The following is a 56,533-nucleotide window of genomic DNA, read 5'->3' as shown; positions in this document are numbered from 1 at the left end:
TCGCGGCGTCGACCCGGCGACCGGCGAAGCGCTCGCGCCGGTCTACTGCGGCGCGACGCAGAACGAACTCGAACGCGCGGCCGAACTCGCCGCCGGCGCGGCACCGGTGCTCGCGCGACTCCCGGGCCGCGAGCGCGCGGCGCTGCTCAAGGCGATCGCCGAGGAAATGGAAGCCGCGCGCGCCGATTTCGAAACGCTGGTGCCGCGCGAAACCGGCCTGGCGGCCGCGCGCGCGAACGGCGAACTCGGCCGTACGATCGGCCAGTTGCGCGCGTTCGCCGCACTGGTCGAGGACGGCAGCTGGGTCGATGCGCGCATCGACCACGCCGATCCCGCGCGCGCGCCGCTGCCCAAGCCGGACGTGCGCTCGATGCTGCGGCCGATCGGACCCGTCGCGGTGTTCGGCGCGAGCAATTTTCCGCTGGCGTTTTCGGTCGCCGGCGGCGACACGGCCGCGGCGCTGGCGGCCGGCTGTCCCGTGATCGTCAAGGCGCACCCGTCGCATCCGGCGACGAGCGAGCGTGCGGGCCTCGCCGTGCGCGCGGCGGTCCGCCGCTGCGGGCTGCCGCCCGGCACGTTCTCGCTGCTGTTCGACGCGGGTCACGCGATCGGCGCGGCGCTCGCGCGGCATCCCGTCGTGCGCGCCGTCGCGTTCACCGGTTCGACCGCCGGCGGACGCGCGCTGATGGACATCGCCGCGGCGCGCCCCGATCCGATTCCCGTGTACGCGGAAATGGGATCCATCAATCCCGTGTTCGTGCTGCCGGCCGCGCTCGCCGCGCGCGGCGACGCGATCGCCGACGCGCTGCATGCGTCGGTGCTGCAGGGCGTCGGGCAGTTCTGCACGAGTCCCGGCGTCGTCGTCGTGCCGCAGGGCGCGGCGGGCGACGCGTTGCGCGACCGTCTCGCCGCGCTGTTCGCCGCGGCGCAGCCGGCGCCGATGCTCAACGCCGGCATCGCCGCGCGCTACGCCTCGGGCGTGCGCGCGCTGGCGGCCGTCCCGGGCGTCGACGTGCTGCACGCGGCGAGCGCCGGCGAGCGCGATGCCGCGCCGTCGCTGCTCGAAGTGGATTCCTTGCGTTTTAGAAACAATCCACGTTTGCACGAAGAGGTGTTCGGCCCCGCGAGTCTCGTCGTGCGCACGCGCGATGCCGACGACATGCGCGCGATCGTCGAATCGCTGCACGGGCAGCTCACGGCGACGCTGATCGCCGACGACGCCGATGCGACGGCCGCGGCGTCGCTGCTCGAGCCGCTGGCGCAGCTGGCCGGCCGCGTGCTGATGAACGGCGTGCCGACCGGCGTCGAGGTGTGCGCGGCGATGGTGCACGGCGGGCCGTATCCGGCGACGTCGGACGGACGTTCCACGTCGGTCGGCACGGCGGCGATCGAACGTTTCGTGCGGCGCGTGGCGTGGCAGAACGTGCCGGACGCGCTGCTGCCCGAGGCGTTGCGCGAGGGCAATCCGCTGGGGATTGCGCGGTTGGTGGATGGAGTGCGGGTGTAGCGGCGTTTCTGGTGGACTCCCTCTCCCCCGACGCCGTCGGGGGAGAGGGTTGGGGTGAGGGGGCGGCGCGCCGCACTTCGTCGAGGCCAAGGAAGTGCGCGGCCTCGCCCCCTCACCCAACCCTCTCCCCCAAGCGAGCTTGGGGGAGAGGGCTACAGATCAGAACGCATCGCCCCCCGCCGAAATCGCCTTCTCCATGCGATCCCCGAGCGGACCCATCTCGGCGATCAGAAGGTCGATCTCCTCGACCGTCAGATGCTCGTACGGGCGGTTTTCGCACAGCTGCAGGTACGGCGAGCCGTCGAGGTCGCTGACGGCGAGAAAGCCGATGCGCTGCTCCCAGTTGAAGCGCAGGCAGCGCTTGGCGTCCATGCCGGTCAGCGGGCCGATCGGCGTGGAAATGCGCAGGTATTTGCGGCCGTCTTCGTGCTCGAGCTCCGACAGATACACGCCCTGGTGGCGCTTGCCGCCGTCGAGCAGCATGTCGAAGCTCACGAGATACGGATCGTTGATGCGCAGCTGGTGGCGCGCGCTGATGTGCGAGCGGATCTGCTCGAAGCTGTGCATGGGGAACTCTCCGGGGAATGGCTGGCGCGTATGCTACCGTCTGGGAGCCCTGGCATGAACCTTGACATGAGCGACGAAATTCCGGACGCCCATCGCGCGATCTTCGACGTCGTCGCGCGCATCCCGCGCGGCCGCGTCGCCAGCTACGGCGAAATCGCCGCGCGCGCCGGCCTTCCGGGCCGGGCGCGCATGGTCGGCAAGGTGCTGGGCCTCGCGCCCGACGACCGCCCGCTCCCGTGGTTTCGCGTACTGCGCTCGGACGGCCGCATCGCGTTTCCGCCGCGCTCGGCGCCGTATCGCGAGCAGCGCGCGCGCCTGATCGAGGAGGGCGTGCGCGTCGTCGCCGGTCGCGTGGATATCAAGGCGTTCGGCTGGGAGCGCGATCTGGACCGCGAGCTCTGGGGCCATCCGTAACCCGTCGCCGTTCGTCGGGTCGCGAACGGTCGAGACGGCTTTTCTGCGGAGCCCGTCGCAAGCCGCCCCGATGTTCGGAATTAGGCTGCCCGCGCATTTTGTACCGGGACAGACGCGGCGGCGACGCAGGAGCGGGCGATGGCAATGTTGAGGAGCGCGGCTCGGCTGCGCGTTGTTCTGTGGGCGGCGCTGTCGTGCTGCGCCGGCGTCGCGGTTGCGCAGGGCGTCGACCGGCGCGCCGACGAGATGCTGCGCAACGGCTTCGAGTCGATCGCGGCCGGGCCGTTCACCGATACGGAAGCCGCGCGCTTTCTCGCGCAGGCGACCTACGGTCCGACGCTCGACGACATCGCGCATCTGCGCAGCATCGGCTACGACGCGTGGTTCGACGAGCAATTCGCCGCGCCGCCGTCGTACGAGCAGCCGTTCCTCGACTGGGTGCCGACCCAGCCGCCGGGCCAGAGCGGCGTGTATCAGCAGCAGCGCCTGGAAGCGTGGCTGATCAATTCGGTCGGTTTGTACGATCCGTCGAATCCGCCGCGCGTGCCGGGCGACGATCTGCGCCAGCGCGTGGCGATGGCGCTGTCCGAAATCTTCGTCGTCTCCGACCGCAACGCGACGCTCACGCTGCAGGCGTGGTCGGTCGCGAGCTGGTACGACATGCTCGTGCGCAACGCGTTCGGCAGCTACCGCACGCTGCTCGAAGACGCGACGAAACATCCGGCGATGGGCGTGTATCTGTCGATGTACGGCAACCGCAAGCCGGACGCGACACTGAACATCCGCCCCGACGAAAACTACGCGCGTGAAATCCTGCAGCTTTTTTCGATCGGCCTGTACCAGCTGAACCTCGACGGCACGCGCGCGCTCGTCGGCGGCCAGCCGGTCGCGACGTACCAGCAGCCGACCGTGCGCGGCTTCGCGCACGTGTTCACGGGCTGGCACTTCAACGGCTGCCCGGCCGCGTCGTACCCGACCTGCGCGACACGCTGGTACGACCCCGATTCGGCATCGTGGCGACAGCCGATGATCGCGTTCGAGGCGTATCACGACACGACGACCGACAAGCAACTGCTCGTGTACGACAACGTCGCGCTGCCGAACGGCCTGCTCGTGCACGGCGGCAACGCGCAGGCCGAACTGACGCAGGCGCTCGACAACATCTTCGCCCATCCGAACGTCGGTCCGTTCGTGAGCAAGCAGCTGATCCAGCGGCTCGTGACGAGCAATCCGAGCCCGGCCTACGTCGCGCGGGTCGCGGCGAAGTTCAACGACAACGGGCAGGGCGCGCGCGGGGATCTCAAGGCCGTGGTCAAGGCGATCCTGCTCGACACGGAGGCGCGCTACGGCCATCTTGGCGCGTACGACGCGCGCCACTTCGGCAGGCTGCGCGAACCATTCCTGAAACTCGTGCAGCTGTGGCGCATCACCGCGCCGCGCTCGACGAACGGCCGCATCAATCTGAGCGCCGATCCGGCCGAGGAGTACGGCCAGGCGCCGCTGCGTTCGCCGTCGGTGTTCAACTTCTTCCGGCCCGATTTCGCGCAGCCGGGCGAAGTGCGCGACCTCGGCCTCGTCAGTCCCGAATTCCAGATCGCGACCGATACGATGCTCGTGTCGACGCCGAACGACCTGCATTGGCGCATTTTCTACTTTTACGTCGGCAGCACGTACAGCTACGCGCTCGAACCCGACGCGCTCCTGATGGACTACGCGCCGTACAACGCGCTCGCGGCGACACCGGCCGCACTCGTCGACCGGTTGAACCTGCTGCTGATGTCCGGGCAGATGTCGCCGTTCATGCGGCAGACGCTGATGACGCGGCTCACGGCGCTGCCGAACGGCAACGGCGGCCGCGATCGGGTGCAGCACGCGCTGTTTCTCGTGCTGAACTCGCCCGAATACTCGATCCAGAAATGAGGCCGACCATGATCGTCGATCGACGCGAATTTCTGCGCCGCTGCATCTGCGGCGCGCTCGGCGGCGCGAGCCTGTACTCGGCGCTCGGCACGCTCAACCTCGTCAACGCGGCCGTGGCGAACACGAACGGCGGCATCTTTCCGGACTACAAGGCGCTCGTCTGCATCTTCCTGCTCGGCGGCAACGACAGCTTCAACACGATCGTTCCGCGCAGCGCGCCGCACTACGCGACGTATGCGACGTCGCGCGGCGGCCTCGCCGTGCCGCAGGGCCAGCTCGTCGCGATCGATCCGCTCGCCGGCGGACTGCCCGGCGACGGCGCGAGCTACGGGCTGCATCCGTCGATGCCGCATCTGGCGACGCTGTTCAACGACGGCCACGCGGCCGTCGTCGGCAACGTCGGCACGCTCCTGTGGCCGACCACGCAGCAGCAGTACCAGGGCAATCTCGTGCCCTTGCCGCCGCAGCTGTTTTCGCACGACGACCAGGCGAACATCTGGCAGACCTCGCGCGCCGACGACGCGAACGCCGCGGGCTGGGGCGGCCGCGTCGCCGACCTGCTGCACGGCGGCAATCCGAACCAGAACCTGTCGATGCTGATCTCGCTCGCGGGCGAGGCGCTGTTCCAGCGCGGCGATACCGTGCATCAGTACGTGATGAATCCCTACGGCGTCGAGCCGATCGAATACCTGGACATGTGGCAGAACGAAGGCGGCGTCGCCGCGTTCAATGCGATGAACCAGTCCGGCGCGCAGGCGAACGTGTTCGAGCGCGGCTACGCGCGCGCGGTGAACAGCGCGATCGCCAACTACGGCGTCATCGGCGACGCGCTCGATGCGGTCGGCGGCGTGACCACGGCGTTTCCGTCGTCGAACCTCGGCCGGCAGCTGCAGATGGTCGCGCGGCTGATCAAGGCGCGCGCGCAGTCGACGATCAACATGCGCCGGCAGATATTCTATGTGCAGCTCGGCGGCTTCGACACGCACGGCAGCCAGCTCACGGTGCACCCTGAAATTCTCGGCGATCTTTCAGGCAGCCTCAAGGCGTTCTACGACGCGACGGTCGAACTCGGCGTCGCGGACAACGTCACGGCGTTCACCGCGTCGGACTTCGGCCGCACCGTGTCGATCAACGGCGACGGCACCGATCACGGCTGGGGCGGCCATCATTTCGTCGTCGGCGGCGCGGTGCGCGGCAAGCGCTTCTACGGCCGCATGCCGTCGCTCGCGCAGAACGGCAACCCGGACGACGCGGGCTACGGCCAGCTGATTCCGACGACGTCGGTCGATCAGTATTCGGCGACGCTCGCGCGCTGGTTCGGCCTCACCGAGACCGGCATCGACGACGTGTTTCCGAATCTCGGCCGGTTCGCGTCGCGCGATCTCGGGTTTTTCAGTCCGTAGTTCTCGTACTCCCTCTCCCCCAAGCTTGATTGGGGGAGAGGGCTGGGGTGAGGGGGCGGCGCGTCGCGCTTCGTCGACGTTGAGGAAGTACCTGACCCCGCCCCCTCACCCAACCCTCTCCCCCGACCGCAGTCGGGGGAGAGGGCTCTGGTGGCGTTGGAATTTACTTCAGCGTTTCACCGCGAACGGCGCGTTCGCGTACTCCGTCTCGCCGCCCTGCGGCGAACGCGCGACGATTCGCGCGACGTAGTCGCCGGCGCCGAGCCGGTCGGCCGATACGTCGATGCGCAGAAGGTCGGCGTCGGGTTTCAACGCGTGTTCGCGATGGACGATCGCGTCGCCGCGACGCAGTTCGATCGTGAATTCGTCCGTCCCGGTCACCGAGAGCGCGCCGAACTCCAGCACCACGCGATCGACGCCCGCATCGATGGCGTAGGTCGGCGCGACCGGCTGTTCGGGGCCGCTGCGAAACGTTTCGACCGAGACGATCTGCACCTTGCCGCCGGAAGTCGACGTCGCGAAGCGCCACAGCAGCGCGCCTGGCAGGGCGGCGCCGAGCAGGAACGCAGCCGCCGCCATCGGCAGCAGGCGCTGCGCGGGCGCCGGCTTCGGCGCGACCTGGCCGATCACCGGTTGCGTGGCGAGTTCGCGCAGACCGCGTTGCAGCGCGCGCGTGGCTTCGACGTCGTCGAGCAGCACCGGGTCGTGGAACAGCGCCATTTCGAACGCTTCGAGTTCGTCGCCGCTCAATCGGCCGTCGATATAGTCGCGAATGCGAGTTTCGCGCTCGGAAGGATTACCGCTCATGGTCGTAGTCGCTTTCAGGGAGTGCTGTGCTTTTCGACGAGTTCGCGCAGCCGCAACCGCGCGCGATGCATGACGCGGTCGAAGTGCTCGACGCTGAGCGAATACTCGTCGCACAGCATCTGCTTGTCGTGATCGAGCACGTAGTGGCGCCAGAGCAGTTCGCGATCGCGCTCGACCGGAAGCTCGGCGATGAGCTGCCGTACGAGTTCGGCGGTCTGCAGCCGTTCGAGCAGCGCCATCGGGCCGGCCGCGTCGTCGACGACTTCGGCGATGCCGTCGCTGTCGGCTTCGGTGCGCCGGCGCGCCACCTTGCGCTTCTCGCCGATCGCGAGGTTGACCGCGGTCTGGCGCAGAAAACCGGCGAGCTTGCCCGGATCGTCGAGTCCGTCGCGGCGCAGCCGCTCGAACGCGATGATGAAGGTTTCCTGCACGAGATCGCGCGCAAGCTCGGGCTGGCGCAGGCGGTGCGTGAGCACGGCGACGAGCGGGCGCGTGAAACGCTGCACCAGCTCGATCTCCGCATCGCGGTCGCCCGCCGCGACCCGCCCCACCAGATCGACAGGGTCTGGAGGCTCGGACGCGGAATCGAAACCGTTTTCCATGGAATGGCGGCTGGCAGCGCGGGGGAGGTCCCCGATGCTATCCAAACCGGCAAATTGTGCAAAGCATGGGCCATTCGTACACCTGTACGTCTGCGCCCCCCGTAGCCGCGGATCTGTCGCTTCGGCGAACATCCTCGCAGCAATACGTACGGATTCGAATGCCGGTTCAGGTTTCAGTCAGGCAACGGCGAGAATGTGTGACTTGGATCACATCCACTTCGCACGCTTGAGCGCGAGGTACAGCGCGCCGCACAGCGCGCCGGTGAACACGATCATGCCGGGGTAGGCCCACGTCTGGTCGAGTTCGGGCATGTGGCGGAAGTTCATGCCGTACCAGCTCGTGATCAGCGTCGGCGCCGCCAGCAGCGCGGCCCAGCCGGCGAGGCGCTTGACCACTTCGTTCTGCGCGACGGAGACGAGCGACATGTTCACCGTCATCGCGGCCGTGAGCATTTCGCGCATCGTGTCGGTGGCCTCGTTGATGCGCGCGGCGTGGTCGGAAACGTCGCGGAAGTACACGCGCACGTCGTCGCGAATCAGGCTCGGGTGAAAGCGCATCAGCTGGTTCAGGATGTCCTGCAGCGGCGCCACGGCGAGGCGCAGCGTAACGAGTTCTTTTTTAACTCGTACAGATTGCGTATCGTTTCGCGGTTGAACGTGTCCTCGAAGATGTCTTTTTCGAGTTCCTGCAGCTCTTCGCGGAACTCGCGCACGATCGGGAAGAAGTTGTCGACGATGAAGTCGAGCACCGCATACAGGCCGTAGCTCGGCCCCAGCGCGAGGAGTTCGGGCGTCTGCTCGCAGCTGCGGCGCGCCGGCTGGTACGACAGCGACGCGCCGTGGCGCACGGTGACGAGGTAGTTCTTGCCGAGAAAGATGTGCGTCTCGCCGAATTCGATCTTGCCGCCGACGGCCTGCGCGGTGTGCGCGACGATGAACAGCGAGTCGCCGTAGACCTCGATCTTGGGGCGCTGGTGCGCGGTGTGCGCGTCCTCGATCGCGAGCTCGTGCAGGTCGAATTCTTCCTGCAGGCGTTCGAGCAGCGACTCGTCGGGCTCGTGCAGGCCGACCCAGACGAAGTTGTTGCGGTCCTTGAGCACGTCGCTGATCTCGGCGATCGTGATGTCGCGCAGTCGCTGCCCCGTCACGGTCGAGTACGCGACGCAGTTGACCACCATCGGATCGCCGTTGGCGGCGGTCGGGCAGCTGGCGACGGCGGTGCTGGCAGTCAGGTTCATCGGCGGCTCGGGCAATTCGGCGCGGCAATGATGCCCCAAGCCGGCGACTACCGAAACCGCGCGGCGGCGGATACCACGCGGGTTTTACGGCGAGCGCGTCGACGGCCGCCCGGGCTCGCAGCGCAGCGCCGCGAGCGCCGCCTTGCCGTGCTGCGCGACGAGTTCGCGATAGCGCTCGCGCGCCAGACGCCGCGCGTCGGGCGCGAGTGCGGCGTCGGCCGCGGCCACGCCGCGCAGGCCTCGCGCGAGTTCCGCCTCGCCGTAGGTGCCGCGCGCGGCGCCGCAGCCGTTGGCGCTGAGCCACAGCGCGTAGGCATGCCAGGCCCAGGCGCCGGCGGGGTCGTCGGCCGCGCCGGCGCGGTCGGCGCGATCGCGCAGCCATTGCGGCGCGCCGGCCTGCGCCGCGCGCTGCGCCCAGGTTTCGGCCTTGCCGGCGTCGTACGGCGCGCGGCCGTCGAGCGCCCGATAGGCGTCCGCGACCGCGCCGGCGTAGCGCGCGTCGCGTTCGGCGAGCGCCGCGAGCAGCGCGAGGCCGCGCGTGCGGGCCGCTTCGTCGTCGAGCGTGAGCATGTACTCGGCCAGCCGTCGTGCGAGCTCGTCGTCGGGCTCGCGCGCCCAGAGCTTGTCGATCGCCTTGAGCAGCGCGTCGAGCAGCGACGGCTGGCTCGTCAGCGCGTCGCGATCGTAGGTCTGCTGCAGGCGTTCGAACTGCGCGTTCGGGCCGCGGCCCTCGCGATACTTGAGCGTGACGGCGCGCCAGGCTTCGTTCTGCGCGTCCCACGCGTCGCAGCGCGGCCGGATCGACTGCCAGCGCTTGCGGCCCGCGTCGTACACCCCGCGCAGCAGCGCGGCGTCGGCCGGTGCGACGCCGTCGAGCTGCCGCTCGATCGGCGGCGCGCTCTGCGGGTCGTCGTAGAACGTATGGCCGTTCGCGCATTCCCACGCGACGGCGAAACGCACCTTGTCGGCGCGGTCGTCGCCGTCGGCATAGCGCCGGCGCAGCGTGTCGAGCGCGCGCGCCGGCTCGGCCGACAGCGCGGCGGCGAGATCGCCGTACGTCGTCTGCGCCTGCTCGCGCGCGACGCGCTCGTTGTTCGCGATCCACGCTTCGACATCGAACTCGCGGCGCGGATCGTCGGCCGGCGTCTCGGCGGGCATCGCGGCGGCACGGGGCGGCGCGGGCCGCTGTGCGGGCGGCGATCCCTTGCCCTGCATCGCCGCGTGCGCGCCGGCCGGCGCGATGCGATCGCGCACGACGCCGAAGAGGCCGGGCCGCAGCGCGTACGTCAGCGCGAGCGCGTGGGCCGCGATTACGGCCAGGAGCAGCGGGTAGTTCGGTTTCGACACGTAGGGTTCGCGCATGGGCGAGTGATAGCAGGAATCGTCGCGCCCGTGTAGCGGCTACCCGCGTCGCGCATACCGCATCGCGACCGCGAGCCCCAGGTGCAGCGGCACGAGCAGCGCGAGCCACACCGTGTTGTCCTGCTTGAACCACGGCAGCACTTTCGCGAACGCGGCGAACACCGCGAGCGCGACGACGAGCGCGGCGACCGCGCGCGCGAACGGCGTGATCGTCCAGTCGGCCTTGCGCGCGCGCCAGAACGTCGGCACGAGCAGCAGCAGCAACGGATCGAGCAGCAGGATGTTCTCGTTGTGCCACGCCGAAATGTGCTCGGTGCCGAGCCACAGGCCGACGAGCACGAGCCCGGCGAGCGACAGCTTGATCGCGGTCCACGACGCGAGGATCGCGAACGCGTAGCGTGCGGTCTTGTTCGTGCGCCGCGCCGCGAGCGCGATCAGCGCGAGGCCGATCGCCGCGCCGAGAATGCCGGCCGGCCACGCGAATCCGAACGGATACGGGCCGCGCGCGAACAGGCCCCGCGCGTCCGCGGCGAGTTCGGCGTCGGCTTCGTGCAGCCGCCGCGTCGCGCCGATCAGCGGCACGCTGGCGCCCGTGTCGTCGACGACGCTGACGAGCTTCAGGTGCTCCATCAGCGACATCGGAATGAAGCTTTCGTCCCAGAACGACAGGCGCTTGTCGGCGAACGGCCCGAGGCCGAGGTCCATCGGCAGCATCAGTTCGGGATCGGGCGAAATCAGGCGGTCGGCGTACAGGCGATACGTGTAGCCGCGCGACGACCCGACGAGCGCCTTGTGAATCGCGCCGCCCAGCACGCGGTCGAACGCGTCGCGCACGCGCGTGGAGCAGTTCGACGTGAAGTACTCGTAGCGGTACCTCGCGTTCTCGGGCTTCAGGTTCCACGCGAGATGGGCGGCCAGCGCGAGACGCTGCGCCGGCGAGAAGTTCAGTTCCTGCTCGACGACCCAGCGGCCTTCGTGCGCGTACATCGCGACGTCGTCTTCGTAGCGGTTCGCCGCCATCGAATACATCATGTAGCCGCGCAGGAAATTCCAGAAGAAATCGTCTTCTTCGAAATCGAAGATGCCGTAGTTGTAGCTGACGGCCTCGCCGCTCGCGGCATCGCGCACGACGATCGCGTTATGGCCGAAGCGTTCCCAGTAGATCTTGCCGGGGCCGAACGTGACGAGTGAAATCGACAGCTGCTCGCCCGGCTGGCCGGCGTTCCACCGCGCGGTCTGCGCCGTCGCGCCGAACGCCGCGGCGAGCAGCAGGACGACGGCGGCGAGGCGTGCGAGAAGCCGACTACGACGCGTCATGCACGCGCACGGCGAACTGGTGCACGCGACGGTCGTCCGATTTCGTCACTTCGAATTCGAAGCCGCCGATCGCGACGGCTTCGCCGGCTTCCGGCAGGTGGCCGAATTCCGACGTGACGAGGCCGCCGACGGTGTCGAAATCCTCGTCGGGAAAATCGCAGCCGAAACGGTCGTTGAACTCGGCGATCGGCGTGAGCGCGTTGACGAGATAGCGGCCGTCGAGCTGCGGCAGGATCGGCGCGCTCTCGGCGTCGCCGTCGTCGGCGTCGTGCTCGTCGCCGATGTCGCCGACGATCTGCTCGAGCACGTCCTCGATCGTGATGAGGCCGGCGACGCCGCCGTACTCGTCGACGACGATCGCCATGTGGTTGCGCGACAGCCGGAATTCCTTGAGCAGAATATTGAGCTTTTTGGATTCCGGGATAAGTGCGACCGGGCGCAGCAGCAGGCGGATGTCGCAGTCGCCGTTTTCGGCGAGACAGCGCAGCAGATCTTTGGCGAGGAGGATGCCGAGGATCTCGTCTTTCTCCTCGCCATGGACCGGAAAGCGCGAGTGACCCGATTCGATCACGACCGCGAGATTGTCCTTGAACGAGGCGTCGGCGGGCAGCGAGACGACCTGTCCGCGCGGAACCATGACGTCGGCGACGGTGAGGTCGGCGACTTCGATGGCGCCTTCCACCATCGAGAGCGTGTCGTTGGACAGCAGGCCGTTGGCCTGCGCCTGGCGCAATTCCTCGAGCAGTTCCTCGATATTGCGCGGTTCGCCCGACAGGGCCTGGCTGATGCGTTCGAACCAGCTTCGGTGTACGGGCGGACTAGGGTGGTCCTCGCTCATCGTGGGTGGCGACATGCCCGATAGGGGCGGGGGCGTGAGTGTAGCAGACGTGAACGGACGGCTTTGTTGCGGTCGCAAAGCCCTCTCCCCGGCGAGCCGGGGAGGGAAGTCAGGCCGCCTCGAACCCGTTCTTGAAGAGCTGGTCGTAGGCGCTCGGCGTCAGGTCCGGTCCCTGGAAAATGCCGAGCGGGCTGTAGCCGCCGTAGCCCGGGAACGCGTAGTACACGTTCGGATTGCCGAGCCGGCGGATCATCGCCTCGGACAGCACGCGCCGGTAGTCGGTCGTCACCGCGACGTCGGCACCCTCGAACAGCGCGCCGCTGGAAAGACCTGCGAACGTGCCGAACGTGCGGCCGCCGTTGACCGCGCCGCCGAGCGCGAACATGACGTTGCCGTAGCCGTGGTCGGTGCCGCCCGAATCGTTCTCGTTGACGCGGCGGCCGAACTCGCTCATCACGACGACGCTGACCTTGTTCATGTAGTTCGTCGCGCCGGCCGACAGGTCGGTGTAGAACGCGCCGAGCGCGTCCGACAGTTCCTGCACCTTGTTGCCGAAGTAGTCGTAGCTGTTCGCCGGGTTGCCCTGGCCGTCGTGCGTGTCCCAGCCGCCGAGGTCGACGGCGGCGACGCGCAGGCCGAAGCCCGCTTTTACCATTTGCGCAATATTGCGCATCTGCGTGCCGAGCTGGCCGGTGCCGTAGTTCGCGCCGCCTGCCGGCTGATAGCCGCTCGGGTTGGAGCTTGCGTTGTAGATGCCGTAGTTGATCGGGCGCATCAGCTTGAGCGATTCGAGCGTCTGGGCGCCGGCGCGTTCGAGCGGATCGCCGCTCGCGTTCCACAGCCACGGCAGCACGTCGACGAAACCGGCGAAGCCGGCCGGCGGCGTCGGCGTGTAGTTGTCGGCGGAGTTCCAGCCCCACGCGGCGGTGTCGAGGCGGAAGTCCGAGCCGCTGCCGAGCGTGATCGTCTCGGTGCTCGACAAAAGGCTCGTCGACGTGATCGAACCCATGCACACCGACGGAATCGGCACGTTCGCCGGCAGGCCGGCCGACAGGAGGTGGCGCGTGAGCCAGCCGACGCCGGAACCCTGCTGGCCGCCCATGCCGACTTCCATGTTCGCCTGCGAGTCGAAATGGCTGCGCGTGACCGGCTGGTTCACCTGGCCCGCACCGAGTATCACCGCCAGATGGTTCGATTGATACAGCGAGTACAGGGCGCTCGCGCGCGGATGCAGGCCCCAGGCGCCGCCGCTGTTGGCGAGCGGCAGCGCGGCGCCCGTGCCGCTGGTCGGAATCTTCAGCGTCGGGCGCGCCTGCTCGTACGGCGCGCGGTCGGCGCCGCCGACGGGCGGCACCAGCGAAAGGCCGTCGGCACCGCCGCGCAGGAACAGCACGACGAGCGTGTCGTCGGTCGCCGCCTGCACGTCGAAGCCCGCGGCGAACGCGGTCGGAGCGAGGCCGCTCGTCGCGGCGGCCGCGCAGCAGCCCTTGAGAAAATCGCGTCGGTTGATCGTGGTCATGTCGGTTCTCGGCTCAGCGACGCATGAATTCGGGGCTGCACAGAATCAGCGCGACCATCGTGCGCAGACGCGACTGCGTGTAGTGGCGCGACAGGTTCGGGCCGTTCCAGTTTTCGTCGATCGTGAGCTGCGCGTTCGCCGCGGCGTTCTGGCGCAGGAAGTTCATCGCCACCGTGTAGACCTGTTCCGGACGGTAGCCCAGCAGGCGGTCGCACCACAGGCCCGCGATGTTCTGCGCCGTGGCGGTCGTGCCGCCGTACACGGCGTTCGTCTGCGCGACGACGTCGGCGAGGAACGGCGACGATGCCTGGCCGTTCACCGCGCGCATTTCCGGCAGGCGCGCGAGCAGGCGGAACGTCATGCCGAGCGCGCCGCTCGATGCCCAGGCCACCTGCTTGTCCGGATAGCCGTTCGGCGCGGGCCAGAAAAACAGGCGGTTGCCGGTCTGCTGCAGGCGGCTCAGGAATTCTTCGGTCGTCGTCCAGGCCGACGTGTTGTCCGGCACCGGCGTGAAATCGGCGCCGAGCGAGCGCAGCGCGGCGACCGTCGCGACGGCCGGACGGCGCATGCGCGTACCCCACGCCGACTTGAACTCGGCCGAGTTCAGGATCACGCGTACGACGCGCGCGATCTGGTCGGGCGCCTGCCAGTTGTCCATGAACGCCTGCACGGCGCTCGCGACGAGCGACGGCGGCGGGGCATCGGACACGAAGCGCCGCACGAGCTTGCCGCAGACGTAGTGCGCGGTGCCCGGATGCGCGGCGAGGATGTCGAAGAGCTTGGTGCCGTCGGCCTGGTGTCCGTAGGCCGGGAAATAGCGGTTCAGCACGTACTTCTGGTACTGATCGTGCCAGTCGTCGCGGTAGATGAACGTACCGTCGTTTTCGGCCGGAAACTGCCAGTGGCCGTTCTTGAGCGTCCAGCCGGTCAGCGCGCTCGTTGCCTCGTAGACGTCGTTGTCCACGTATTTGAGGCGGATCGAACTGCCGTCGGCGAGCTGGCCGATGCCGAGCGACGGATCGTCGGGAAACAGCACGCCGCCGTAGTTTTCGGCGCCGAGCGTGTGCAGCTCGAACAGCTCGCGCGCGAAGTTTTCGTTCGGGCCGGCGCGCGTGGACGAGTACAGATCGAGGTAGTACATCATCGTGGTCGACTTGGCGACCGACTCGAGCATCGTGCGGAAGTTGCCGAGCGACTGCGGGCGGATCACGTCGCGGTCGAACTGCACGAACACCGGACCGCCGTCGTAGTCGGTGCCGAACACGCTGAAATGGTCGTGCCAGAAGTCGACCATCGTCTCGAACAGTTGGCGCTGGCTGTACGTCTGCCGGATCAGCGTCATGCACTCGATCTCGGAGAACGGCAGCATGCGCAGGTAGTAGTTGGCAGTCTGGCTGCGGTGGTCGGCCCACAGCTGCTGCAGCGTCTTGGCGAGCGTCGTGAAACCGGCGCCGGCGATGCGCGCGTCGCAGGCGCCGTCGCCGATCGCGGCGGGATTGAGCTGCTGCTCGACCCACGCGGTCCAGCGCGCGTCGTCGGTGGCGCCGAGCGCGTTGAACGCCGCGATGTCGGTCGGCGCGACGCCGAACGTCGCCTTCGTCAGCCAGCGCACGGCGGCCGGCGGCGTCGTCAGATTCGGCTGCGCGGCCGCTTTCGAGGCGGTCTCGTCGGCCGACGCGGCGTCGGCGAGAGCGGTGTCGAGCGGCGCCTTGCCGGGCCGACGCATGCTCGGAGGTACGGCCTCGTCGGGCAGGCCGATCGCACCGGCGAGCGCGGCGAGGAGATTGCGGCGAGGAGCGAAAAAACCAGGCGTGGCGCTGGCGTGAGCCATGGCGGCGTCCAGACTAACGGGAGGATGCCTAGGCTATTGGATACTCATTGGAATGGTGTGACGCGCGGCACAGTTCGCTGCCGTGTGCGTCAATCGCCGACGAGCGGTCAGACGACGCGCGGCTCCGCTTCGAGCGCCACGCCGAAACGTTCCCGCACCTCAAGCTGCACGCGCTGCGCGAACGCCCACAGGTCGGCACCGGTCGCGCGGCCGTGATTGACGAGCACGAGCGCGTGGCGCTCGGAAATGCCGGCGTCGCCGTCGCGCGCGCCCTTCAGGCCCGACTGTTCGATCAGCCACGCGGCGGACAGCTTCGTCGCGTCGCCCGCGGGCCAGCGCGGCAGGCCCGCGTGTTCGGACGCCAGCGCGTCGGCCTGCGCATTCGATACGATGGGATTTTTAAAGAAACTGCCGGCGTTGCCGATCGCCGCCGGGTCGGGCAGCTTGCGCCGGCGCAGGCGCGACACGGCTTCGGCGACGAGCGACGGGGTCGGCTCGGCAACGCCCATCGATGCGAGTTCTTCGCGCACGCCGGCGTAGTCGAGCCGCAGCGCGCGACGGCGCGGCAGGCGCAGTTCCAGCGCCGTGACGACGTAGCGGTCGGGCTCGCGCTTGAAGCGCGAATCGCGATAGCCGAACGCGCAGTCGGCGTTGGCAAAGCGCACCGGTATGCCGTTCATGCGGTCGTACGCGTCGACCGCGTGTACGAATTCGGCGAGCTCGACCCCGTACGCGCCGATGTTCTGGATCGGCGCGGCGCCGACCGCGCCGGGAATCAGCACGAGGTTTTCGAGGCCCGCATAGCCGCGGCCGAGCGTCCACAGCACGAGATCGTTCCAGCTTTCGCCGGCCTGCGCGCGCACGATGCCGTGTTCGCCGTCGTCGTCGATCGCGGCGATGCCGCGCATCGACGGCGCCAGCACGACGCCGGGGAAGTCGCGCGTCAAGAGCAGGTTGCTGCCTTCGCCGACGACGAGCAGCGGCGCGTTGCGTATCCACGGAAAGGCGAGCGCTTCGGGCAGCGCGGCGGCGTCGCGCACGTCGACGAGCAGCGCCGCGCGCGCGTCGACGCGCAGTGTGTTGCGACCGGCGAGCGAGGCGTCCTCGAGGATGCTGTAGCCGGGGCCGTCGATGCGCGCGGCGTTGACCGTCATGCCGACGTCTTCTCGCGCTGCCGGCGGATCGCCTCGACGCACTCGGCGACGAGCGCGGGACCGCGATAGATCAGGCCGCTGTAGATCTGCACGAGCGTCGCGCCCGCGTCGATCTTCGCGACCGCGCCTGCGCCGTCCAGGATGCCGCCGACGCCGACGATCGGCACGCGGCCGTCGAGGCGCTGCGCCATCGCCGAAAGCACCTTCGTCGACTTCGTGAACACCGGCCGGCCCGACAGGCCACCCGCTTCGTTCGCGTAGCGGTGTCCCGCGACGGCGTCGCGATCGATCGTGGTGTTGGTGGCGACGAGGCCGTCGATGCCGGTCGCGATCAGCACGTCGGCGATCGCGTCGAGTTCGGCGTCGGCGAGATCGGGCGCGATCTTGAGCAGCATCGGTTTGCGCGCGCCGTGCTGCGCGGCGAGTTTTTCCTGGCGCTCGCGCAGCGTGCCGATGAAGCGCTTGAGCGTTTCTTCTTCCTGCAGGTCGCGCAGGCCTTGCGTGTTCGGCGACGAGATGTTGACGGTGACGTAGCTCGCACGCGCGTAGACGCGATCGAGGCAGTACAGGTAGTCGTCGACCGCACGCTCGTTCGGGGTGTCCTTGTTCTTGCCGATGTTGATGCCGAGCACGCCGCCGAATTTCGCGCATTCGGCGTTCTTCACCAGCGCGTCGACGCCGTCGTTGTTGAAGCCGAGGCGATTGATGATCGCGTCGTGCTCGGGCAGGCGGAACATGCGCGGCTTCGGATTGCCGGCCTGCGCGCGCGGCGTGGTCGTGCCGACTTCGACGAAGCCGAAGCCGAGCGCGGCGAGCGCATCGACGTGCGCGGCGTTCTTGTCGAGGCCGGCGGCGAGGCCGACGGGGTTCGGCACGGCGATGCCGCAGAACGCCGTCGGCAGCGGCGCGGGTTTCGACGCGAGCAGCGGGTTCATGCCCGTGCGGTACGCGGCCTCCATCGCCGCGAGGCCGAGGTGATGCGCCTTCTCAGCGTCGAGTGCGAACAGGAACGGGCGGGCTAGGGAGTACATGCTTTACGGCGGCCTCGCTATTGCCGTCATCCCAGCGAAAGCTGGGATCCAGCCTTTGCCGTTGCTCGTCATCCCGGCGGAGGCCGGGATCCAGCTTGTCGGACGACAAGAGCGAGAAGCTGGATCCCGGCTTTCGCTGGGATGACGAGCGGAGATAACCCCGGCTGAGCCGGAGTTCCTTAAAACTCGAACTTGATCCCCTGCGCCAGCGGCAGCGCGTCGGAGTAATTGATCGTATTCGTCTGGCGGCGCATGTACGCCTTCCACGAATCGGAGCCCGACTCGCGACCGCCGCCGGTTTCCTTTTCGCCGCCGAACGCGCCGCCGATTTCCGCGCCGGACGTGCCGATGTTCACGTTGGCGATGCCGCAGTCGGAACCCGCCGCCGACAGGAACGCTTCGGCCGCCTTGACGTTCTGCGTGAAGATCGCCGACGACAGGCCCTGCGGCACGCCGTTCTGCAGCGCGAGCGCTTCGTCGAGCGTCTTGAACGGCATCACGTAGAGGATCGGCGCGAACGTTTCGGTCTGCACCACGTCGTCGGAATTTTTGACGCCGGTGATGATCGTCGGCAGCACGAAGTTGCCCGGACGGTCGGTCAGCGCCGCGCCGCCGGTGCGCACGGTGCCGCCGGCCGCCTTCGCCTTCTCGATCGCGGCGAGGTAGCGCTGCACCGACGCCTTGTCGGTCAGCGGACCCATCAGCGTCGTGGGCAGCGTCGGGTCGCCGATCTTCGCTTCGACCTGCTTGTACGCGCCGACGAGCGTCGCGACCACGTCGTCGATAATCGCCTCGTGCACGAACACGCGGCGCGTCGACGTGCAGCGCTGGCCGGCCGTGCCGACCGCGCCGAACACGATCGCCGGAATCGCGAGCTTCAGATCGGCGGTCGCATCGACGATGATCGCGTTGTTGCCGCCGAGTTCGAGCAGCGAACGGCCCATGCGCTGGGCGACGCGCTCGCCGACGAGGCGGCCGACCTGCGTCGAGCCCGTGAAGCTGATCAGCGGAATGCGGTGGTCGTCGACGAAGCGCTGCGCCAGTTCCGTGCGCGCGTCGTTGAACAGGAAGAAGATGTTCGGGAAGCCCGCGGCGATGAGCGCCTCGTTGCAGATCTTCATCGCGGCGACGGCCGACAGCGGCGTCTTCGGCGACGGCTTCCAGATCGTGATGTCGCCGCAGATCGCCGCGAGGAACGCATTCCACGCCCACACGGCGACCGGGAAGTTGAACGCGCTGATCACGCCGACGAGGCCGATCGGGTGCCACTGCTCGTACATGCGGTGGCCCGGGCGCTCCGAATGCATCGTGTAGCCGTAGAGCATGCGGCTCTGGCCGACCGCGAAGTCGGCGATGTCGATCATCTCCTGCACTTCGCCGTCGCCTTCGGGCTTGATCTTGCCCATTTCGAGCGCGACCAGCGAACCCAGCGCGTCCTTGTGCTTGCGCAGCGCTTCGCCGCACAGGCGGATGGCTTCGCCGCGCTTGGGCGCCGGCGTCGTGCGCCACACCGCGAACGCGGCCTGCGCGCGCGCGATCAGCGTTTCGTAGTCGGCTTCCGAACTGGCATGCACGCGCGCGATGACTTCGTTGTTGCTCGGATTGATCGACTCGAGCACGCCGGCATCGGCGGTCTTCGACCACTCGCCGTTGCCGAGATAGGTGCCGGAATTCATCTCGGCGAGGCTGAGCGCGGAAAGGATCTTGGCGGACATGGAAGCTCCGAAGGCGTAGAAAAACCGGGCGCGGGTTGCGCAAAGTCGGCAATTATAGCCGTTAAGTTGGAGCCTCATCAGGGCCGGACAAGGCCGGGGCGACGGAGCCAATCCGGCGCCGTCGCGCAGTGCCAAACCCCCGGCCGCTATCCCTTCTGCCGCTTCGTCGCGAACAGCACGTAGCCGGCGACGGCGAACAACGCCGCGTAGCCCAGCGCGTACGGCGCGGTGCCGATCGCCGGTACGGTCACCTTGCCGGCCGGCTCGCCGCCGAGGTAGTCGAGCATCGTGTAGGTATACGGAAATACAAAAGCATATTTCCACTGCAGCAGGCCGAGCGCGCCGATCCAGGCGACGAAACCGGCGCCGAGCGGCACGAGATAGTTGCGGCTGTGCAGCGCGATCGCGTACTGCGCCGCGACGATCGGCAGGCAGTCGACGAAGTAGCGCGCGTTTTGAGCGAACACGAACGATGGCGAGAGCATGTCGGACGGCCACGGCACGCCGGCGACGAAGAGCCACGGCACCGCTGCGGCGAGCCAGATGCCGACGCTGAACAGTGCGAGCAGCTGCCCGATCAGCACGAGGATCACCGCGAGCTTCGCGGCGTAGATCGTGGCCGGATGCAGCGGCAGCGTGCGCACCTGCTTCCACGCGTTGTTGCGAAACTCGATCTGCGCGACGAGGCTGGTCGCGAGAATCGCGGCGATCGGCAACAGCAGCATCGCCATCGATTCCCACGCGCTGCGCCACAGCGACGGCCAGAACGCGGGGTTCGCGTACAGCGCCGGCAGCTTCGCGTGCTGGACGAGCCGCACGGCAATGATGATCGCCGGCGTGAACAGTGCGCCGCCGAGCACGAGCCAGCCGGCGAAGCTGCGGCGGCGCTTGAGCCATTCGCAGCGCAATACCATCGGAAAGTCGAGCGTCATGTCAGTTACTCACGAGGTTCATGAAGATGGCTTCGAGATCGTCGCCGGCCGTGTGCAGCTCGTGCACGTCGAGACCCGCGTCGACGAGGCGGCGATTGACTTGCGCGATGGCCGTATTCGGCATCGCCGGCATCACGATGCGGCCGTCGGCTATCGTCGCGGCGATCGACTGCCGCGCGAGCAGCGCGATCGCGCGCTCGTCGTCGTTCGTCGCGAGCGCCACGTGCGTGCGGCGGCGGCGCTGCAGTTCGTCGAGCGTGCCTTCGAACAGCACGCGGCCGCGATGGATGATGCCGACGTGCGTCGCGAGTCGTTCGATTTCGGCCAGCAGATGGCTCGAAATCACGATCGTCAGGCCGCGCTCGCGGTTGAGCCGCGTCAGCAGCGCGCGCATCTCGACGATGCCGTTCGGGTCGAGTCCGTTCGTCGGCTCGTCGAGGATCAGAAGTTCCGGTTCGTGCAGCAGCGCCACGGCGATCGCGAGCCGCTGCTTCATACCGAGCGAAAACTCGCCGACCTTCTTGCGATGCGTGCCGGCGAGGCCGACGAGGTCGAGCACGTCGCCGATCTTCGCCTCGTCGACGCGATGGACGGCCTGCAGCAGCGCGAGGTTTTCGGTCGCGGTGAGATGGTCGTACAGCGACGGACTTTCGATCAGCGAACCGACGCGGCGCAGGATGTCGATGCGGTGCGCGGCCAGCTGCAGACCGAAGATCGAGATCGCGCCGTGCTGCAGGGCGATCAGTCCGAGGATCAGCCGCAGCGTCGTCGTCTTGCCGGCGCCGTTCGGGCCGAGAAAGCCGTAGATGCTGCCGGCGGGGATGCGCAAGGTGACGCCGTCGAGCACGACGTCGCCGTTGCGATAGCGATGAACCAGATCGTTCACTTCGAGACAGTGCATGGCGTGCCTTGCGGGAATTTAACTTGAAGTTAAACTATCACGGCACAAATTTAAGTCAACGTTAAAGTTCTGGAGATTTCATGACGACGAATGCCTCGGTGCGGGAAATCCGCGGGCGCAGCGCGCGGGCGCGGCGGATCCTGACGGTCCTGTCGTTCGCGCTGGCCGGCACGTTCGTGCTCGAGCGCTTCGGCCTGATCGCGATGCGTCTATCGACCGACGGCGACGGCTGGCGGCGCCTCGCGCTGCAGGCGGTCGCGACGAGCCCCGAGGTGTTCTACCTGTGCGCGCTGTGGTGGGTGCGGCAGGCGCTGGCCGCGTTCGCGCGCGGCGACATCTTCGCGCCGACGATCGCGCGCATGCTCGACCGCGTCGGCGTGACGCTCGCCGCCGGCGCGCTCGCCGGCACGTTCGTCGTGCCGCCGCTCGAGCGCGCGCTCGGGGCCGATCCCGGCTACTGGATCGCGTTCGACGTCGCCGGCGTCGTGCTCGGCGCGCTCGGGCTGTCGCTGACCGTCATCGCGCATGTGCTGCGCCGCGCATCGGCCGTGCAGGCCGAACTCGACGAGATGTTCTGATGCCGATCCGGATCACGCTCGACGAAGTGCTGGCCGCCAGGGGCCTCAAGGCGAAGCAGGTGGCCGCGACCATCGGCGTCAGCGAAACGCATCTGTCGCTGTTCCGCTCGGGCAAGGTGCGCGGCGTGCGTTTCGGCACGCTCGCGAAGCTGTGCGCTGCGCTCGGCTGCCAGCCCGGCGATCTCGTCGCCTACGACTACGACGAATCCGATCTTGCGGCCGACGAGGACGATGCCGGCTGACAGTCGCTGCGGCATACTCGCGCTTCGCTACGCATCGGAAGAATCAGGGGCCGCCATGCAGCGGGAAGCGTTCGCGCGCGTCAAAGCGCTGTTCGATGAATTGTCCGACCTGCCCGACGCCGAGCGCGAAGCGCGCCTGGCCGCGCTCGAGGACGATCCGGCGATCGTCGACGAAGTGCGCGCGCTGCTCGCGCAGACCGCGCTCGGCACGAACCGCATCGCCCAGCCCGTGCTGCTCGCGCTGGCACGGGTCGCCGGCGACGAGCTGAAGGTCGGCGACAGCCTCGGCGTGTGGACGCTCGTCGGCGAAATCGGCCACGGCGGCATGGGCACGGTCTACCGCGCGCAGCGCAACGACGGGCATTTCGAACAGGTCGCGGCGATCAAGCTGCTGCGCGGCATTCCCGACGCCGCCGCGCTCACGCTGCTCGCGCGCGAACGGCAGATTCTCGCGCGGCTGTCGCATCCGAACATCGCGCGGCTGATCGACGGCGGCGCGACGCCGGCCGGCCAGCCGTACCTCGTGCTCGAATACGTCGAAGGCGAACCGATCGACGCGTACGCCAGGCGCCTCGCGCTCGACGTGCCGGCGATCGTGCGGCTCGTGCTCGCGGTCGTCGACGCGGTCGGCTTCGCGCACCAGCGACTCGTCGTGCACTGCGACCTCAAGCCCGGCAACATCCTGGTCGGTGCCGACGGTCGTCCTATACTTCTGGATTTCGGTATTTCGCAACTGTTGAACGAAAGCGTCGCGGCCGAAGCGGCACTGATGCAGCAGGCGTACACGCCGGGCTACGCGAGTCCGGAACAGCGCGCCGGCGCGAGCCTGTCGACCGCGACCGACGTCTATGGCCTGGGGCGCGTGCTCGACGAGCTCGTGCGCGGCGACGACGCCACGGCGTTGCCGGCGCCGCTGCGCGCGATCGTCGCGCGTGCGACCGCGGACGATCCGGCGCGGCGCTACGTCAGCGCCGTCGCGCTCGCCGACGACCTGCGGCGCTGGCTCGACGGCCGCGCGGTCGACGCGATGGGCGCCAACCGCTGGTATCGCGCGCGCTGCTACCTGCGGCGCAACGCGCTCGCGTTCGGGCTGGGCGCCGCGGCCGTCGTCGCGCTCGTCGGCGGCCTCGTCGGCACGCTCGCGAGCCTGCAGGAAGCGCGTGCCGAACGCGCGCGCGCGCAGACCGCCGCGGCACGCGCCGAGCGCACGGCCGACTTTCTGGGCAACCTGCTGGGCGCGGTCGACCCCGACCGCGCGCGCGATCTCGACAAGACGCTGCTGTACGAAATTCTCGATCGCGCCGCGAGCGATGCGGCGCGCGAGCTGGCCGCCGAACCGACGGTGCTCGCGCAGATCGAGGGCGTGATCGGCACGACGTATCACCAGCTCGGCGAATACGACAAGGCGCGCGCGCATCTGACGCATGCGCTCGAACTCGCGCCCGCCGACGCGCTGCGCGAACGGCTCACGCTGCGCGAGAAACTCGCGAACGTCGACGGCGCGCAGCATCGCGACGCCGACACGGCGCGCGAGTACGAAGCGGTGTGGGCCGAGCGCGTCGCCGCGTTCGGGCCGGACGACCGCGACTCGCTGCGCAGCGAACAGCTCGCGATCTACCAGTGGACGATCAACGGCGAACTGCGCCGCGCGGGCGACGCCGGCGCGGCGCTGCAGCCGCGGCTCGAACGGGTGCTCGGCGCCGACGACCCGACGACGCTGGAAAACCTGCAGACGCTCGCGATCGTGCACGGCGAGCTGCGCGAGTTCGACGCGGCGGAGAAAATCCTGACCGACATCATCGGGCGCTATCGGCGGCTGGGCTCGGCCGGCGAGTTCGCGTCGCAGAACAGCCTCGCGATCGTCTACCTGCGCGCGCAGCGCTACGCCGACGCCGAAGCGCTGCTGCGCACGATGTATCCGGCCGCGCGCAAGCGTTTCGGCGACAACACGTTCAAGACGATCAACGTGACCGCGCTCCTCGCCTCGGCGCTGCGCAAGGGCGGAAAGCTCGACGAAAGCGCGCAGTACTACAAGCTCGCGCTCGATCGCTCGACCGCGGTCTACGGCGAAGACGCGGTGGTGACGCTCAACTACGCCGCCAACTACGCGGCGTTCCTGGTCGAGAAGGGCGACGCGGCCGAGGCGCTGACGCGCGTCGACGCGGTGCTGCCGAAGCTCGAAAAGGCGCTCGGCGCCGAGCACGCGGCGCTGGCCGAAACGCAGCGCATCCGCGGTCGCGCGCTGACGGCGCTCGGCCGCAAGGCGGACGCGCGCGCGGCGTGGGAGCGTGCGCTGGCGATCGACCGGCGCGTGTTCGGGGCCGATACGCATCCGCAGATCGTCGAGGATCTGGCGGGGGTGAAGGCGTTGGAGTAGATGGCGATGGGCGGTTTGCGCTGCAGCGCCCTTGATCGTCATCCCAGCGCAAGCTGGGATCCAGCCTTTGCCGTTAAGGCCCAGAAAGCTGGATTCCAGCTTGCGCTGGAATGACGGGCAAAAAGCGAGAGCAAAAACGCCGGATGTCTCGCCACATCCGCAAATCATCCGTCAATGACAAGCACCCAACGCCAACCGCCCGGCCTTAGAGCGGCTGCTCCAACTCCCGACTCAACCAAGCCCGCGCGAATTTCAGCTCCCGGTCGACCGTCGACAGCGACACGCCGAGCACGTCGACGATCTGCTGCCGGTCGAGCCCCGCGAAATACGTCAGATGCAGCACTTCGCTCGAACGCGCGTCGAGCCCCTCGAGCTTCGTCAGCGCCTGGTCGAGCGACAGCACGTCGGCCACGATCGACTCTTCGCCCGGATCGGCATGCGTGAGCGTGACGCGCACCGCGTGGCCGCCGCGCTTGACCGCGACGCGCGCGCGCGCGTGGTCGACCAGCGCCGAGCGCACGAGCAGCGACATCGTCGCGAAGAAATGCGCGCGGTTCTTCCAGTCCATCGGCGAGTCGACGACGCGCAGCACCGCCTCGTGCAGCAGTTCGGTCGGCGTCAGCGTCGAGACGCCGTTCATCTCGCGCAGTCGCTGCGCGGCGATGTCCTTGAGCTGCGTGTAGACGCGCTCGAACAGCCGCGCGAACGCGCGGCCGTCGCCGCGCTGCCACGACTGCAGCAGTTCGGTCAGCCCGGAATGACTGGCCTGTTCCTGATCGGCGCGCATCGTTTACCACCCCCGTTTGCGCGCGACTTTGCCGCCCCGCCGGGACAGCGTCAATGCACGATCACTTGCCGGCCGCGCGCCAGTCGGCCGAAATCGTGACGCGCCGCTGCGCGAGCGCGTCGTCCTGCGCGTCGATGCGATCGACATCGATCTCGACGCAGACGCGTTCGCCGTCGCGCGACGGCGGCAGCACGGACGCCAGATCGATCAGGAAGTGTTGCGGCACCGGGCCGCTTTCGCCGACGTTGTCGACGCCGAGCGTCAGCGTTTCGATGTCGCGCCGCGATCCGGCGTCGCCGGCCAGACGCACCGTCAGCGTCGGGCTGTAGCGCGCCGACGGCGTGTGATGGCGCACGTGCAGCGCCAGCCGCCTGGCGCCGCTGCGCAGCGCCTGCCAGGTTGCCGCGTCGGCATCCAGACACAGTTGCACCGGCAGTTGCGCGTAGGTCGTTTCGATACTCGCCATGGCCGGCTCGCCCGGCGCGGCGCCGGCGTGCGCGCAGGCCGCGGCGAGCGACGCGAGCAGGCCGACGAAAAAGCCGCGGATTGCGCGATCGTAAGTCATTGTTGCCTCGGTCCGGGCTTGGCGACCGCCGCCGTGACAGCGGCCGCCAAGTTTTCCGGGTGCTTGGGGTCACCCAAGCGATAGAGCACCGCGCCGGAAATGAAGTTCAATCGACGCACACGTTCGTTACAGCACCGCGATCTCGACGACGGCCGGCACGACCTCGGTCGGACCGTCCGTGCCGGCGCGCGGCACGGCGATGATCTGCAGCGAAATCGTGTCGTCCTTGAGTTCGCCGGCTTTTTCCAGCGCGCGCAGCGTCGGCGTGAGATCGACCAGCGCCGACGGATCTTCCTTTTCGCCGTGCTCGTCGTGTTCGCCGTGACCGCCGTCGTGGCGCAGGAAGCTGATCTGCGTGACGTAGTGCGGATCGGTATCCGGGGTCGCGGCCGTGAGGTTGGCCGCGTTGACGAACACGCGCACCGCCTCGACGGATGCCGGCACCTTGATGTGCTTGATCAGCGCGTAGACCTCGGGCGTGCGCTTGGCCTGATCTTCCGCCATCACGAGGTTGCGCACCGACTTGCGCAGCTGCGCGCGCTTGACCAGCGGCTTCTCGGCGGTCGCGGCGTCGGTGTTGGGTTCGGCGAGCACCTGCACGTTCTCGACGCTGCGCACGCCTTCGCCCGATGCGAAGAACGACAGCAGCCGCTTGGCGCGCTCGCCGTCGTACACGATCTTCGAGGCGGGCGGCAGGCCGGCATAGGTGTAGCCGAGCGCGATGGTCGACTGCAGCTCCTTCACGGCCTTGCTGTACGGCGTGCCGTCGGGCGTGAGGTAGTTGTCCTTGAAGTTCATTTCCAGCCACAGGCGCTGGGTGTTGGCGTCCATCCCGGCCGTGTTCTTGTTGCCCATCGCGTTCCAGAACGCCCAGATGCGATCGATGTTGCCGTGATGCATCATGAAGATCGGATCGCGCGGCGAGCCCGGCGACGGCATGAAGCCGCCGGTGTAGTTGTGCACCGTATTGTGCGGCGTGCGCTCGAGCGTGCCCTGCACGCCGCCGCCGGCGACGACCCAGCGCATGTCGAGATCGTTCTGGTTCGGGTTCTTCGACGTGCCGAACAGCTGGAAGTCGGTTTCCGAATAGATCTTCTTGATCACTTCGGGGCCGACGATCGAATCGCGCAGCGGCCAGCGCGCCGGATCCTTCAGCGTGCGCGTGCTCACGTAGAGCGGATTGGGCTTGCCGTCGTACGTGGGATCGGTGAACGCGGCCGGGATCGTGCGGTCCTGCGTCCAGTCCCAGTACGGCATCGCGAAGTTCGGCGTCTTCGTCAGCACGCGCACGGCGCGCTCGTACATCACGACGTATTCGCGGTGCCACGGCAGGAAATACCAGTCGCCGTGCGGGCAGTACTTGTAGCGGCCGGTGTCCTGGTTGCCGTGCTGCAGCGAGTAGCCGAGCCACGACAGCGGCTTGGACTGATCGTATCCCTGCATGATGCGGACGAAGTCGCGGTACGCGGACAGGTCGGGATCGTTGAGCGGCATGCCGTTCAAGGTCTTGCGGGTCGGCACCGCGCCGGCCGCGACGGCCGCACGCAGGCCGCCGAGCGAGCCGGAGAAAGCCGCGACCGCGCCGCCGGCGATGGCGGCCTGTAGAACCGTTCTGCGTGTCGGCATTTCGAGTCTCCGTTGCGTTTTTGTGGGGAGCCCGCGCCGGACGCGCCGCTGTCGCGTTAGCGAAGTGAAGAAAGTGAAAAGCGCTACATTGTGCTGTCCCCGGGCGAGCGGAGTTTCGTCGCCCGCAAGCGACCGCGTAACCTGTATGAAATGACAGTTGAGTTCGCCGGTAGCGGGGTGTAGCCGCGCTCAACCCTCGGCGGCGGCGTGAATCGCGGCACGGATGCGCGGATAGGTGCCGCAGCGGCACAGGTTGCCGCTCATCGCCGCGTCGATGTCGGCATCGGTCGGCCGCGGGTTCTGCGCGAGCAGCGCGCAGGCCGACATCAGCTGGCCGCTCTGGCAGTAGCCGCATTGCACCACGTCGACATCGAGCCACGCGCGGCGCAGCGCATCGGCCTGGCGACCGGCGAGGCCTTCGATGGTCGTGATCCGGCGGCCCGCGGCGGCCGCGACCGGCAGCACGCACGAGCGCACGGCGGCGCCGTCGAGGTGCACCGTGCACGCGCCGCACAGCGCCTTGCCGCAGCCGAACTTCGTGCCGACGAGCGCAAGTTCCGCGCGCAGCACCCACAGCAGCGGGGTATCGGGTTCGGCCGTCACGTCGACGTCGCGGCCGTTGATGTTCAGGGTCGTCATCGCGGATTCCTCAGGTCAGTCGCAGCGGCAGCGTGCGCAGGCGTCGGCCGGTCAGCGCGAAGACGGCGTTCGCGACGGCCGGCGCGATCGGCGGCGTGCCGGGTTCGCCGACGCCGCCGGGCGCTTCGCCGCTCGCGACGATGTCGGTCTCGATCGCCGGGCATTCGTTCATGCGCAGCGGCGCGTAGTCGTGGAAGTTGCTCTGTTTGACGCGGCCGTTCTCGATCGTGATTTCGCCGTGCAGGGCGGCCGACAGGCCGAACACGATGCCGCTTTCCATCTGCTGCTTCACATGATTGGGGTTCACCGCGACGCCGCAGTCGACGACGCAGACGACGCGATGCACGCGGATGCGGTCGGCGTCGACGGACACCTCGGCCACCTGCGCGACGATGCTCCCGAACGCGCGGTGCAGGGCGATGCCGTGCGCGCGGCCGGGCGCGGCCGGCGTGCCCCAGCCGGCGAGTTCGGCGGCGCGATGCAGCACGGCCAGATGTCGCGCGTTGCCCGCGAGCAGTGAGGCGCGGAACGCGACGGGATCCTGCCCGGCTGCGTGGGCGGCTTCGTCGACGAAGCTTTCGACGAAGAACGCGTTCTGCGAATGCGCGACGGAGCGCCAGATGCCGACCGACACCGGCGTTTCGACGGGAAGGTGCGCCACGCGCGCGGCGGGAAACGCATAGGCCTGGTTCGACGCACCGTCGGTCGACATGTCGATCATCGCCGGCGCGCCCATGCTCGAACCGGCCGAGGTCGTCTTCCACGCGACGAGGCTGCCTTGCGCGTCGAAGCCCGCCTCGCAGCGGCAGACGAACGCGGGGCGGTAGTAGTCATGCTGCATGTCGGCCTCGCGCGACCAGATCAGCTGCACCGGCGCGCCGTTCGCCGCGCGTGCGAGCGTCGCGGCCTGCACGACGAAATCGGTGAAGTAGCGCCGGCCGAAGCCGCCGCCGAGGAGGGTCTGCACGACCTCGACGTTTTCGGCGTCGATGCCGAGCGTCTGCGCCACGGCGTCGCGCGCGAAGCCCGGCGCCTGCGTCGGTATCCACGCCGTCGCCTTGCCGTCCTTGAATCGCACCGTGCAGTTCATCGGCTCCATCGTGGCGTGCGCGAGAAACGGCACGCGATATTCGGCCGTGATGCGCCTGGCCGCTGCGGCAAGCGCCGCGTCGACGTCGCCGCGTTCCAGATGCGTGTTGCCGGCCTGCGTGTCGAGGGCGCGCGAGAGATCGTCGAGCAGCGTCGCGCTGTCGACGCTTGCCGCGGCGCCGTGTTCCCATTCGATGGCGATCTTTTCGAGCGCGCGCGTCGCATGGAACGGCGTGTCGGCGATCACCGCGACGCCGCCCGACGTCGCGCCGCCCATGCCGCCGATGCCGCCGGCGACCGGTTCGAGCGCGACGATCGCGCGCACGCCGGGCAGCGTCCGCGCGGCGCTCGCGTCGTAGCCTTTCGCTTTGCCGCCGAGCGTGGGACACATCGCGACGCTCGCGTAGACGAGGCCGTCGGGCAGCGCGTCGATGCCGAAGCGCGCCGAGCCGTCGAGCTTCGACGGCGCCTCGATGCGGCGTGCCGGCTTGCCGATCAATTGGAACTGGGACGGCTTCTTCAACGGCGCGTCGTACGGCACCGGCAGCGTGGCGGCGGCGAGCGCGAGTTCGCCGAACGTCGCGCTGCGGCCCGACGCGTGCGCGATGCGGCCGGCCTCGACGCGAAGTTCCGAGGCCGACACCTTCCATTGCGCGGCGGCAGCGGCGACGAGCATCGCGCGCGCCGACGCGCCGGCCTGGCGCAGCGGCAGCCACAGATCCTTGATGCTGGCCGAACCGCCGGTGCCGGCGAGGCCCGGAAACTCGCGCACGATCCGGCCGGCGACGTGGCGCGTCATGCGTTTGACGTAGCCGTCGTCGTCGGGCTGGAACGGCAAAGCGTCGAGCAGCGCGGCCTGGTTGTTGTAGATCGCGTCGTACGACGCCTGCTCGACGCGGATGCGCGAAAAGTCGGCGTCCATCTCGTCGGCGACGAGCATCGCGAGGCCGGTGTGCGTGCCCTGGCCCATTTCGGCGTGCGGAACCATGACGGTGACGGCGTCGTCGGTTGAAACCTTGACCCATCCGTTCAAAGCGGCCTGATTCGGCGCGGCGGCGAGCGGAGCGGCACCGACGAGGCGCTGGCGCGCGGGCAGGGCGGCCCAGCCGACGACGAGCGCGCCGGCGGCGCCGAGCGTGCCGAGGATGAACGTGCGGCGCTTGAGCTTGGGCATGGCGGGGCCTTGGCGATGGCGGGGCGGCTGTGGCTAGGCTAGTCGAGGTGAGCAATGAAATACAACCAACTGGTTGGTTTTTTTGCTCGAATCGAGGTGGGCAGCGGGTTAGGGCGATGTCAAAAGCTGGATACCGGCCTCCGCCGGTATGACGGCTTTGTAGACGCGCCGCGCTTTGGCCTTTGATGTTGATGTTGACGTTGCTTTTGCCCTTGCCGTTGTCTCTGGCGGCAGGAAGCCGCCCGCTCTACCCGGGGCCCCGTCGGTCGCGGCGAGATTGCGGAGGAAAGGCCCGCGCAGCGGGTGCGCGCAGGGATGCGCGCAGTTCGTTGACGGGCCATGGATGGCCCATCAACGAACCCCGGAGCGATCTCGCGGAGTCGGAGGGCAGGATGCCCGGAGACCGCGGCCGTCGGGGTGTCCTTGGGGGATGCAAGGGGAGATTGGACAAGCAATCTCCCCTTGCTCGCTCGCGGCAGCGAGCGAAACGCTTTGTCCAAAGCCGGGCGTTAGCTACAAAGCGACAAGAAAAAAGCTGGACCCCGGCGTCCGCTGGGGTGACGAGCAAAGAGGGATTGGACAAGCAATCCCTCTCTGCTCGCTCGCGGCAGCGAGCGAAACGCTTTGTTTAAAGCCAGGCGAAAACTACAAAGCTACGTGGCAAAGGCTGGGCCCCAGCGTCCGCTGAGGGTGACGAGCGGAGAGCGGAGCGACAGCCAGAGCGGGAGCTAAACGCCACCCACCGAGCGCAACGCGCAGAGCAACGACTCGATATAAGTCCGACTGGCGCGCACCGGCGTCCCGTCCTTCAATCTCAGAAGCGCATCCCGATTCGACAACGGCTGCAAGTCGGCGACACAGTCCACGCGCACGATCGTCGAGCGATGCACGCGTACGAATTTCGAAGGATCGAGCACCAGCGCCAGCCGGGCCAGCGACTCGCGCAACAGATACGTGTGCTCGTCGCCATGCAGCGCCGCGTAGTCACCGTCGGCTTCGATCCACGTCACGTCGTGCGCATCCACGAACGCGACGCGACGTCCCACGCGCACCTCGAACCGCGTCTGCCACGTCTTCGGTGGGTCGGGCGCATCGATCGGCGCGTTGGCTTCGCGCCGCCGATACGGCAGCGCCGTGCGCGCACGATCGAGCGCCTCGGCGAAGCGATCGTCGTCGACGGGTTTCAACAGATAGTCGATCGCGTTGAACTCGAACGCGCGCACCGCGAACTGATCGTGCGCGGTCAGCAGGATCGCCATCGGCCGCTCGTGCGGCGCGAGCGCGGCGAGCACGTCGATGCCGCTCATGTCGGGCATCTGCACGTCGACGAACACGACGTCGGGCGCGAGCGCGCGGATGCCCGCGAGCGCCGACGCGCCGTCGCCGTACTCGCCGACGATGTCGACATCGGCGTATGCCGCCAGCCGCGTGGCGACACCGCTGCGCGCGAGCGGTTCGTCGTCGACGATCGCGATGCGCATCATGCGCCGGCCGCCGGCATCGGCGCTTCGCGATACGGCAGATCGACGCGTACGTCGAAGCCGCCGTCGGCGCGCGCGTTCGCGACGAACGCGTGATCGCCGGGATAGAGCTTTTCCAGGCGCTCGGCTGTGTTGCGCAGGCCGATCGCGGACGATCGCTCGGCCGCCTGCGCGCTCGTGCTGCCGGGCGCCGCGCCGTCGTTGCCGACACTGACCGCCAGTCGCTCGCCGTCGCGCGCGATGCGAATGTCGAGCCGCCCCGGAACGCTCCGCTGCGCGATGCCGTGACGAATCGCGTTCTCTACCAGCGGCTGCAGCAACAGATGCGGTACGAGCGCGCGCAGCACGTGCGGGCCGACGTCCCACTTGAGTTTCAGCTTGTCGCCGAGGCGCGCCTTCTCGATCGCTAGGTAGGTTTCGGTCAGCGCGAGTTCCTCGGCGAGCGCGGCCTCGTGATCGTCGTTCGCCTCGAGCGTCGCGCGCAGAAATTCGCCGAGCCGCGCGATCGTCTGCTGCGCATCGCGGTTGCGCTCGGCCGCAACGAGCGACGAGATCGCGTTGAGCGTGTTGAACAGAAAGTGCGGCTGCAACTGATAGCGCAGCGCGCGCAGTTCGGCGTCGCGCGCGAGCGCGAGCGCCGTCGCACGCTGCGCTTCGGCGTGATTGAACGCGGCGTAGTACGCGACCACCGCGTGGATCGCGCAGAACGCGATCAGCGCGAGCCAGCAGCTGTCGATGCCGGCGAACAGGTCGGTCCAGGCGAACGGCCGCGTCGACGGCCAGCCTGCGAGCCACGCCATCGCGTCGCCGAGCGCGTTGTTCGCGACCGACATCGTGTACGTCGTCGCGAGCAGCGCGAGCGAGGCGATCCACCACGACGTGCGGGAACGCCACAGCGCCCGCTGCAGCGCCGTGAGCGGCACCGCCCACAAGGCGAACAGCGCGAGATACAGCAGGCGATACGCGGTGGCGTGCCCGTGGCCGAGCACCGGCAGCGCCATGACGATCATGCACGCGCCGATCGGCAGGCCCGCGGCGAGCGCGAGCCAGAACGGGGGCATCGCGGCGCGGCGATCGACGGTCGTGGTCATGTCGCGATCGTAGTGGCGCGGCCGCGCCGGCGATAGCGCGAACCGCCGCCGCGCTCCGCCGAGCCGGTAGTGCGGTGCGCCGATCCGGTGGTCGCGAGGAACCCGGCGATTCGACGGCTACCGCCGGTCGGCCCGAACGGGAGGTGCGGCGCTGCGCCGGCGCGCCCCTCTGAACACGTCGCGAGGTATGCGTATCGGATAGCCGTGCCGGTGGTCGCTGCGATCCGTTGAGGTACGTGCGTGCCGCACAGATCCGATACCCGGCAGCCCGACCGTTGCGGCAACTGGCGCTCGGAGCGCTGTCGCTGCACATCGTGCGCGCGCCGATATGTCGATACCCAGCAATCTGTACAAATTCTGGACTTTGTACGGCGTGAAGGCGGTTAGCTCCAGCCGTGTTGCTGATCGAAAGGTACGGACGCTGAGCGATGGGAAAGCGTCGGAAAAAAACAAAAAAACGCGACGTGATGGAGAACTGTCTCGTTCGAGGACACTCCTGCGTCGCGAATCTCCGGCGGGATGACATATTTTTTTCTGCAAACCGTAGCGGATGCCACATGTCGAATTGTAAGTTTCACGCCGTTCGCGGTTGCAGCCAAGACGGCCGCTGCCGCAGGTCGGTGAATTCCCAAGTTGCGTGGTCACGCCGATCGCCGCGCGAAATCGAGAGGAGAGGGGTTTATGACGAACTGGGTGAAATCCGTGATTCCGACGGCCATTGTCGCGCTGGGCGCGATTTTCTCCGCGCCGCCAAGCTACGCGGGCACCCTGTGTGAAAAGGGGCAAATCCGAGCCATAAGCTCCGATTACAACAGAACCCAGCTCACCGTATCGACGGGCGGAACGACCGAGACTCTGAGTAAGCAGCGAATTCTGAAGCTGTATGGAACCGTTATCTGGCAGGCCACGAGCAGCGACAGGTGGTTGGAAAAATACACGTTGTTGAAGCTCGCGTACGCGACAGGCTCGTACATCTACGTGTGGAGCAACGACGACAACTGCCAGGGCTTCCAGGACGAATTCCGGGTGATCATTTGCCAGACGAAAGAAGACTGCACGGAATAATCGGCCGGTGCGTCAACGGTCTGCGGACGAATCGACTGCAAGGCCGCTTGGGCCGCCAAAATCCTGAAATCTCGTGGGTAAAGAGAAAGGCCATGGGTTACCGCTCTCGCTTAGCCGTGTATTTATTTTCGCTGTCAACGATTTTTGTCGTCGCGCCGAGCTCCGCCGATGTCGTCTGCGAAAAAGGGCAGATCAGGGCGTTGAGTATCGAGCCTGTTCCTGCTCCGCGAAGTACCACTCTAATGATGGTGTCGACGGGTATGCCGCAAACCCCAGACAAAGACAAAATTCTCAATCTGGCTGCCACGTCAATCCAGATGAGCAGCAGCGGCGACTACAAAAAGTGGCGCGAAAAGTACGCCATGCTGAAGACCGCGTTCGCGGACGGATCGTACATCGTTATCGTGCGCAAGGGCCCTACGTGCGCAGCGTGGGAGAATTCCTTCACGATTACCGTTTGTCCTACGAGCGAGGATTGTACGGAATGACGATGCTTGCCTGACCGAATTGAGCGTGGCGGGCGGAAAGGGCCAGATCGAAAGCGCCGGCCGGTTTTAGTCTGTCGGTCGAACCCCGATTCTTAATGCGGCTATCGCAGTCCGCGCGTGTCTGGAGCGTTTTGTGAGAAACATTGCAGCGTCAATCGCCATCGCAGGGCTCGCGTTTCACGGCAGCGCCACGGCGGACGATCCCGTGAAAATCGACGGGCGAATTCTTTGCGGGTACGGTTATATAAAAATGATTGCCGTCGGAGGGCACCGGTGGCTGGGCTACCACGACAATCCGTACCTGTGGCTCGCGGTAGAGTTGGAACAAATGCCGAATTACAGGCAAATGCCGTACCTGTACGAGCAGTTCGCCGGCAAAACGGTAGTGTCGTTTATCGGCACCACCGGCCGCTACTACGACAGGCGGCTGCTTCTGGAGAAGGCTTACCACTCGTCGGTTCCCGTTCAAATAACCGTGCGGGAAACCGGCAACTGCTCCGGAGAATACGCGCAGTCGTTCGACATCAAAGTTTGCGGCAATTCGAGCGAATGCTATCCACGTTGAAAAAATGCATACGCATTCTTAGCCCGTGCGCCGCGCGCAACAGGCATGCGCGAGGTATTGGCTTCGGGTCGGACGGCGAAGGGCCGGGAATGTCGCGAAACGTGCCGACAGAGAGATTGCAATGGCAAATATGATGTACAAGACAAGGCGCATGCTGCTGGTTCTGCTGCTGGCGTCCGGCGCGCTTCACGCCGGCGAACTGGACAGGCTTGCGTTCTCGGGCGCCAAGGTTTGCGGTCACGGCCGGGTCAGCTTTCTCGCCACGGGCAATGCGAGGCGGTACGACGAGATCGCAACCTACAATCCCGTCTCCAGCGGCGATCTGGTCGTCATGCTCGATGACATGTCGTTCGCGAACAAGGAGCTGTCAAGGGACGGATACCCCGCGCCGACAATCGCGAGCGATTTTGCGACGTACGAGGTATCGATTCCGCGCCGCGTGATAAATCTCAAGCGCCGATATGCCAACGATCAGGCTTTCGACGCCCAGAGAGAGACACTGCTCCTGGCTTTTATCGCCGGCGAACGCATCAGGATTACCAGCGAGCAAATCGCAGGCGCCGCTTGCAGCGGCTATGCCGACAGCTTTCAGATCAACGTGTGCGGACTGAGCGACGATTGTTTCGGTACGTCGCCCGTGCCGCGCTATTGAACAGGGATTCCCGAAACAGGTATTCGCCGTCATGCGTGGAGCCACGTTGTGCGCGACTTCGACATTCGCGCGGTGGCGGGCGCAACGTCATTCCCGCGGAGAGGGTAGTAGCCCGCTCCGTACCAACGAGATCGAACAATGAAATTTGCGCTCGCGACGCTGACTGTGGCTGCCGCGCTGGTCTGCCACAAATTTGCCTGGGCCCAGCAGTACACAAGAATGGTTTCAAAAGAAGAGTTTACGCAGCACGCCGGCGACTACATATGCGGCAGGGGCGACGTCTTGAATATCGTGCATTGGACAAGCGCCGATGGGCAGCCGGCTTCATATATACGGTTGCGTCACGACAATTCGGCATCGTGGCGAAAGGACGTTTACTATTCCTATTATCAGGACGACCTGAATTTCCGGAGTGAAATGATGATCGTGCTGAAGCCCGTCGACTCCGACGGTGCCGAAAAGCTGAATGTATACAATCAAAAAATCGAACTGATGAATCTCGCCTACAGGCTCAAGTTGCCGGTCCGAATCGTCGCACCGCTGGGCGGTATGTCCGAAACCCTGATAGCCACCGAAAACGTATGCGGCGAATCGCAGAAGCGCGGCCTCGACGTGAAGCTGTGCCGGGAGCTGTTCCGGGACGTTTGCGAGGACGGAGGGCGAATGAGAGTGGTCAGGCGACCGCCTTCCGAGGACGTCTACAACTACTAGAAGGCGCCGCGAGCGCGTGCCCCGTCTTCCGTTGCCGCATGCAAACGAGCGCCGGACGACGAGTGGATTTTTTCAATTGCGGGCCGAGAATCGTTCGTCGCGAGTGGACTCGAATGACGAAAGGCGACATCGGCAGACGTTGCGTTGTTGCGTGCACGAACGCTGCTGCGTGTAAGGCCGAACCCCGCAGGTTTGCCCAACCATCATTTTTCGACGCCAGGCGCGAGTACCGGTTATGAAACAGGCGATCGTTCGTTGCTTCTTGATTTTTGTGGTCTCTTGTCTGGCCGTTGGCCGGGCTCCAGACGCGAAGGCTTTTACCCACCCCTGTGGCTGGGGGAGAGTGATCTTTCTGAACTTCGGGACCGGCGGCGACGACCGCTTGACGCCCGAAATGTATATCGCCATGCAGAACATGCACGACCCCTCGGATGCGTCGTCGCCTTTCTACGATCGCAATTTTCCGTCGTTTTACCATGATTATCATGGTAAAAGTCGGGTGATAAAAATATTTGCGGAAAAGCAGGATCTGGATACATACCGAAGACAGGTCGACATTATCGCAAAGGCGTTTCGGCTCGGAAATCCCCTCGTCATCTTGGCGCGCCACGACATCGAGGTTCTGGACTGCTCGATTCTCGCCAGGAATGTGGTGATCGAAATGTGCGTCATCGGCAATTCCCAATGCAATTGACTGCCGGCGATCGGCGCGGTGTTCCAACAGGCGCGAGGAGTATGCGGTGAGGAATTTGAGACTCAACCTGATCGTCGTTGCGCTTCTGACTGCCGGCCATGCGGGCATAGTCGCGGCTGACAGCGATCGAACCTACGACGGATCGGATATTTGCGGCTACGGAAAAATAGAGTACGTGGCAATTACCGATTCCGGACTACAAGATCGATTTCTTCTGAGATTGGATTCGATGCCGAGCTCTGGGGAATACCTGAAGTTTCAGAATCAGGACGTCGTGTCGGTTCGGGAAAGTCTTGGAGTGGATGTGATCTACGACGAGACTCAGGCAGCCGCGATCGACGGTCTGTTCGGCGCGTTGTGGAACGACAAGGCGGTGCGCATTTTGGGAAAGGCAACGTCGGGAACCCGGTGCGACCAGACTTTCGACTACTTCGACATCAAATTGTGCAGCTCGTGGAGATCTTGCTGGGATGACACCTACAGCTTGAGCGTCGACTCGGTAGATCCCGTGAAGGAATGATCTTCTTCGCTTTACGGCACGTAGCGTATCGCGGAGCGGCGCTCATCCGGCTTTTACGTCTGCGTATTGGTGCGCGAACGCGGAATGTCGTGCGCGGCTCGCGAAAGATGCGGGTAATTTTGCGCCGCTTGCGTCCCCTGATTGCATAGGAGAAATGCGGTGTTTGTCAGTCGAGCAGGTATTGCCATCGTTTTGTTGTCGCTGTTGATGCCCGAAGGCGCGGCCTTCGCGCAACCGTCGGGCCAGCCGGGATGCAGCGGCGCGTCGGGCGGTCGCAGCGGTTGTGTGCGCTTGGCTTTCACGGCCAGCCATGCGATTGCTACGGCGCTGGAGTTGGGCATAAGACACGCACTCACCGGTACGAGTTGGACGGACCAGGCGAGGCCGAGAGTCGAAGTGCCTGTGGTCGTGTATTACCCCGGAGGCAATGCTTCGGATTCCTATTACTACATGTTCACAGATCCGACGACAAATACGTCGGAAGGTTATACGCTTGAAGTCTATAGCCGGCTTGGCGCCGCGGTTTCGTCGTGGTCCAGCATTCCTTTCACCGGCCGACCGGCGCGGCATGATCTGGCTAACGAGAGCGAAGGCAGGCCGGTCAACGGCGTTGTCGTGAGGATGCTGAACCAGGCGGGTGCCGGCTCATCCGCAGGGGCGCTTGCCGATACCTCGATAGACCTCGAGCCGAGAGTCATCAACGTGTATTTGCCGACGCTCTATGCGCGCGCGCGCAGCCAGCTGCAGAGCCTTCGGGATGCGACGGTCGTATCGGCTGACACGTCGTTCGAGCAGCTGGTTTCGCTTTTTTTGTCGTTCACGCTGACGCACGAGCTGGGGCATGCATTCGGGCTGGCGCATTCAGACCAGCCGGTGGACGATCACGTGGTCGAGTTGCTCCCGCCGGTTGGTGAAGGAAGGCAAATTCAGTCTGCCGGTCAGACGTTCACCGTCGTCTATGACGAAAGGCCGTCGATCATGGCGGCCAACGTGGTCGACTACCTGATCGAGCTGCGACGCTATCAGCGAAGGCCTGTCGTTCTGTCCGACATCGTTCCGTCTCGCAGGGACATCGAAGGCGTAACCCGGCTCTACAACGTCGGGTACATATCGCCGGAGTTCAGAAGATCATGGTGGCAAAAGCTGTTGAATATTCATCCGCGCGACGAGACGTGACCTTGTGCGCCCGTCTGTAGCGCGCGGGAACCGGGCGGCCTGCGTCGAGAGGTGACCGCGCGGACCGTCACGTCATCGTCATCAGATGATGATGACATCGTCGCCAGACCACCGGCGACGAGTCATCGATGGATGCACGCAAGCTGTTGGCCCCGTTGCTCGGGGCGGTTCTTCTGGCCGCGGTCGGCGCCGGCGTCTGGTTTTCCAATCGCCGGCTGACGCACGACCAGGTACAGCAGATTGAGCAGGCGAGGCACGTTTCCGCGCGCGGCCTGATCGGATCGGAGAAGGAAAGCTACTTCTCCGATCCGAAGGTGCAGCAGGCGCTGGCGGGGCTCGGGATCACCGTTGCGACCGAGAAGGCCGGCTCGCGCACCATCGCGACGCGCTACGACGCCAAGCAGTACGATTTCGGCTTTCCCTCCGGCGCGCCGGCCGCGGCGTCGCTCAAGCAGCAGGCGAAGGCCGCGGCGGTGTACACGCCGTTCTATACGCCGATCGTGTTCGCGAGCTGGCGGCCGATCGCCGACATTCTCGTGGCCAACGGCATCGCGCAGCGCGACGGCGACTTCTACTACGTCGTCGACATGCCCAAGCTGATGGCGCTCGTCGAAAGCGGCGCGCGCTGGAAAGATCTCAAGGACAGCGCCGCGTTCCAGACGAACAAGGCGGTGCTGCTCAATTCCACCGACGTGCGCACGTCCAACAGCGCCGCGATGTACCTCGCGCTCGCGAGCTACATCGCGAACGACCAGCAGGTGGTGCAAAGCCAGGCCGATCTCGCGCGCGTGCTGCCGGTGGTGTCGCCGCTCTTTCTGCGCCAGGGCTTTCAGGAATCGTCGTCGGCCGGGCCGTTCGAGGACTACCTCGCGCTCGGCATGGGCAAGGCGCCGCTGCTCGTGGCGTACGAATCGCAGCTGATCGAGTTCTGGCTGAAGCATCCCGATCGCGTCAACAGCGACATGGTCGTGCTGTATCCGCGCCCCACCGTGTTTTCCAAGCACGTGCTCGTGCCGTACACGCCGGCCGGCGAACGCGTCGGCCAGGCGTTGGAAACCAACGCGGAATTGCAAAGCCTCGCGCACGACTACGGCTATCGCACCGGCGGCGCCGTGAAAGGCCCCGAGGTCTGGGCGAAGGCCGGCGTGAAGGTGCCCGAGGTGCTCGTCGACGTGATCGATCCGCCGAGCTACGAATGGCTCGAACGCATGATCCGGGACATCGAATCCCACTATCCGTGAGGCCCGCAGACTCCATGAACACGACCGACACTTCTCTGCCGAATGAGCTGGCCCCACCACAGTCGTTCACGCTCGACGCGCCGGTCGCGGTCGCGCCGGTGCCGATCGAATCGGCGAGCGGCAAGATTCGCCTGAAGCCCGAAGACGTGACGCAGCTCGACGCGCAGGTCCGCGCCTTCGTCGACGACGTCGCCGTACTCGACGTCGCCGACCCGAAGTTCCGCGATACCGTGGATCGCCTGCACGCCATGGGCAACAAGGACATCGAAGCGTCGGCGTCGGTCTCGAACCGCATGCTCGACAAGCCGGTCGCGAGCCTGTCGCAGGGCCTGTTCGACAGCGGTTCGGACATCGGCCGCGGCCTGATCGACCTGCGCCGCACGATCGAAGATCTCGATCCGTCGCGGCAGGGCGAATTGTTCGCGCCGCGCAAGCTGCTCGGACTCATTCCGTTCGGCAACCGTCTCGTCGACTACTTCGACCGCTACCAGAGTTCGCAAAGCCATCTCAATGCGATCATCGAGGCGCTCAAGCACGGCAAGGACGAGCTGATGCGCGACAACGCCGCCGTCGAACAGGAAAAGGTCAACCTGTGGACGCTGATGGAGCGGCTCGAGAAATACATCTACATCGGCAAGAAGCTCGACGCCGAACTCGACGCCAAGGCGCGCTCGCTCGACGCGGGCGAGCCGGAAAAGGCGCGGGTGGTTCGCGAGGAACTGCTGTTCTACGCACGCCAGAAGGTCGCCGATCTCCTGACGCAGATGAGCGTCAACGTGCAGGGCTATCTCGCGCTCGATCTCGTGCGCAAGAACAACCTGGAACTGATCAAGGGCGTCGACCGCGCGACCACGACGACGGTCGCCGCGCTGCGCACGGCGGTGATCGTGGCGCAAGCGCTCGGCAACCAGAAGCTCGTGCTCGACCAGATCGGCGCGCTCAACACGACGACCGGCAATCTCATCGCCTCGACCAGCGAGCTGCTGCGCGACCAGAGCGCGGCGATCCACCGGCAGGCCGCGTCGAGCACGATCGAGATCGCCAAGCTGCAGCAGGCGTTCGCGAACGTCTACCAGACGATGGACGCGATCTCCGACTACAAGGTGAAGGCGCTCGACGCGATGCAGCGCACCGTGGACGCGCTGACCGGCGAAGTGGCGAAGTCGAAGACCTATCTCGACCGCGTGCGCCGGCAGGAGTCGGCCGCCGCGCTCGCGTCGGACGGCGAGGTCGCGTTGTGAACTTTGCCGCGCTGCGCCGCCTTGCCGCGCTGGCGCTGCTCGCGCTCGTCGCCGGCTGCGGGCGCGAGCCGGACACCGGCGGCAATGCCGCATCGCAGCCGCCGGCGGCACCGGCAGCGTCGTTTCGCGTGCTCGCGGGTTCCGAACTGCGCGACATCGAGCCCGCGATCGTCGCGGCGGCGCGCAAGGCCGGCGTAGCGGTGACGTTCGACTACGCGGGCACGCTCGATATCGTCGAGCGCATCAATGCCGGCGAGCGCTTCGATGCGATCCTACCGCCGAACGGCGCGTATCCGATGCTCGCGCTGCATGAGAAACCCGTGGCGCGCGAGAAGCTGTTCTATTCGCGCGTCGCGCTCGGCGTGAAGACGGCGAAGGCCGACGCGCTCGGCTGGACCGCCAAGGCGCCGTCGTGGTCGGACATCGCGCGCGCCGCGAAGGACGGCCGCTTTCGCTACGCGATGACGAACCCGACGAGTTCCAACACCGGCATGAGCGCGCTGTTCGCCGTCGCCTCGGCCGCCGCGCACAAGACCGAAGATCTCACCGTCGCCGAAGTCGACGCCTCGGTGCTCAAGGATTTTCTGACGGGGCAGGCGATCGCCGCCGGCAGTTCGGGCTGGCTCGCCGACGCGTTCGCGAAGGATCCCGCGGCCGTCGACGGCATCGTCAACTACGAGGCGGTGCTGCTGCGCTTGAACGAGAAGCTCGCTGCCGCCGATCGGCTCTCTCTCGTCTATCCGGTCGACGGCGTGATCTCGGCCGACTATCCGCTGATGCTGCTCGACGCGGGCCGTCGCGACGCGTGGCAGCGCATCGTCGATGCCGTGAAGGCACTCGACTTCCAGCGCGACGCGGTGCGCGCGGCGTTCCTGCGTCCGGCCAATCCGGATGCGCCGCTCGCGCCGGCGTTGCCGACGGCGGCGGTCGCGGAGCTGTCGTTTCCGAACAGCCTCGACGTGATCGAGCAGGTGCTCGCGGCGTTCCAGGGCGAGTGGCGGCGGCCGGCGACGTCGATCTTCGTGCTCGACGTGAGCGGGTCGATGCAGGGCGAGCGGCTTGCGGCGATGCGCGAAGCGCTGAAAATTCTTTCCGGCGTCGACGCGAGTGCCGGCACCGCGCGCTACACGCGCTTCCAGAATCGCGAACGCGTCGTGCTGATTTCGTTCGCGTCGACCGTATCGACGCCGCAGCGCATCGCTTTCGAGCGCGACACGCTCGACCAGTCGGCCGCGCAGGTGCGCGCGTATGCCGATGCACTCGTCGCCGACGGCGGCACCGGCATCTACGCCGCGCTCGCCAAGGCGCAGGACATCGCGAAGATCGAAGCCGCCGACCCGCAGCGCTACGTCAGCATCGTGCTGTTGACCGACGGCGAGAACAACGCGGGCATGTCGGCCGACCAGTTTCGCCGCCGCTACGGTTCGGCGCGCGTGCGCATTTTTCCCATTCTGTTCGGCGAGGCCGACGCCGACGAGCTGCGCGACATCGCGGAGCTGAGCGGCGGTCGCACGTTCGATGCGCGCAAGGCGAAGCTCGCCGGCGTGTTCAAGGAAATCCGGGGTTATCAATGAAGTGCTATCAATGACGTGCCATCCATGACGAGGCATCGATGACGCGGCGGCCGTTTCGACTGCGCGCACTCTTGTGGCTGTACGGCAACGCGAACATCGCCGGCTGCCTCCTCGCGCTGGCCGGCCCCGCGCTGTTGTTCGCCGGCGTGATCGATCGCGGTTGGCTGGCGATCACCGCGGGGCTGTACTACGCCGGCTATCTGATGGCGCGCCGCGCGCCGGACATCGAACGGCGCATCGAGGAAAGCCTGTCGGCGAAAGAGACGATCGAGCGCCTCGACGAAATCATCCGCCGTGCGCGCCCGCATCTGACGCCCGAGATGACGACGCACCTGACGAGCGTGCGCGAATCGGTGGTCGAAGTACTGCCGCGCCTGGGAGGTGCGACGATGCACGACGGCGACGGCTACACCGTGCGCGAAACCGTGCTGCGCTACCTGCCCGAGACGCTCGCGAACTACGTCGCGCTGCCGCCGGCGTTTCGTGTGACGCAGCCGCTGCAGAACGGCCGCACCGCGCGGCAGCTGCTCGGCGACCAGCTCGCGCTGCTCGACACGAAGCTGCGCGAGGTGGTCGCGAACGTCGCCGCAAGCGACGCGCAGGCACTGCTCGCGAACGGCAAGTTTCTCGAGGCGAAGTTCCGCCAGTCCGATTTTCTGGTGCAGTGAGGGCCGTCATGCCGCGCACGATCGTCGACATCCCCGAGGCGCAGCTGCGCGAAGTCGACCGCCTGTGCGCGCGGCTCGACATCTCGCGCGCCGAGGCGGTGCGGCGCGGTCTGCAGGCGTTCGTCGACGCGCATGCCGACGTCGCCACGCACGGCTTCGGGCTGTGGAAGGACGCGGCGCTGCAGCGCGTGGAACTCGTGCCGACGACGCGCGGCCGGCGATGAGCGTGCTGATCGACACGAGCGTGCTGCTCGACTATCTGCTCGGCGACGCGCGTGCCGCACGCGCGCTCGACGCGCACGCGCACCGTTCGATCAGCGCGATCACGTGGCTCGAGGCGATGGCCGTGGCGCCGGACGAGCGACGCGAATCCACACGCGCGTTCCTGCGCTCGTTCGAGCGGCTGTCGATCAACGAGGCGATCGCCGACGAAGCGCTGCGTCTGATGCAGACGCATGCGGGCCTGGGTTTCCACCGCGCGCTGAACTGGGCGACCGCGAGGTCGAACCAGCTCGTCTACGTCACGGCGGAAGCCGAGCACCTGCCGGCGGGCGACGCGGGCGTGGCGGTGCCTTACCGCCGCGCCGCGCGGTGACGTGCGCGGCGCCTCGACGCAGGCACGCGCATTGCCGATACTGCCCGGCGACTTCACGAGCCGGAGCACGCGCATGTATCGATCGCTGATCGCCGCCGTCACGCTGGGCGCGATGCTCGCCTGCGCAACGGCGCGGGCCGACGAGAAAGACTACGTCGCCTACGCGCAGCCCGTGATCGCGTTCCGTCACGCGACGGTCGTCGACGGCACCGGCGCGGCGGCGAAGCGCGACCAGACGCTGGTGATCGACCGCGGCCGCATCGTCGCGCTCGGCGCCGATCGCCGGACGAAGGTGCCGCGCGACGCGGTCGTGATCGACGCGAAGGGCAAGACGCTCCTGCCCGGCTTCGTGATGATGCACGAGCACATGTTCTATCCGACGGGCCACCGCGCCTACACGCAGATGGTCTACAGCTTTCCGCGCCTGTACCTCGCCGGCGGCACGACGACGCTGCGCACGGCCGGTACGATGATGCCGTATGCCGACCTGAACCTGCGCGCGGAGATCGACAAGGGCGCGATCGCGGGGCCGGACATCGACGTCACGGCGCCGTACCTCAACGGGCCGGGCCTGCCGATACTCGGCGTCAACGCGCTGGGCGGCGTGGACGACGCCGAACGCATGACGACGTACTGGGCCGACGAGGGCGTGACCTCGTACAAGGCCTATATGAACATCCGGCGCGACGAACTCGGACGCATCATCGAGGTGGCGCACCGGCGCGGACACAAGGTCACCGCGCACCTGTGCTCGGTGACGTATCGCGAGGCGGTGGAACTCGGCATTGACAATCTCGAGCACGGCTTCTTCGTGGCTTCCGACTTCGTCAAGGACAAGCAGCCGGACGTGTGCCCCGGCGCGGCCGTCGGCCGGTCGCTGGCCGACCTCGACGTCGGCGCGCCGGAAGTCGGCGCGCTGATCAAGCTGCTCGTGGACCGGCGTGTCGCGGTGACGTCGACACTGACGGTGTTCGAGACGTTCGCCGCCGGGTGCCCGAAAGCGCCGGCCGCGGCGCTGGATCTGCTGATTCCGCAGGTGCGAGGGCAGTACGAGACGGCGTGGGCGGCGGCGCAGCGGAAAACCGATTCCGACGCGACGAAGTCGTTCGCGAAGCTCGGCAGGCTGGAAAAGCGTTTCGTCGACGCGGGCGGCATGTTGCTCGCCGGCACCGATCCCACCGGGTTCGGCGGCGTCGTGCCGGGCCATTCGGGCAAGCGCCAGATCGAACTCCTGGTGGAGAACGGGTTTTCCTTTGAACAGGCGATCAAGGTTTCAACGCTCAACGGCGCGGCGTTTCTCGGGCGCGAGAAAGACGTCGGCACGCTCGCCATAGGCAAGCGTGCCGACGTCGTCGTGATCGACGGCGATCCGACGCGCGAAACGGCGGCGATCGAGCGCATGCCGCTCGTGTTCAAGAACGGCGTGGGCTACAAGACCGACGCGATCTTCGCCGCGATGAAGGAGACGGTCGGGCTCAACTGACCGCTCGCCGGGCGGCGGCTCACAGCGCGCTGCGCATGTACGCGACGAAGCGCGCGTCGGCGCCGAGCCGTTCGAGCAGCGGCAGCAGGAGGTTCAGGCCGTTGTCGCTGTTGGTGAAGAGGATCGTGGCGTCGCCGCGCGTGACGTCGGCGACGACGTAGGTCGCGACGCCTTCGTCGCGTCCGCCGTGGTGGAGGATCGTCGTGTCGCCGAACCGGTTCACTTCCCAGCCGAGACCGAAGCCGACATCGTCCGCGCAGGCGGCGCGGCGTTTTTCCGTCTTGCATTCCTGTTCTTTCGTGTTGCCCTGGACGCGACGGCGTTCCGCGGCGATTGCTTTTGTCAGGCCTTCGTCGCGCATCACGCCAACGACGAATTTCGCGTAGTCGGTCGGCGTCGTGTGGATGAGATCGGACGCGAAATACTTCGTGTTCGCCGTGTACGCGATCGCCCTGCCGTCGGCGCTCGTCGGTGTCGCGATGCGGCCGGCGAACCAGGGGCGGTCGGTGTATGCCGTCTGCGCCATGTGCAGCGGCTTGAACACGAGCCGTTCGGCGAGCGCCTCGAAACCCACGCCGGTTTTCTTCTCGGCGAAGCGCGCGACGTATTCGTAGCCTTCGCCGGAATAGCTCACCGCGGTGCCGGGCGTGAACGTGAAGGCCAACGGCTGCTTGCGCCGCCAGTTCGGAAAGCCGGTCTGATGCGAAAGGCCGATGCGCGGCGTCAGCAGCTTGCGGCGCTCGTCGCCGGCGAGATCGGGGTCGCTCCAGACCGCATCGAGCGGATCGTCGAGCGTGAACGTGCCTTCCGATACGAGACGCAAAACGACTTCCGCGGAGATCGGTTTCGTCAGCGACGCGATGTTGTAGAGCGTCTTCGTCGTCGCGGGGACGCCGTCGCTCTGCGTGCCGTACGCGACGGCGAACGCGAGGCGGCCGTTTTCGATCTGCGCGATCGACACGCCGGGAATCTTGTATTCCGCGAGCAGGCCGGGCACGTCGCGATCGAGCACGGCGCGCTCTTGCGCCGCGCGATCCGTCGGCGCGGCGGACGACGGCAACGACAAGGCCAGCAACGACAAGACCCGGCAGGCGACACGATTCATCGAGCGATCCTCAAGGCGCGGTAGCGCGCAAGGCGATGGATACGTGCTTCGTGCGATCGGTTGCAGCGGCGGGACGTGCGTGAACTGGCGGTGATCAGGGATCCGTATCGAAGCCGTTCGCGAACAAGGCATCGGAACGGGGCAGGGCGGCAACGCCGTCGCGCGACCAGTTGCCATACGCCTGGAAGGATCCGCCGACGAGCAGCGTTCCGTCGGTCGCGAGTCGCAGGTCGTTGACAGTTGCGTTCGGCAGTGGGTTCCAGGTTGGATCCGCGGCACCGCTGCCGTTGACGAAATAGCGCTCCAGGCTTTTCCCGCCTATCGCATTGGTGCTGTCGAACAGGCCTCCGACATAGATGCCGCCGTCGTCGTCAAGGAGTAGCGCTCTGACGTAGCTGGATGAGTATGGGCTGTCGACGAACGGTTTCCAGGCAGCGTCGGGTTCGCCGTTCGGCCGGAGACGCGCGAACGACGAGAACGGCAGCCCGTCGATGATCGAGAAATTTCCACCGATATACAATGATCCGTCTTCCGCGGGGGCGAGTGCGCCGACGTAGCCGGTGATCGACGGATTCCATTCGACATCGAGTGCGCCGGTAGTCGTCGATATCTTCGCCACACCTGTGCGCGTCACGCCGCCGATGCTGCCGAATCCGCCTGCCGCATACAGTGCGCCTTCGCCGAGCGCGATCGTCGAGACGTCGCCGACGACGACCGGATTCCACGCATCGGCCGGGCCGGTGCCGTCCGGCGACAAGCGCGCCAGCCCTTGGCGTTCCATGGTTCCGGCGTGTCTGAATTGTCCGCCGACGTACAGCCGGCGGTCGGCGTCGAGGGTCAACGCCGTCACCGGGCCGTCGAGTCCGGCATTCCACGCGGCATCGGCGTCGCCGTTTCCGCTGGTTGCGAGCTTGGCGACGTACGCACGCGACAGCCCGCCGACTTGCCGGAACACGCCGCCCGCAAATACCGTGCCGTCGCCATCGACGTCGAGCGCATATACGTAGCCGTCCGCCATCGGATTCCAGTCGAGGTCGAGCGTCCCATCGGCGGCGATACGCAAAAGGTTGCGCCGCACGACTCCATTGGCGCGATGGAAGCGACCCCCGACGATGATGCCGCCGTCCGGTTGTCCGGCGACGGCATAGACCTCCGCGGAATGCTCGAGGTCCACGGCTGGCAGGAGTGTTCCGTTCACGTTCAAAGCGGCTAGCGACAACCGTTGTTCGTCGCCGATACCGTCGAAAGTGCCACCGAGAACTACCGTATTGCCGCCGCCGGCGGCGATGGTCGTGACCGCTCCTCCCGAAACCGGCGGATTCCAGGCGGCATCGGGTGTGCCGTTTGCCAAAGTCGCCTTGACGGTCTGGCGAAAGTCGCCTTCAGGAGACAGGCTGCCGCTCGCGTAGATCCATCCGGTGCCATCGATCGCCAGCGTCCACACGATGCTGCGGGTGCCGACCGGCGGATTCCAGTTTGCATCGATGTCGCCGGAACCGGTACTCGACAGTTTGACGAGACCGTCTACGGGATTTCCGCCGATCTCGGTGAAGGCGCCGCCGACGTAGACCGAGCCGCTGATCGCCGCGAGTGCGAAGACGCCGTAGTCAGGCTCCGGGCGCCAATCCGAATCCAACTCGCCGGTGCTGGAGAGCTTGGCGAGGTTGAGCCGCGCCCGGCCGCCGATTTCGGTGAACTGCCCGCCGACGTATACCGCGTTCGCGTTCGCCGCAATCGTTCTGACGAATCCGGCGGGCCGGCCGCCCGGATTCCAGTTTGGATCTGCCGCACCGCCCCCGTTTGTCGAAAGTTTCGCGATACCGGCATTCGGCAAGCCGCCTGCATGAGACAAGTCGCGACCGACCGCGTAAATCGACCCCGCACCGTCGAGTGCAAGGCATTCGATGATCGCGTCGGCCTCCGGTGCCCACGCGGCATCGAACACGCCGTCGGCCGACAGCTTTGCAAGCGTCAATCTGCGCAAGTCGGGTGGAGGGCCCTGCAGCGCGCCGCCGACATAGAGATTGCCGGCCGCATCCGCGACGATGGTCGAAACGTACCCCTGAATCTGCGCGTTCCAGTCGGGATCGAGCGCTCCGTCGGGACGCAGCCGTACGAGATCGCGGCGTGCGATTCCGTTCACCGAAGCGAACAGGCCGGCGACGATCGTTCCACCGTCCGGCTGTCGCGCCGCAGCGTAGAAGATGCCTTGCTCCACGAGATCGACATCGGGCAGCGCCAGGGGCGCCGGACTCTGCGCCATCGCCTGCACGGTGAAACCCAACAAGCATACAAACGCCGCGCGACGCAGCGCCGCGGCCGAAAACCTTACTGCCGTATTCATTCGTACTGCTCCCTGATACGGCGATGCTAGCCAATTGCGACGGCGCGGCCTACGGGGGCGACGGGATCGTCACGAACGGGATGTCGCCAACGGGTTCGTCGCTCGTCTACGCCGAATCGCTCCGTTCCGTCGCGCGTCGACCGCGCTCGGCGCCGACGCTATGCTCGCGCGAGCCGCCTCGGAGCCGATCGAAATGCCCGCCGACTACAACGCCGAAACGATCTGCCGTGCGCTCGGCCTTGCCGGGTTCGCCGACGTCCCCGCGCCGGCCGATACCTTGCGCGTCGTGCTGCGGCCGTCGTTCCACCCGGAGGTGTTTCTCGCATTGACGCCAGCGGGCGATCGAGTAGATGTCGAGGTCGTTGCGGGGCAGTGGATGTACCGGCAGGTTTTCGACGCGCCGATCGGCCGGCTCTGGTGCTTCCCGCCGCGCTGCGCCGACGGCAGGCCGGTACCGAGGCACAGGATTCGAACGACGCACGTCGACACGTTTCGCACGGCGGCGACGCTGCCCGCCGACGTCTTTCGCGAACTGCGCGCCGCGCTGCGTGCGGGAATGTCGCAGCCGGCGCGGCCGGTCGTGCAGATCGACGGCGTGTCGTTCGACGTGTTCGACGTCGAAGCGGGCGAGCGACGGCTCCACGAAGCGACGCCCGGAAGACCTCCGGCGGCCGAGGGCGCCGTCTCGCGTCTCGTCGAACGGATCTGGCACGCGGTCGACGATCCCGATTGCCGCAACGCGCTGGCGGATGTCGCCGGCTATTTTTCGGTGCGGCTCGAACGAACCGTGCCGCCGGCCGTCGCGCCGCGCATGCCGATACTGGTCCTCGGCGACGAAGCGGAGCGGACGGAACTGGCCCGGGCGCTGACGGCGGCGAGCGGCGGAAAGTTCGACTGACGCGATCGGTTGCGTCGCCGCTTGCGTCGCCGGATACCGGCGCCATGTGGAAATGTGAAGTGTTCGCGGTGCGGCGCGACGCGTTGCCGTCGCGGTCGACCCTGCGCCGCGTATATCGATACCCGGTCGCGCTCGGCTTGCAAACTGCAATAGCAATCTCCGCATTCCGGGATGCCTGCCATGTCGCGGCATCGATCGCGTCCGTAATTTCTCTTGTAAATCAGTGCCTTGGTGGGCGGTTCGCTGTTGGCACGAACCCTGAAACAACCGGTATCGAGCAAGCCATGGGTTTGCGAACGGGAGTCCATCATGAAAACCAATAACGCGATCCTGACCTTTTGCATTGCGGCCGCGCTGGGCCTCGCGGCGTGCGACAAGCCGGAAGACCCGATCCAGAACCGTGCCGATGTGGCCAAGGCCGAAGCCGACGCCGCGCGCAAGATGACCGACGCACGCGCCGACGCGGCGCGCACCAACGCCGACGCACAGGCCGATCTTGCGAAGACGCGTGCGGAGGCGAACAAGGATGTCGGCGAAGTGCGCCGCGAAGCGGGCGGCGCGATCAACGATGCCGAAGGCAAGGTGGCCGAAGCGGCGCACGACGCGAACGTGAAGGTCGGCAAGGAAGAGGCCGATGCGATGCGCGTCCGCGCGAAGACCGACTACGACGTCGCCAAGGCCGATGCCGAAGCCGTCTACAAAGTGGCCAAGGAACGCTGCGACGCGGTCGCCGGCGATACGCGCGACGCGTGCCAGAACCAGGCGAAGACGGCCTACGAGAACGCGCTGGCTGCCGCCGATCAACGCCTGCAGCAGCGCCGTGACGAAGCCGACACGCTCGCCAAGGCGAACGGCGGCTGATCGCCCTCGCATCGATTGACGGATACCGATAACCACAACGGAGCACACCATGAAGACGACCGTTCGACTGTTCGCCGCGCTCTTGGCCCTGATGTTCACCGCGGGCTCGCTCAGCGCGTGTCACACCGTGAAGGGCGCGGGCAAGGACATCGAAAGCGCCGGCAAGGAAATCCAGAAGGCGTCGGACGACGTGCGCAAGTAGTCGCCATGCGCGCTGCGCGGGCGAGCGATGCGCTCGTCCGCGTCGTCCAGGGCTGTACGCCGCGCACGGACGCGCGGCGAGGAGCGGTTTTGACACGGATCGGTTGACACAGAAAGGCCGCCTCGCTGCGGCCTTTCTGCCGTCTGCGGTTTCGATGGCGGCGCTCGGATGAACTGCGCTCATGCGACGAGTGCGCAATCTCGTTCGACAGCGCGGTCGCGCGAGGCAACCATCGCGCACCGATCAACGAAACGGAAAGCGTGATGACGACCACGACGAACACGACGGGAGGCAGGCGGTTCCTGTTCCTGCTGGCGAGCGCAAGGCGCGACGGCAATGCCGAACGCCTCGCGCGACGCGCGGCGCAAGCGCTGCCGCCGCAAGCCGATCAGCGCTGGCTGCGCCTTTCCGATCTGCCGTTGCCGGCGTTCGACGACCATCGGCACGAGGGATCGGGCATCTACGCCTATCCGGAAGGCCACGGCCGCACGCTGCTCGAAGCGACGCTCGAGGCGACCGACATCGTCTTCGTGGTGCCGGTCTACTGGTACAGCGTGCCGGCGGCGGCGAAGCTCTACCTCGATCACTGGAGCGGCTGGATGCGTGCGCCCGGCGTCGACTTCAAGGCGCGCATGGCCGGCAAGACGATGTGGGCGGTGAGCATTCTTTCCGACGACGACGAGCGCTTCGCCGATCCGCTGCTCGGCACGCTGGGGTTGACGGCGCAATACCTCTCGATGCGCTGGGGCGGATCGCTGTTGCGCTTCGGCAATCGGCCGGGAGACGTGTTCGACGATCCCGCGGCATCGACCGGCGCCGATCTTTTTTCGCGTCGATCGATCAGCCGGTCGCGGCGACGGCCTGAGCGGCGGCACTGCGCAGCCACTGCGCGAACGCGTGGATGCGCGCGGCATCGGCGGCGCTCTTGCGATACAGCAGCCAGTAGCGGTTCGCGTCGTCGAGCGCGAGCGGATGCGCCCGCACGAGGCGTCCGCTCGCAAGGTCGGACTGCACGAGCATCGCCGGCACGAGCGCGATGCCGTGTCCCGCGATCGCCGCCTCGATCGCGAGCTGGCTGTTGCTGAACAGCGGACCGGTGCGCGTGGCGCGTTCGATCGCCGCGTTCGTCGCACCCGCCGCGGCAAACCACGCGAGCCAGTCGGCATCGCCGCGACCGTCGCTGCGCCACGACGCGGGCGGCACGGTGCGCAGCAGCGTCTGCTGCGCGAGCGTGGCGGGGTCTGCAAGGTCGGCGCCGGCCGCCAGTTGCGGTGCGCACACCGGTACGACGGTTCCGCGCGGCCACAGCGGTTCGGCATGCAGGCTTTCGTCGTACGGACCGGGGCCGTAGCGGACGGCGATGTCGACGCTCGCGTCGGTGCGGAAATCGACGAGCACGTCGCTCGCGACGAGGCGCAGTTCGATATCCGAGCGCGTCGACTGGAACGCGGGCAGGCGCGGTGCGAGCCATTTCAGCGCGAACGACGTGACCGCGCTGATCGTCAGCGTGCCGGGGCCGCACGCGGCGCCGCGCCGGACGAGATCGTCGAGCGTGGTTTCGAGCGCGCCGAACGCGACGGCCGACGCTTCGGCGAGGCGCTCGCCGGCCGGGGTCAGCGCGAGCGAGCGATGGCGGCGCTCGAACAACACGACGCCGAGATGCGTTTCGAGATTGCGGATCTGGTGACTGATCGCGGTCGGCGTGACGTGCAACTCGTCGGCCGCTTGCTTGAAGCTCCTCAGGCGTGCGGCCGCCTCGAACGCGCGCACGGCGGTCCAGGGCAGGCGCGAGAGGTGGCGGTGGGGCGTCATGCGCGCAAGATCTGCGCCCGGAGGCTGGATTGCAATGGTGCGAGGCCCGGCGCCCGAAGAACGAGTTCGGGCGCGGCTTGCAACGGCCCATCGCCATCAATGGGATTTGTGAAATAAGTGCATGGCGGCAATCGCTGTCCAGGATGGCAGCATCCCGCCTGGAAAGAAGAAGGCCATGATTTTCGATACGCTGCCGATCCTGAGGAGCCGGTTCGAGCGACTTGCCGTTTCAACGGCATGTCGTCCGCCGGTCGACGCGGCACGAGCGCGGTCGTTCCCGCTCGGCGTCGCGGCGGGCGTCGGGTGGCTGGAGCGGTCGTGCAAATTGTAAAAATGAAAAAGCTGCGAAGGGCGCGACAATGCGCCGGAGCGATCGGCGGCGCGGAAACGAAAAAGCCGGCACGAGGCCGGCTTCGTCGTACTGGATCTTGGTGGAGCGGAGGAGGATCGAACTCCCGACCTTCGCATTGCGAACGCGACGCTCTCCCAGCTGAGCTACCGCCCCACACTTTCAACATCGTGCGGCACGCCGCGCGAGGGGCGCATATTACCTCGCGACCCCGGCAATGCCAACCCCCGGCGAAGATTTCTTCGATTTGCCGCCGATGGCCTATTGCAGCCCCCGCAGCGCCGTGTCGAGCGCCGCGTCGTCGGCCGCCAGCGGCTGCGCGTGCGCCGGGCGTTCGAGCAGCGCCGCGAGCGACGGCGGTATCTCGACGCCGCGGCCGATCAGCGGCTCGACCACGCTGTCGAACTTCGCCGGATGCGCCGTCGATACGACCGCCCAGTCGCCCTGTACGCCCTCGGCCCGCAACCCTTCGAGCACGCGCACCGCGGTCGCCGTATGCGGGCAGAACACTTCGCCGTGGTCGCGGTACCGCCGCGCGATCGTTGCGCGTATTGCGTCGTCGTCGACGCCGATTGCGCGGAATTCGCGCCGCAGTCGCCCGTCGTCGGGGTAGAGCCAGCGCAGGCGTTCGAAGTTGCTCGGCGCGCCGACGTCCATCGCGTTCGCGAGCGTCGCGACGCTCGCGCGCGGCGCGTAGTCGCCGCCGTCGAAGAACTGCGGCAGCACGTCGTTCGCGTTCGTCGCGAGCACGATGCGCCCGAGCGGCAGGCCGCACGCACGCGCGAGAATCGCCGCGAGCGCGTTGCCGAGGTTGCCGGTCGGAATCACGACGTCGAGTACGCCGCGGTCCTTGCGCCAGTGCGCGAGCGACGCCGCGGCGTAGTAGCTCATCTGCGGCAGCAGGCGGCCGAGGCTGATGCTGTTGGCGGAACTCAACGGCACCGCGGACTGCAGCGACGCGTCGCCCAGCGCGTGCTTGACCATGCGCTGGCAGTCGTCGAACGCGCCGGCTACTTTGTACGTGTGCACATTGTCGCCGAAGCAGCCGAGCTGGTGCGCCTGCCGCGGCGACACGCGGCCGTCGGGATACAGCACGACGACGCGCAGGCCCGGCTGCCGGTGGAACGCCGCGGCGACCGCGGCGCCGGTATCGCCCGACGTCGCCACGAGGATCGTCAGCGGCCGTCGCGCGTCGCGCTGCAGGCGCGCCAGGCACGCGGCGAGAAAGCGCGCGCCGAAGTCCTTGAACGCGGCGGTGGGGCCGTGGAACAGCTCCAGCACGTAGTCGCGCGGCGTCGCGAGCGCGACGAGCGGTGCGGGGAAGTCGAACGCTTCGGCGCAGATCGCCGGCAGCGCCGCGGCGAGCGCGTCGCCGGCGAAGAACGGTTCGAGGAGGCGCGTCGCGATGGCGGGCAGCGTCGTGCAGTCGTCGAAGTCGGCGGGGGCGAGGCGCGGCAGCGCGTCGGGCACGTACAGGCCGCCGTCGGGCGCGAGGCCGGCGGCAATCGCCGCGGAAAGGCCGGTCGCCGATACGGGATTGCGGGTGCTGACGTAGTTCATGCGATCACCTGCGCGGCCGGGCCGGCGATCGGCGAGACGTACGCCTCGCTGGCGAAACCTGCCGCCGCGAACGCGGCCTGCATCGCCGCGCCGGCCGCCTGTGCGCCGTCGCGCGTTTCGAACCACGCGAAGACGCTGGGACCCGCGCCGGAAATGCTCGCGCCCATCGCGCCATGGTCGAGCGCGGCCTGCTTGACGGCGCCGAACCCCGCGATCAGCGGCGCGCGGCGCGGCTCGACCAGCACGTCGGCGAGGCCTGCGCGCACGAGCGCGGCGTCGCCGCGCCAGCAGCCGGCCAGCACGAGCGCGAGGTTCGCGCTCTGCGCGACGAAGTCTTTCAGCTCGTATGCGCCCTTGAGCGCTTCGCGCGCGCGGCGCGTTTCGAGCACGGCGTCGGGATGCACGAGCACGCAATGCCATTCGCGCGGCACGGGCACCGGCACGCAGCGGTCGGCCGTGGCGAGCACGATGCCGCCGAGCAGCATCGGTCCGACGTTGTCGCCGTGGCGGCCGCCGCTCGCGACCGCTTCGCCGGTGACGGCGTGCGGGTACAGCGCGAGCGCGTCGAGCGGCGCGTCGAGCAGGGCGTTCGCGGCGACGAGCGCGGCGACGCACGAGGCGGCCGAGCCGCCCATGCCGGAACCGAGCGGGATGCCCTTGTCGAGTTCGATCTCGAAGCCGTAGGGCAGGGCGAGCGCGTCGCGCAGCGCGATCAGCGCGGCGCCGGCGGTGTTGCGTTCGGCCTGCGTCGGCAGTTCGACGGTGGCGCCGCGGATCGCGGCGATGCGCACTTCGGGCGCGTCGATGCGGCGCACGGTGGCGCGATCGCCGGCACCGGCGAAGGTGTGGCCGAGGATGTCGAAGCCCACGCCGATGTTGCCGACGGAAGCGGGGGCGAAGGCGGTGATGGAATGTGGCATGCGGAAGATGGTTTTATATTTATGGAATGGTGAGCTTTCAGACCCGGGCGCCCAGCGCCGCCGAGACCCGCAGAATATCCGCGAACACCCCGGCCGCCGTCACTTCCGGCCCCGCGCCGGGCCCCTGCACGACGAGCGGGTTGTCGCAGTAGCGGCGCGTGGAGAACAGCACGATGTTGTCGGTCAGGCGCAGGTGCGCGAACGCGTGGTCGTCCGGCAGGTCGACGAGCCCGACGCTCGCGCGCCCGTCGCGGTCGAGCTTCGCGACGTAGCGCAGCACCTTGCCCTGCGCCTTCGCGCGCGCGTGGCGCTGCGCGAAGGCGTCGTCGAGTTCCTCGAGCCGCTGCATGAACGCGTCGGCCGGCGCGGCGCGCAGCGCCTCGGGTACGAGACTTTCGACCGTGACGTCGGCGAGCGCGAGTTCGCGCCCCGATTCGCGCGCGAGAATCACGAGCTTGCGTGCGACGTCGGTGCCGGAAAGATCGTCGCGCGGATCGGGCTCGGTGTAGCCGAGCGCGTGCGCCTTGCGCACGAGCGCCGAAAACGGCGTCGCGCCGTCGTAGCTGTTGAACAGCCACGCGAGCGTGCCCGAGAAGATGCCTTCGATCGAATGCAGCTCGTCGCCGGTGTCGATGAGATCGCGCAGCGTGGTGACGACCGGCAGGCCCGCGCCGACCGTCGCCTCGTAGCGGAAGCGCGCGCCGCTTTGCGCGGCGGCCGCGCGGATCGCGCGGTAGCGCTCCAGTGGACCGGCGCCGGCCTGCTTGTTCGGCGTGATCACGTGGATACCCGCCGCGAGCCATGCGGGATAGCGTTCGGCGACGCGGTCGCTCGCGCTGCAGTCGACGATCACGGTATGCGGCAGGTGCGCGGCCTGCAGGTGCGCAGTGAACGCGTCGAGGTCGCAGTCGTCGGGCGACGCGGCCAGGCGTTCGCGCCAGCCGTCGGTCGCGCCGAGGTCGTCGCGCCACATCTTCGAACGCGACGCGACGGCGCGCAGGCGCAGGTCGAGGTTCGCGTCGCGCTTCAGACGCGGCTGCGCCGCGTGCAGCTGGTCGAGCAACGCGGCGCCGACCTTGCCGGGGCCGATCACGCCGAGCGA

The 56,533-nt window shown here is 67.4% G+C and carries 51 protein-coding genes, 1 tRNA gene and 2 pseudogenes (2 of these 54 only partly in view); 26 read left to right on the top strand and 28 right to left on the bottom strand.

Annotation, left to right across the window (positions count from 1 at the left end; all coding sequences use genetic code 11):
- Nucleotides 1–1,507, top strand: partial view of an aldehyde dehydrogenase (NADP(+)) gene (locus OD750_RS23485; protein ID WP_263540689.1) — the 3' portion only. It extends 71 nt beyond the left edge of the window; 1,507 of the gene's 1,578 nt are visible here — the last part of the coding sequence; the start codon falls outside the window, past its left edge; it ends in the stop codon at nucleotides 1,505–1,507.
- A 159-nt stretch (nucleotides 1,508–1,666) separates the two neighbouring features.
- On the opposite strand, the gene OD750_RS23480 is transcribed toward OD750_RS23485, so the two are convergent.
- On the bottom strand, nucleotides 1,667–2,074 hold the full coding sequence (locus OD750_RS23480; protein ID WP_263540688.1) for a hypothetical protein: 408 nt from the start codon (nucleotides 2,072–2,074) through the stop codon (nucleotides 1,667–1,669).
- A gap of 54 nt (nucleotides 2,075–2,128) precedes the next feature.
- Between OD750_RS23480 and OD750_RS23475 the strand changes: the two genes are divergently transcribed.
- From OD750_RS23475 to OD750_RS23465, 3 genes are all read left to right on the top strand, one after another.
- Nucleotides 2,129–2,488: an MGMT family protein gene (locus OD750_RS23475; protein ID WP_263540687.1), complete on the top strand. Its 360-nt coding sequence runs from the start codon at nucleotides 2,129–2,131 to the stop codon at nucleotides 2,486–2,488.
- A gap of 138 nt (nucleotides 2,489–2,626) precedes the next feature.
- The gene (locus OD750_RS23470) at nucleotides 2,627–4,408 is read left to right on the top strand and encodes a DUF1800 domain-containing protein (protein WP_263540686.1); all 1,782 of its coding nucleotides are present in this window, start codon (nucleotides 2,627–2,629) and stop codon (nucleotides 4,406–4,408) included.
- Nucleotides 4,409–4,416: 8 nt separating this feature from the next.
- A complete protein-coding gene (locus OD750_RS23465) occupies nucleotides 4,417–5,811 on the top strand; it encodes a DUF1501 domain-containing protein (protein WP_263540685.1) in 1,395 nt (464 codons plus the stop codon).
- 168 nt (nucleotides 5,812–5,979) lie between these two features.
- Here OD750_RS23465 and OD750_RS23460 read toward each other — a convergent pair whose 3' ends face one another.
- From OD750_RS23460 to OD750_RS23400, 13 genes and pseudogenes are all read right to left on the bottom strand, one after another.
- Nucleotides 5,980–6,618, bottom strand: coding sequence for a hypothetical protein (locus OD750_RS23460; protein WP_263540684.1), 639 nt, complete (start codon nucleotides 6,616–6,618; stop codon nucleotides 5,980–5,982).
- Nucleotides 6,619–6,632: 14 nt separating this feature from the next.
- Nucleotides 6,633–7,220, bottom strand: coding sequence for an RNA polymerase sigma factor (locus tag OD750_RS23455; RefSeq protein WP_263540683.1), 588 nt, complete (start codon nucleotides 7,218–7,220; stop codon nucleotides 6,633–6,635).
- 207 nt (nucleotides 7,221–7,427) lie between these two features.
- A pseudogene (corA, locus tag OD750_RS23450) lies at nucleotides 7,428–8,458 on the bottom strand (magnesium/cobalt transporter CorA).
- Nucleotides 8,459–8,542: 84 nt separating this feature from the next.
- Nucleotides 8,543–9,820: a hypothetical protein gene (locus OD750_RS23445; protein WP_263540681.1), complete on the bottom strand. Its 1,278-nt coding sequence runs from the start codon at nucleotides 9,818–9,820 to the stop codon at nucleotides 8,543–8,545.
- A 39-nt stretch (nucleotides 9,821–9,859) separates the two neighbouring features.
- Nucleotides 9,860–11,137 carry an Lnb N-terminal periplasmic domain-containing protein gene (locus OD750_RS23440; RefSeq protein ID WP_263540680.1) on the bottom strand — a complete coding sequence of 426 codons (1,278 nt, stop codon included), beginning with the start codon at nucleotides 11,135–11,137 and terminating at the stop codon, nucleotides 9,860–9,862.
- Entirely contained in the window at nucleotides 11,124–11,990 is an 867-nt protein-coding gene (locus OD750_RS23435) for a CorC family transporter (RefSeq protein WP_263540679.1), read from the bottom strand. The genes OD750_RS23440 and OD750_RS23435 overlap by 14 nt, the downstream gene beginning before the upstream one ends.
- Before the next feature lie 94 nt (nucleotides 11,991–12,084).
- On the bottom strand, nucleotides 12,085–13,494 hold the full coding sequence (locus tag OD750_RS23430; protein ID WP_263540678.1) for a DUF1501 domain-containing protein: 1,410 nt from the start codon (nucleotides 13,492–13,494) through the stop codon (nucleotides 12,085–12,087).
- Between the two features lie 13 nt (nucleotides 13,495–13,507).
- A complete protein-coding gene (locus OD750_RS23425; RefSeq protein ID WP_263540677.1) occupies nucleotides 13,508–15,325 on the bottom strand; it encodes a DUF1800 domain-containing protein in 1,818 nt (605 codons plus the stop codon).
- 107 nt (nucleotides 15,326–15,432) lie between these two features.
- Nucleotides 15,433–16,479: a UDP-N-acetylmuramate dehydrogenase gene (gene murB / locus OD750_RS23420; protein ID WP_263540676.1), complete on the bottom strand. Its 1,047-nt coding sequence runs from the start codon at nucleotides 16,477–16,479 to the stop codon at nucleotides 15,433–15,435.
- The gene (locus tag OD750_RS23415; RefSeq protein ID WP_263540675.1) at nucleotides 16,476–17,510 is read right to left on the bottom strand and encodes a quinone-dependent dihydroorotate dehydrogenase; all 1,035 of its coding nucleotides are present in this window, start codon (nucleotides 17,508–17,510) and stop codon (nucleotides 16,476–16,478) included. The genes murB and OD750_RS23415 overlap by 4 nt, the downstream gene beginning before the upstream one ends.
- A gap of 179 nt (nucleotides 17,511–17,689) precedes the next feature.
- Entirely contained in the window at nucleotides 17,690–19,225 is a 1,536-nt protein-coding gene (amaB, locus tag OD750_RS23410) for an L-piperidine-6-carboxylate dehydrogenase (protein WP_263540674.1), read from the bottom strand.
- A gap of 146 nt (nucleotides 19,226–19,371) precedes the next feature.
- Nucleotides 19,372–20,157, bottom strand: coding sequence for an ABC transporter permease (locus OD750_RS23405; protein ID WP_263540673.1), 786 nt, complete (start codon nucleotides 20,155–20,157; stop codon nucleotides 19,372–19,374).
- A 1-nt stretch (nucleotide 20,158) separates the two neighbouring features.
- The gene (locus tag OD750_RS23400; RefSeq protein ID WP_263540672.1) at nucleotides 20,159–21,058 is read right to left on the bottom strand and encodes an ABC transporter ATP-binding protein; all 900 of its coding nucleotides are present in this window, start codon (nucleotides 21,056–21,058) and stop codon (nucleotides 20,159–20,161) included.
- Nucleotides 21,059–21,138: 80 nt separating this feature from the next.
- Between OD750_RS23400 and OD750_RS23395 the strand changes: the two genes are divergently transcribed.
- Genes OD750_RS23395 through OD750_RS23385 form a run of 3 tightly spaced genes read left to right on the top strand, consistent with a single transcriptional unit; the run spans nucleotide 21,139 to nucleotide 24,255 of the window.
- Nucleotides 21,139–21,636, top strand: a complete 498-nt coding sequence (locus tag OD750_RS23395) for a DUF2975 domain-containing protein (RefSeq protein ID WP_263540671.1) — start codon at nucleotides 21,139–21,141, stop codon at nucleotides 21,634–21,636.
- Complete coding sequence (locus tag OD750_RS23390; RefSeq protein ID WP_263540670.1) at nucleotides 21,636–21,878, top strand: helix-turn-helix domain-containing protein; 243 nt, start codon at nucleotides 21,636–21,638, stop codon at nucleotides 21,876–21,878. The genes OD750_RS23395 and OD750_RS23390 overlap by 1 nt, the downstream gene beginning before the upstream one ends.
- 55 nt (nucleotides 21,879–21,933) lie before the next feature.
- A complete protein-coding gene (locus tag OD750_RS23385; protein WP_263540669.1) occupies nucleotides 21,934–24,255 on the top strand; it encodes a serine/threonine-protein kinase in 2,322 nt (773 codons plus the stop codon).
- Nucleotides 24,256–24,460: 205 nt separating this feature from the next.
- Here OD750_RS23385 and OD750_RS23380 read toward each other — a convergent pair whose 3' ends face one another.
- The 7 genes from OD750_RS23380 to OD750_RS23350 form a co-directional block, all read right to left on the bottom strand.
- Nucleotides 24,461–25,042 carry an ECF-type sigma factor gene (locus OD750_RS23380; RefSeq protein ID WP_263540668.1) on the bottom strand — a complete coding sequence of 194 codons (582 nt, stop codon included), beginning with the start codon at nucleotides 25,040–25,042 and terminating at the stop codon, nucleotides 24,461–24,463.
- Between the two features lie 61 nt (nucleotides 25,043–25,103).
- Nucleotides 25,104–25,607 (bottom strand): hypothetical protein, encoded by a 504-nt coding sequence (locus OD750_RS23375; RefSeq protein WP_263540667.1) that lies wholly within the window; start codon nucleotides 25,605–25,607, stop codon nucleotides 25,104–25,106.
- Nucleotides 25,608–25,733: 126 nt separating this feature from the next.
- Nucleotides 25,734–27,233 (bottom strand): tyrosinase family protein, encoded by a 1,500-nt coding sequence (locus OD750_RS23370; protein WP_263540666.1) that lies wholly within the window; start codon nucleotides 27,231–27,233, stop codon nucleotides 25,734–25,736.
- Nucleotides 27,234–27,422: 189 nt separating this feature from the next.
- Nucleotides 27,423–27,872 (bottom strand): (2Fe-2S)-binding protein, encoded by a 450-nt coding sequence (locus OD750_RS23365; protein ID WP_263540665.1) that lies wholly within the window; start codon nucleotides 27,870–27,872, stop codon nucleotides 27,423–27,425.
- A gap of 10 nt (nucleotides 27,873–27,882) precedes the next feature.
- Nucleotides 27,883–30,135, bottom strand: a complete 2,253-nt coding sequence (locus tag OD750_RS23360) for a xanthine dehydrogenase family protein molybdopterin-binding subunit (protein WP_263540664.1) — start codon at nucleotides 30,133–30,135, stop codon at nucleotides 27,883–27,885.
- Between the two features lie 728 nt (nucleotides 30,136–30,863).
- On the bottom strand, nucleotides 30,864–31,619 hold the full coding sequence (locus OD750_RS23355; protein WP_263540663.1) for a LytR/AlgR family response regulator transcription factor: 756 nt from the start codon (nucleotides 31,617–31,619) through the stop codon (nucleotides 30,864–30,866).
- The gene (locus tag OD750_RS23350) at nucleotides 31,616–32,707 is read right to left on the bottom strand and encodes a sensor histidine kinase (RefSeq protein WP_263540662.1); all 1,092 of its coding nucleotides are present in this window, start codon (nucleotides 32,705–32,707) and stop codon (nucleotides 31,616–31,618) included. Before OD750_RS23350 ends, OD750_RS23355 begins: the two co-directional genes overlap by 4 nt.
- 681 nt (nucleotides 32,708–33,388) lie before the next feature.
- Here OD750_RS23350 and OD750_RS23345 point away from each other — a divergent pair.
- From OD750_RS23345 to OD750_RS23275, 15 genes are all read left to right on the top strand, one after another.
- Nucleotides 33,389–33,772: a hypothetical protein gene (locus OD750_RS23345; protein WP_263540661.1), complete on the top strand. Its 384-nt coding sequence runs from the start codon at nucleotides 33,389–33,391 to the stop codon at nucleotides 33,770–33,772.
- 92 nt (nucleotides 33,773–33,864) lie between these two features.
- Complete coding sequence (locus tag OD750_RS23340; RefSeq protein ID WP_263540660.1) at nucleotides 33,865–34,260, top strand: hypothetical protein; 396 nt, start codon at nucleotides 33,865–33,867, stop codon at nucleotides 34,258–34,260.
- Between the two features lie 133 nt (nucleotides 34,261–34,393).
- A complete protein-coding gene (locus OD750_RS23335) occupies nucleotides 34,394–34,825 on the top strand; it encodes a hypothetical protein (RefSeq protein WP_263540659.1) in 432 nt (143 codons plus the stop codon).
- Between the two features lie 151 nt (nucleotides 34,826–34,976).
- On the top strand, nucleotides 34,977–35,477 hold the full coding sequence (locus OD750_RS23330) for a hypothetical protein (protein WP_263540658.1): 501 nt from the start codon (nucleotides 34,977–34,979) through the stop codon (nucleotides 35,475–35,477).
- 138 nt (nucleotides 35,478–35,615) lie between these two features.
- On the top strand, nucleotides 35,616–36,188 hold the full coding sequence (locus OD750_RS23325; RefSeq protein ID WP_263540657.1) for a hypothetical protein: 573 nt from the start codon (nucleotides 35,616–35,618) through the stop codon (nucleotides 36,186–36,188).
- A 235-nt stretch (nucleotides 36,189–36,423) separates the two neighbouring features.
- Nucleotides 36,424–36,882 (top strand): hypothetical protein, encoded by a 459-nt coding sequence (locus tag OD750_RS23320; RefSeq protein ID WP_263540656.1) that lies wholly within the window; start codon nucleotides 36,424–36,426, stop codon nucleotides 36,880–36,882.
- Between the two features lie 55 nt (nucleotides 36,883–36,937).
- Nucleotides 36,938–37,402: a hypothetical protein gene (locus OD750_RS23315; protein WP_263540655.1), complete on the top strand. Its 465-nt coding sequence runs from the start codon at nucleotides 36,938–36,940 to the stop codon at nucleotides 37,400–37,402.
- A gap of 159 nt (nucleotides 37,403–37,561) precedes the next feature.
- On the top strand, nucleotides 37,562–38,578 hold the full coding sequence (locus OD750_RS23310; RefSeq protein WP_263540654.1) for a zinc metalloprotease: 1,017 nt from the start codon (nucleotides 37,562–37,564) through the stop codon (nucleotides 38,576–38,578).
- A gap of 128 nt (nucleotides 38,579–38,706) precedes the next feature.
- On the top strand, nucleotides 38,707–39,819 hold the full coding sequence (locus OD750_RS23305; RefSeq protein WP_263540653.1) for a hypothetical protein: 1,113 nt from the start codon (nucleotides 38,707–38,709) through the stop codon (nucleotides 39,817–39,819).
- A gap of 14 nt (nucleotides 39,820–39,833) precedes the next feature.
- Nucleotides 39,834–41,060 (top strand): toxic anion resistance protein, encoded by a 1,227-nt coding sequence (locus OD750_RS23300; RefSeq protein ID WP_263540652.1) that lies wholly within the window; start codon nucleotides 39,834–39,836, stop codon nucleotides 41,058–41,060.
- A complete protein-coding gene (locus OD750_RS23295) occupies nucleotides 41,057–42,634 on the top strand; it encodes a vWA domain-containing protein (RefSeq protein ID WP_263540651.1) in 1,578 nt (525 codons plus the stop codon). The genes OD750_RS23300 and OD750_RS23295 overlap by 4 nt, the downstream gene beginning before the upstream one ends.
- A 38-nt stretch (nucleotides 42,635–42,672) precedes the next feature.
- Complete coding sequence (locus OD750_RS23290) at nucleotides 42,673–43,302, top strand: hypothetical protein (protein ID WP_263540650.1); 630 nt, start codon at nucleotides 42,673–42,675, stop codon at nucleotides 43,300–43,302.
- Nucleotides 43,303–43,310: 8 nt separating this feature from the next.
- Nucleotides 43,311–43,526, top strand: a complete 216-nt coding sequence (locus tag OD750_RS23285; RefSeq protein ID WP_272842129.1) for a ribbon-helix-helix protein, CopG family — start codon at nucleotides 43,311–43,313, stop codon at nucleotides 43,524–43,526.
- Nucleotides 43,523–43,897 (top strand): PIN domain-containing protein, encoded by a 375-nt coding sequence (locus OD750_RS23280; RefSeq protein WP_272842128.1) that lies wholly within the window; start codon nucleotides 43,523–43,525, stop codon nucleotides 43,895–43,897. The genes OD750_RS23285 and OD750_RS23280 overlap by 4 nt, the downstream gene beginning before the upstream one ends.
- A 73-nt stretch (nucleotides 43,898–43,970) precedes the next feature.
- Nucleotides 43,971–45,380, top strand: coding sequence for an amidohydrolase family protein (locus OD750_RS23275; protein ID WP_263540648.1), 1,410 nt, complete (start codon nucleotides 43,971–43,973; stop codon nucleotides 45,378–45,380).
- A gap of 19 nt (nucleotides 45,381–45,399) precedes the next feature.
- Here OD750_RS23275 and OD750_RS23270 read toward each other — a convergent pair whose 3' ends face one another.
- Complete coding sequence (locus OD750_RS23270; RefSeq protein WP_263540647.1) at nucleotides 45,400–46,485, bottom strand: serine hydrolase domain-containing protein; 1,086 nt, start codon at nucleotides 46,483–46,485, stop codon at nucleotides 45,400–45,402.
- 94 nt (nucleotides 46,486–46,579) lie between these two features.
- On the bottom strand, nucleotides 46,580–48,829 hold the full coding sequence (locus OD750_RS23265; protein ID WP_263540646.1) for a delta-60 repeat domain-containing protein: 2,250 nt from the start codon (nucleotides 48,827–48,829) through the stop codon (nucleotides 46,580–46,582).
- Between the two features lie 193 nt (nucleotides 48,830–49,022).
- Here OD750_RS23265 and OD750_RS23260 point away from each other — a divergent pair, with 193 nt between their 5' ends.
- The 4 genes and pseudogenes from OD750_RS23260 to OD750_RS27545 all read left to right on the top strand — a co-directional run.
- On the top strand, nucleotides 49,023–49,727 hold the full coding sequence (locus tag OD750_RS23260) for a hypothetical protein (protein WP_263540645.1): 705 nt from the start codon (nucleotides 49,023–49,025) through the stop codon (nucleotides 49,725–49,727).
- Between the two features lie 309 nt (nucleotides 49,728–50,036).
- Entirely contained in the window at nucleotides 50,037–50,588 is a 552-nt protein-coding gene (locus OD750_RS23255; protein WP_263540644.1) for a hypothetical protein, read from the top strand.
- Between the two features lie 49 nt (nucleotides 50,589–50,637).
- On the top strand, nucleotides 50,638–50,790 hold the full coding sequence (locus tag OD750_RS23250) for an entericidin A/B family lipoprotein (RefSeq protein WP_263540643.1): 153 nt from the start codon (nucleotides 50,638–50,640) through the stop codon (nucleotides 50,788–50,790).
- A 263-nt stretch (nucleotides 50,791–51,053) separates the two neighbouring features.
- Nucleotides 51,054–51,401, top strand: a pseudogene (locus tag OD750_RS27545) (NAD(P)H-dependent oxidoreductase); the annotation flags it as partial.
- A 229-nt stretch (nucleotides 51,402–51,630) separates the two neighbouring features.
- Here the strand turns inward: OD750_RS27545 and OD750_RS23240 are convergent.
- The 5 genes from OD750_RS23240 to thrA form a co-directional block, all read right to left on the bottom strand.
- A complete protein-coding gene (locus OD750_RS23240; RefSeq protein WP_263540641.1) occupies nucleotides 51,631–52,602 on the bottom strand; it encodes a LysR substrate-binding domain-containing protein in 972 nt (323 codons plus the stop codon).
- A 429-nt stretch (nucleotides 52,603–53,031) separates the two neighbouring features.
- Nucleotides 53,032–53,107 (bottom strand) — tRNA-Ala (locus OD750_RS23235).
- A 105-nt stretch (nucleotides 53,108–53,212) separates the two neighbouring features.
- Nucleotides 53,213–54,511 carry a threonine synthase gene (gene thrC, locus OD750_RS23230; protein WP_263540639.1) on the bottom strand — a complete coding sequence of 433 codons (1,299 nt, stop codon included), beginning with the start codon at nucleotides 54,509–54,511 and terminating at the stop codon, nucleotides 53,213–53,215.
- Nucleotides 54,508–55,431 carry a homoserine kinase gene (locus OD750_RS23225; RefSeq protein ID WP_263540638.1) on the bottom strand — a complete coding sequence of 308 codons (924 nt, stop codon included), beginning with the start codon at nucleotides 55,429–55,431 and terminating at the stop codon, nucleotides 54,508–54,510. The genes thrC and OD750_RS23225 overlap by 4 nt, the downstream gene beginning before the upstream one ends.
- 37 nt (nucleotides 55,432–55,468) lie before the next feature.
- On the bottom strand, nucleotides 55,469–56,533 hold the end of the coding sequence (thrA, locus tag OD750_RS23220) for a bifunctional aspartate kinase/homoserine dehydrogenase I (RefSeq protein WP_263540637.1). The gene runs 1,458 nt beyond the window's last position; the window shows 1,065 of its 2,523 coding nt (coding positions 1,459–2,523); its start codon lies off the right edge, out of view; it ends in the stop codon at nucleotides 55,469–55,471.

Origin of the sequence: Tahibacter soli (assembly GCF_025717065.2) — a bacterium.
Lineage (GTDB): Bacteria > Pseudomonadota > Gammaproteobacteria > Xanthomonadales > Rhodanobacteraceae > Tahibacter > Tahibacter soli.
The sequence above is the reverse complement of the archived record's forward strand: the minus strand, read 5'-3'. Positions and strand labels throughout refer to the sequence as shown.

Bases quoted from the DNA above. Each gene is read 5' to 3' on its own strand.
- OD750_RS23480 (WP_263540688.1), bottom strand. From the start codon at position 2,074: ATGCACAGCTTCGAGCAGATCCGCTCGCACATCAGCGCGCGCCACCAG.
- OD750_RS23475 (WP_263540687.1), top strand. From the start codon at position 2,129: ATGAACCTTGACATGAGCGACGAAATTCCGGACGCCCATCGCGCGATC.
- OD750_RS23470 (WP_263540686.1), top strand. From the start codon at position 2,627: ATGGCAATGTTGAGGAGCGCGGCTCGGCTGCGCGTTGTTCTGTGGGCG.
- OD750_RS23465 (WP_263540685.1), top strand. From the start codon at position 4,417: ATGATCGTCGATCGACGCGAATTTCTGCGCCGCTGCATCTGCGGCGCG.
- OD750_RS23460 (WP_263540684.1), bottom strand. From the start codon at position 6,618: ATGAGCGGTAATCCTTCCGAGCGCGAAACTCGCATTCGCGACTATATC.
- OD750_RS23455 (WP_263540683.1), bottom strand. From the start codon at position 7,220: ATGGAAAACGGTTTCGATTCCGCGTCCGAGCCTCCAGACCCTGTCGAT.
- OD750_RS23445 (WP_263540681.1), bottom strand. From the start codon at position 9,820: ATGCGCGAACCCTACGTGTCGAAACCGAACTACCCGCTGCTCCTGGCC.
- OD750_RS23440 (WP_263540680.1), bottom strand. From the start codon at position 11,137: ATGACGCGTCGTAGTCGGCTTCTCGCACGCCTCGCCGCCGTCGTCCTG.
- OD750_RS23435 (WP_263540679.1), bottom strand. From the start codon at position 11,990: ATGTCGCCACCCACGATGAGCGAGGACCACCCTAGTCCGCCCGTACAC.
- OD750_RS23430 (WP_263540678.1), bottom strand. From the start codon at position 13,494: ATGACCACGATCAACCGACGCGATTTTCTCAAGGGCTGCTGCGCGGCC.
- OD750_RS23425 (WP_263540677.1), bottom strand. From the start codon at position 15,325: ATGGCTCACGCCAGCGCCACGCCTGGTTTTTTCGCTCCTCGCCGCAAT.
- murB (WP_263540676.1), bottom strand. From the start codon at position 16,479: ATGACGGTCAACGCCGCGCGCATCGACGGCCCCGGCTACAGCATCCTC.
- OD750_RS23415 (WP_263540675.1), bottom strand. From the start codon at position 17,510: ATGTACTCCCTAGCCCGCCCGTTCCTGTTCGCACTCGACGCTGAGAAG.
- amaB (WP_263540674.1), bottom strand. From the start codon at position 19,225: ATGTCCGCCAAGATCCTTTCCGCGCTCAGCCTCGCCGAGATGAATTCC.
- OD750_RS23405 (WP_263540673.1), bottom strand. From the start codon at position 20,157: ATGACGCTCGACTTTCCGATGGTATTGCGCTGCGAATGGCTCAAGCGC.
- OD750_RS23400 (WP_263540672.1), bottom strand. From the start codon at position 21,058: ATGCACTGTCTCGAAGTGAACGATCTGGTTCATCGCTATCGCAACGGC.
- OD750_RS23395 (WP_263540671.1), top strand. From the start codon at position 21,139: ATGACGACGAATGCCTCGGTGCGGGAAATCCGCGGGCGCAGCGCGCGG.
- OD750_RS23390 (WP_263540670.1), top strand. From the start codon at position 21,636: ATGCCGATCCGGATCACGCTCGACGAAGTGCTGGCCGCCAGGGGCCTC.
- OD750_RS23385 (WP_263540669.1), top strand. From the start codon at position 21,934: ATGCAGCGGGAAGCGTTCGCGCGCGTCAAAGCGCTGTTCGATGAATTG.
- OD750_RS23380 (WP_263540668.1), bottom strand. From the start codon at position 25,042: ATGCGCGCCGATCAGGAACAGGCCAGTCATTCCGGGCTGACCGAACTG.
- OD750_RS23375 (WP_263540667.1), bottom strand. From the start codon at position 25,607: ATGACTTACGATCGCGCAATCCGCGGCTTTTTCGTCGGCCTGCTCGCG.
- OD750_RS23370 (WP_263540666.1), bottom strand. From the start codon at position 27,233: ATGCCGACACGCAGAACGGTTCTACAGGCCGCCATCGCCGGCGGCGCG.
- OD750_RS23365 (WP_263540665.1), bottom strand. From the start codon at position 27,872: ATGACGACCCTGAACATCAACGGCCGCGACGTCGACGTGACGGCCGAA.
- OD750_RS23360 (WP_263540664.1), bottom strand. From the start codon at position 30,135: ATGCCCAAGCTCAAGCGCCGCACGTTCATCCTCGGCACGCTCGGCGCC.
- OD750_RS23355 (WP_263540663.1), bottom strand. From the start codon at position 31,619: ATGATGCGCATCGCGATCGTCGACGACGAACCGCTCGCGCGCAGCGGT.
- OD750_RS23350 (WP_263540662.1), bottom strand. From the start codon at position 32,707: ATGACCACGACCGTCGATCGCCGCGCCGCGATGCCCCCGTTCTGGCTC.
- OD750_RS23345 (WP_263540661.1), top strand. From the start codon at position 33,389: ATGACGAACTGGGTGAAATCCGTGATTCCGACGGCCATTGTCGCGCTG.
- OD750_RS23340 (WP_263540660.1), top strand. From the start codon at position 33,865: ATGGGTTACCGCTCTCGCTTAGCCGTGTATTTATTTTCGCTGTCAACG.
- OD750_RS23330 (WP_263540658.1), top strand. From the start codon at position 34,977: ATGCTGCTGGTTCTGCTGCTGGCGTCCGGCGCGCTTCACGCCGGCGAA.
- OD750_RS23325 (WP_263540657.1), top strand. From the start codon at position 35,616: ATGAAATTTGCGCTCGCGACGCTGACTGTGGCTGCCGCGCTGGTCTGC.
- OD750_RS23320 (WP_263540656.1), top strand. From the start codon at position 36,424: ATGAAACAGGCGATCGTTCGTTGCTTCTTGATTTTTGTGGTCTCTTGT.
- OD750_RS23305 (WP_263540653.1), top strand. From the start codon at position 38,707: ATGGATGCACGCAAGCTGTTGGCCCCGTTGCTCGGGGCGGTTCTTCTG.
- OD750_RS23300 (WP_263540652.1), top strand. From the start codon at position 39,834: ATGAACACGACCGACACTTCTCTGCCGAATGAGCTGGCCCCACCACAG.
- OD750_RS23290 (WP_263540650.1), top strand. From the start codon at position 42,673: ATGACGCGGCGGCCGTTTCGACTGCGCGCACTCTTGTGGCTGTACGGC.
- OD750_RS23285 (WP_272842129.1), top strand. From the start codon at position 43,311: ATGCCGCGCACGATCGTCGACATCCCCGAGGCGCAGCTGCGCGAAGTC.
- OD750_RS23280 (WP_272842128.1), top strand. From the start codon at position 43,523: ATGAGCGTGCTGATCGACACGAGCGTGCTGCTCGACTATCTGCTCGGC.
- OD750_RS23275 (WP_263540648.1), top strand. From the start codon at position 43,971: ATGTATCGATCGCTGATCGCCGCCGTCACGCTGGGCGCGATGCTCGCC.
- OD750_RS23270 (WP_263540647.1), bottom strand. From the start codon at position 46,485: ATGAATCGTGTCGCCTGCCGGGTCTTGTCGTTGCTGGCCTTGTCGTTG.
- OD750_RS23265 (WP_263540646.1), bottom strand. From the start codon at position 48,829: ATGAATACGGCAGTAAGGTTTTCGGCCGCGGCGCTGCGTCGCGCGGCG.
- OD750_RS23260 (WP_263540645.1), top strand. From the start codon at position 49,023: ATGCCCGCCGACTACAACGCCGAAACGATCTGCCGTGCGCTCGGCCTT.
- OD750_RS23255 (WP_263540644.1), top strand. From the start codon at position 50,037: ATGAAAACCAATAACGCGATCCTGACCTTTTGCATTGCGGCCGCGCTG.
- OD750_RS23250 (WP_263540643.1), top strand. From the start codon at position 50,638: ATGAAGACGACCGTTCGACTGTTCGCCGCGCTCTTGGCCCTGATGTTC.
- OD750_RS23240 (WP_263540641.1), bottom strand. From the start codon at position 52,602: ATGACGCCCCACCGCCACCTCTCGCGCCTGCCCTGGACCGCCGTGCGC.
- thrC (WP_263540639.1), bottom strand. From the start codon at position 54,511: ATGAACTACGTCAGCACCCGCAATCCCGTATCGGCGACCGGCCTTTCC.
- OD750_RS23225 (WP_263540638.1), bottom strand. From the start codon at position 55,431: ATGCCACATTCCATCACCGCCTTCGCCCCCGCTTCCGTCGGCAACATC.